At 69.9% G+C, this 56,628-nt stretch carries 48 protein-coding genes and 6 pseudogenes (2 of these 54 only partly in view); 28 read left to right on the forward strand and 26 right to left on the reverse strand.

What is annotated here, in order from left to right; all coding sequences use genetic code 11:
• Positions 1–482 carry the 5' portion of a TetR/AcrR family transcriptional regulator gene (locus tag ACZ69M_RS33425; RefSeq protein WP_470055754.1) on the reverse strand. It extends 148 nt beyond the left edge of the window, so only the first 482 of its 630 coding nucleotides appear in the window; the start codon lies at positions 480–482; the stop codon falls past the left edge of the window.
• Positions 483–571: 89 nt separating this feature from the next.
• Between ACZ69M_RS33425 and ACZ69M_RS33430 the strand changes: the two genes are divergently transcribed.
• Both ACZ69M_RS33430 and ACZ69M_RS33435 read left to right on the forward strand, forming a co-directional pair.
• Positions 572–769: a ferredoxin gene (locus tag ACZ69M_RS33430; RefSeq protein ID WP_470055756.1), complete on the forward strand. Its 198-nt coding sequence runs from the start codon at positions 572–574 to the stop codon at positions 767–769.
• 33 nt (positions 770–802) lie between these two features.
• Positions 803–1,273: pseudogene (locus tag ACZ69M_RS33435) on the forward strand (FAD-dependent oxidoreductase); the annotation flags it as partial.
• A 306-nt stretch (positions 1,274–1,579) separates the two neighbouring features.
• Here ACZ69M_RS33435 and ACZ69M_RS33440 read toward each other — a convergent pair.
• The 4 genes from ACZ69M_RS33440 to ACZ69M_RS33455 form a co-directional block, all read right to left on the reverse strand.
• The gene (locus ACZ69M_RS33440) at positions 1,580–2,743 is read right to left on the reverse strand and encodes a sensor histidine kinase (RefSeq protein WP_470055758.1); all 1,164 of its coding nucleotides are present in this window, start codon (positions 2,741–2,743) and stop codon (positions 1,580–1,582) included.
• Positions 2,744–3,009: 266 nt separating this feature from the next.
• On the reverse strand, positions 3,010–3,132 hold the full coding sequence (locus tag ACZ69M_RS33445) for a hypothetical protein (RefSeq protein ID WP_470055760.1): 123 nt from the start codon (positions 3,130–3,132) through the stop codon (positions 3,010–3,012).
• Between the two features lie 557 nt (positions 3,133–3,689).
• On the reverse strand, positions 3,690–4,409 hold the full coding sequence (locus ACZ69M_RS33450; RefSeq protein WP_470055761.1) for an alpha/beta hydrolase: 720 nt from the start codon (positions 4,407–4,409) through the stop codon (positions 3,690–3,692).
• Positions 4,410–4,503: 94 nt separating this feature from the next.
• The gene (locus ACZ69M_RS33455) at positions 4,504–5,979 is read right to left on the reverse strand and encodes an MFS transporter (RefSeq protein ID WP_470055763.1); all 1,476 of its coding nucleotides are present in this window, start codon (positions 5,977–5,979) and stop codon (positions 4,504–4,506) included.
• A 384-nt stretch (positions 5,980–6,363) separates the two neighbouring features.
• Here ACZ69M_RS33455 and ACZ69M_RS33460 point away from each other — a divergent pair, with 384 nt between their 5' ends.
• Positions 6,364–7,017, forward strand: coding sequence for a TetR/AcrR family transcriptional regulator (locus ACZ69M_RS33460; protein WP_470055765.1), 654 nt, complete (start codon positions 6,364–6,366; stop codon positions 7,015–7,017).
• 109 nt (positions 7,018–7,126) lie between these two features.
• Positions 7,127–7,849, forward strand: a complete 723-nt coding sequence (locus ACZ69M_RS33465; protein WP_470055767.1) for a TetR/AcrR family transcriptional regulator — start codon at positions 7,127–7,129, stop codon at positions 7,847–7,849.
• Positions 7,850–7,999: 150 nt separating this feature from the next.
• Here the strand turns inward: ACZ69M_RS33465 and ACZ69M_RS33470 are convergent, their stop codons facing one another.
• Together ACZ69M_RS33470 and ACZ69M_RS33475 are read right to left on the reverse strand one after the other, a co-directional pair.
• On the reverse strand, positions 8,000–8,656 hold the full coding sequence (locus ACZ69M_RS33470; RefSeq protein WP_470055768.1) for an NAD-binding protein: 657 nt from the start codon (positions 8,654–8,656) through the stop codon (positions 8,000–8,002).
• A gap of 210 nt (positions 8,657–8,866) precedes the next feature.
• Positions 8,867–10,531 (reverse strand): sulfatase family protein, encoded by a 1,665-nt coding sequence (locus ACZ69M_RS33475; protein WP_470055770.1) that lies wholly within the window; start codon positions 10,529–10,531, stop codon positions 8,867–8,869.
• A 641-nt stretch (positions 10,532–11,172) separates the two neighbouring features.
• Here ACZ69M_RS33475 and ACZ69M_RS33480 point away from each other — a divergent pair.
• Positions 11,173–11,877, forward strand: coding sequence for an alanyl-tRNA editing protein (locus ACZ69M_RS33480; RefSeq protein ID WP_470055772.1), 705 nt, complete (start codon positions 11,173–11,175; stop codon positions 11,875–11,877).
• A complete protein-coding gene (locus ACZ69M_RS33485) occupies positions 11,877–12,446 on the forward strand; it encodes a helix-turn-helix domain-containing protein (protein ID WP_470055773.1) in 570 nt (189 codons plus the stop codon). Before ACZ69M_RS33480 ends, ACZ69M_RS33485 begins: the two co-directional genes overlap by 1 nt.
• 542 nt (positions 12,447–12,988) lie before the next feature.
• Here ACZ69M_RS33485 and ACZ69M_RS33490 read toward each other — a convergent pair.
• Together ACZ69M_RS33490 and ACZ69M_RS33495 are read right to left on the reverse strand one after the other, a co-directional pair.
• Positions 12,989–13,294 carry a TetR family transcriptional regulator gene (locus ACZ69M_RS33490; RefSeq protein WP_470055775.1) on the reverse strand — a complete coding sequence of 102 codons (306 nt, stop codon included), beginning with the start codon at positions 13,292–13,294 and terminating at the stop codon, positions 12,989–12,991.
• A gap of 12 nt (positions 13,295–13,306) precedes the next feature.
• Positions 13,307–13,447, reverse strand: a complete 141-nt coding sequence (locus ACZ69M_RS33495) for a hypothetical protein (RefSeq protein WP_470055777.1) — start codon at positions 13,445–13,447, stop codon at positions 13,307–13,309.
• 217 nt (positions 13,448–13,664) lie between these two features.
• Here ACZ69M_RS33495 and ACZ69M_RS33500 point away from each other — a divergent pair, with 217 nt between their 5' ends.
• Both ACZ69M_RS33500 and mftR read left to right on the forward strand, forming a co-directional pair.
• Positions 13,665–14,327: a TetR/AcrR family transcriptional regulator gene (locus ACZ69M_RS33500; RefSeq protein ID WP_470055779.1), complete on the forward strand. Its 663-nt coding sequence runs from the start codon at positions 13,665–13,667 to the stop codon at positions 14,325–14,327.
• Positions 14,328–14,709: 382 nt separating this feature from the next.
• Positions 14,710–15,318 (forward strand): mycofactocin system transcriptional regulator, encoded by a 609-nt coding sequence (mftR, locus tag ACZ69M_RS33505; RefSeq protein WP_470055781.1) that lies wholly within the window; start codon positions 14,710–14,712, stop codon positions 15,316–15,318.
• Here mftR and mftF read toward each other — a convergent pair.
• The 6 genes from mftF to mftA all read right to left on the reverse strand — a co-directional run bounded on the left by mftF (position 15,234) and on the right by mftA (position 20,656).
• On the reverse strand, positions 15,234–16,742 hold the full coding sequence (gene mftF, locus ACZ69M_RS33510; RefSeq protein ID WP_470055782.1) for a mycofactocin biosynthesis glycosyltransferase MftF: 1,509 nt from the start codon (positions 16,740–16,742) through the stop codon (positions 15,234–15,236). The genes mftR and mftF overlap by 85 nt on opposite strands.
• A 109-nt stretch (positions 16,743–16,851) precedes the next feature.
• The gene (gene mftE / locus ACZ69M_RS33515; RefSeq protein WP_470055784.1) at positions 16,852–17,577 is read right to left on the reverse strand and encodes a mycofactocin biosynthesis peptidyl-dipeptidase MftE; all 726 of its coding nucleotides are present in this window, start codon (positions 17,575–17,577) and stop codon (positions 16,852–16,854) included.
• A 3-nt stretch (positions 17,578–17,580) separates the two neighbouring features.
• Positions 17,581–18,780: a pre-mycofactocin synthase MftD gene (gene mftD / locus ACZ69M_RS33520; RefSeq protein ID WP_470055786.1), complete on the reverse strand. Its 1,200-nt coding sequence runs from the start codon at positions 18,778–18,780 to the stop codon at positions 17,581–17,583.
• Between the two features lie 176 nt (positions 18,781–18,956).
• A complete protein-coding gene (gene mftC, locus ACZ69M_RS33525) occupies positions 18,957–20,240 on the reverse strand; it encodes a mycofactocin radical SAM maturase (protein WP_470055788.1) in 1,284 nt (427 codons plus the stop codon).
• Positions 20,237–20,518, reverse strand: coding sequence for a mycofactocin biosynthesis chaperone MftB (gene mftB, locus ACZ69M_RS33530; RefSeq protein WP_470055790.1), 282 nt, complete (start codon positions 20,516–20,518; stop codon positions 20,237–20,239). The genes mftC and mftB overlap by 4 nt, the downstream gene beginning before the upstream one ends.
• A gap of 9 nt (positions 20,519–20,527) precedes the next feature.
• On the reverse strand, positions 20,528–20,656 hold the full coding sequence (gene mftA, locus ACZ69M_RS33535) for a mycofactocin precursor MftA (RefSeq protein ID WP_470055792.1): 129 nt from the start codon (positions 20,654–20,656) through the stop codon (positions 20,528–20,530).
• Between the two features lie 168 nt (positions 20,657–20,824).
• Here mftA and mftG point away from each other — a divergent pair, with 168 nt between their 5' ends.
• The 3 genes from mftG to ACZ69M_RS33550 all read left to right on the forward strand — a co-directional run bounded on the left by mftG (position 20,825) and on the right by ACZ69M_RS33550 (position 24,914).
• On the forward strand, positions 20,825–22,426 hold the full coding sequence (gene mftG / locus ACZ69M_RS33540; protein ID WP_470055794.1) for a mycofactocin dehydrogenase MftG: 1,602 nt from the start codon (positions 20,825–20,827) through the stop codon (positions 22,424–22,426).
• A gap of 52 nt (positions 22,427–22,478) precedes the next feature.
• A complete protein-coding gene (locus tag ACZ69M_RS33545) occupies positions 22,479–23,171 on the forward strand; it encodes a TetR family transcriptional regulator (RefSeq protein ID WP_470055796.1) in 693 nt (230 codons plus the stop codon).
• 129 nt (positions 23,172–23,300) lie between these two features.
• Entirely contained in the window at positions 23,301–24,914 is a 1,614-nt protein-coding gene (locus ACZ69M_RS33550) for an MDR family MFS transporter (RefSeq protein ID WP_470056196.1), read from the forward strand.
• Here the strand turns inward: ACZ69M_RS33550 and ACZ69M_RS33555 are convergent.
• Both ACZ69M_RS33555 and ACZ69M_RS33560 read right to left on the reverse strand, forming a co-directional pair.
• Positions 24,907–26,358: an amidohydrolase family protein gene (locus ACZ69M_RS33555; RefSeq protein WP_470055798.1), complete on the reverse strand. Its 1,452-nt coding sequence runs from the start codon at positions 26,356–26,358 to the stop codon at positions 24,907–24,909. The two genes, ACZ69M_RS33550 and ACZ69M_RS33555, sit on opposite strands and share 8 nt — an antisense overlap.
• On the reverse strand, positions 26,355–27,599 hold the full coding sequence (locus ACZ69M_RS33560) for a CoA transferase (RefSeq protein ID WP_470055800.1): 1,245 nt from the start codon (positions 27,597–27,599) through the stop codon (positions 26,355–26,357). The genes ACZ69M_RS33555 and ACZ69M_RS33560 overlap by 4 nt, the downstream gene beginning before the upstream one ends.
• A 94-nt stretch (positions 27,600–27,693) precedes the next feature.
• Here ACZ69M_RS33560 and ACZ69M_RS33565 point away from each other — a divergent pair, with 94 nt between their 5' ends.
• Positions 27,694–28,794, forward strand: a complete 1,101-nt coding sequence (locus ACZ69M_RS33565; RefSeq protein ID WP_470055802.1) for an enoyl-CoA hydratase/isomerase family protein — start codon at positions 27,694–27,696, stop codon at positions 28,792–28,794.
• 165 nt (positions 28,795–28,959) lie between these two features.
• Here the strand turns inward: ACZ69M_RS33565 and ACZ69M_RS33570 are convergent, their stop codons facing one another.
• From ACZ69M_RS33570 to ACZ69M_RS33580, 3 genes and pseudogenes are all read right to left on the reverse strand, one after another.
• The gene (locus ACZ69M_RS33570; protein ID WP_470055804.1) at positions 28,960–29,112 is read right to left on the reverse strand and encodes a hypothetical protein; all 153 of its coding nucleotides are present in this window, start codon (positions 29,110–29,112) and stop codon (positions 28,960–28,962) included.
• Between the two features lie 458 nt (positions 29,113–29,570).
• The gene (locus tag ACZ69M_RS33575) at positions 29,571–30,068 is read right to left on the reverse strand and encodes a GtrA family protein (RefSeq protein WP_470055806.1); all 498 of its coding nucleotides are present in this window, start codon (positions 30,066–30,068) and stop codon (positions 29,571–29,573) included.
• A 135-nt stretch (positions 30,069–30,203) separates the two neighbouring features.
• Positions 30,204–30,332, reverse strand: a pseudogene (locus tag ACZ69M_RS33580) (LuxR C-terminal-related transcriptional regulator); the annotation flags it as partial.
• Positions 30,333–30,637: 305 nt separating this feature from the next.
• On the opposite strand from ACZ69M_RS33580, the pseudogene ACZ69M_RS33585 reads away from it, so the two are divergent.
• The 6 genes and pseudogenes from ACZ69M_RS33585 to ACZ69M_RS33610 all read left to right on the forward strand — a co-directional run.
• Positions 30,638–30,967 (forward strand): annotated as a pseudogene (locus ACZ69M_RS33585) (hypothetical protein); the annotation flags it as partial.
• A 753-nt stretch (positions 30,968–31,720) separates the two neighbouring features.
• Positions 31,721–31,990 (forward strand): family 43 glycosylhydrolase, encoded by a 270-nt coding sequence (locus tag ACZ69M_RS33590; RefSeq protein WP_470055808.1) that lies wholly within the window; start codon positions 31,721–31,723, stop codon positions 31,988–31,990.
• Positions 31,984–33,204 carry a family 43 glycosylhydrolase gene (locus ACZ69M_RS33595; protein WP_470055809.1) on the forward strand — a complete coding sequence of 407 codons (1,221 nt, stop codon included), beginning with the start codon at positions 31,984–31,986 and terminating at the stop codon, positions 33,202–33,204. The genes ACZ69M_RS33590 and ACZ69M_RS33595 overlap by 7 nt, the downstream gene beginning before the upstream one ends.
• Before the next feature lie 19 nt (positions 33,205–33,223).
• A complete protein-coding gene (locus tag ACZ69M_RS33600; protein WP_470055811.1) occupies positions 33,224–34,486 on the forward strand; it encodes a cytochrome P450 in 1,263 nt (420 codons plus the stop codon).
• A 117-nt stretch (positions 34,487–34,603) separates the two neighbouring features.
• The gene (locus tag ACZ69M_RS33605; RefSeq protein WP_470055813.1) at positions 34,604–35,230 is read left to right on the forward strand and encodes a TetR/AcrR family transcriptional regulator; all 627 of its coding nucleotides are present in this window, start codon (positions 34,604–34,606) and stop codon (positions 35,228–35,230) included.
• Positions 35,231–35,355: 125 nt separating this feature from the next.
• Positions 35,356–36,154 (forward strand): annotated as a pseudogene (locus ACZ69M_RS33610) (SDR family NAD(P)-dependent oxidoreductase).
• 215 nt (positions 36,155–36,369) lie between these two features.
• On the opposite strand, the gene ACZ69M_RS33615 reads toward ACZ69M_RS33610, so the two are convergent.
• Positions 36,370–36,573, reverse strand: coding sequence for a helix-turn-helix domain-containing protein (locus tag ACZ69M_RS33615; RefSeq protein WP_470055815.1), 204 nt, complete (start codon positions 36,571–36,573; stop codon positions 36,370–36,372).
• A 312-nt stretch (positions 36,574–36,885) separates the two neighbouring features.
• Here ACZ69M_RS33615 and ACZ69M_RS33620 point away from each other — a divergent pair, with 312 nt between their 5' ends.
• The 7 genes and pseudogenes from ACZ69M_RS33620 to ACZ69M_RS33650 all read left to right on the forward strand — a co-directional run.
• Positions 36,886–39,441, forward strand: coding sequence for an ATP-binding SpoIIE family protein phosphatase (locus ACZ69M_RS33620; protein WP_470055817.1), 2,556 nt, complete (start codon positions 36,886–36,888; stop codon positions 39,439–39,441).
• Positions 39,442–39,653: 212 nt separating this feature from the next.
• A pseudogene (locus ACZ69M_RS33625) lies at positions 39,654–40,237 on the forward strand (MMPL family transporter); the annotation flags it as partial.
• Positions 40,238–40,659: 422 nt separating this feature from the next.
• Positions 40,660–42,390: a ribulokinase gene (locus ACZ69M_RS33630; protein WP_470055819.1), complete on the forward strand. Its 1,731-nt coding sequence runs from the start codon at positions 40,660–40,662 to the stop codon at positions 42,388–42,390.
• A 65-nt stretch (positions 42,391–42,455) separates the two neighbouring features.
• Positions 42,456–43,961, forward strand: coding sequence for an L-arabinose isomerase (gene araA / locus ACZ69M_RS33635; protein ID WP_470055821.1), 1,506 nt, complete (start codon positions 42,456–42,458; stop codon positions 43,959–43,961).
• 46 nt (positions 43,962–44,007) lie between these two features.
• Positions 44,008–44,745: an L-ribulose-5-phosphate 4-epimerase AraD gene (gene araD / locus ACZ69M_RS33640; protein WP_470055823.1), complete on the forward strand. Its 738-nt coding sequence runs from the start codon at positions 44,008–44,010 to the stop codon at positions 44,743–44,745.
• A gap of 50 nt (positions 44,746–44,795) precedes the next feature.
• Positions 44,796–45,839: a dehydrogenase gene (locus tag ACZ69M_RS33645; protein WP_470055825.1), complete on the forward strand. Its 1,044-nt coding sequence runs from the start codon at positions 44,796–44,798 to the stop codon at positions 45,837–45,839.
• Positions 45,840–46,333: 494 nt separating this feature from the next.
• A pseudogene (locus ACZ69M_RS33650) lies at positions 46,334–46,551 on the forward strand (hypothetical protein); the annotation flags it as partial.
• Between the two features lie 51 nt (positions 46,552–46,602).
• Here the strand turns inward: ACZ69M_RS33650 and ACZ69M_RS33655 are convergent.
• The 3 genes from ACZ69M_RS33655 to ACZ69M_RS33665 form a co-directional block, all read right to left on the reverse strand.
• The gene (locus tag ACZ69M_RS33655; RefSeq protein ID WP_470055827.1) at positions 46,603–47,556 is read right to left on the reverse strand and encodes a formylglycine-generating enzyme family protein; all 954 of its coding nucleotides are present in this window, start codon (positions 47,554–47,556) and stop codon (positions 46,603–46,605) included.
• A gap of 102 nt (positions 47,557–47,658) precedes the next feature.
• Complete coding sequence (locus ACZ69M_RS33660) at positions 47,659–47,955, reverse strand: hypothetical protein (RefSeq protein ID WP_470055829.1); 297 nt, start codon at positions 47,953–47,955, stop codon at positions 47,659–47,661.
• 1,036 nt (positions 47,956–48,991) lie between these two features.
• Positions 48,992–50,497, reverse strand: coding sequence for a glycoside hydrolase family 43 protein (locus tag ACZ69M_RS33665; protein WP_470055831.1), 1,506 nt, complete (start codon positions 50,495–50,497; stop codon positions 48,992–48,994).
• 1,287 nt (positions 50,498–51,784) lie between these two features.
• Between ACZ69M_RS33665 and ACZ69M_RS33670 the strand changes: the two genes are divergently transcribed.
• Together ACZ69M_RS33670 and ACZ69M_RS33675 are read left to right on the forward strand one after the other, a co-directional pair.
• A complete protein-coding gene (locus ACZ69M_RS33670) occupies positions 51,785–53,236 on the forward strand; it encodes a carboxylesterase/lipase family protein (protein WP_470055833.1) in 1,452 nt (483 codons plus the stop codon).
• 450 nt (positions 53,237–53,686) lie between these two features.
• Positions 53,687–54,181, forward strand: coding sequence for a DUF4158 domain-containing protein (locus ACZ69M_RS33675; RefSeq protein ID WP_470055835.1), 495 nt, complete (start codon positions 53,687–53,689; stop codon positions 54,179–54,181).
• A 612-nt stretch (positions 54,182–54,793) separates the two neighbouring features.
• Here ACZ69M_RS33675 and ACZ69M_RS33680 read toward each other — a convergent pair.
• Positions 54,794–55,225 (reverse strand): PPOX class F420-dependent oxidoreductase, encoded by a 432-nt coding sequence (locus tag ACZ69M_RS33680; RefSeq protein ID WP_470056198.1) that lies wholly within the window; start codon positions 55,223–55,225, stop codon positions 54,794–54,796.
• Positions 55,226–55,418: 193 nt separating this feature from the next.
• On the reverse strand, positions 55,419–56,180 hold the full coding sequence (locus tag ACZ69M_RS33685; RefSeq protein WP_470055837.1) for an SDR family NAD(P)-dependent oxidoreductase: 762 nt from the start codon (positions 56,178–56,180) through the stop codon (positions 55,419–55,421).
• A 109-nt stretch (positions 56,181–56,289) separates the two neighbouring features.
• On the opposite strand from ACZ69M_RS33685, the gene ACZ69M_RS33690 reads away from it, so the two are divergent.
• Positions 56,290–56,628, forward strand: the 5' portion of a protein-coding gene (locus ACZ69M_RS33690; protein WP_470055839.1) for a TetR/AcrR family transcriptional regulator. 270 nt of this gene lie beyond the right edge of the window; only the first 339 of its 609 coding nucleotides appear in the window; the start codon lies at positions 56,290–56,292; its stop codon lies beyond the right edge, outside the window.

Genomic DNA, 56,628 nt, shown 5'->3' on the forward strand with positions numbered 1-56,628 from the left:
CTGGAAAGCATCACCATGAACCTGGGCAGGTCTTCGGGAACCAGGTCGACGCGGACGAGGCCGGCCTGTTGGCCACGACGGGTCAACTGGACGAGCGCGTCGTGGAACTCCACGGTGACATCCGCGGTGAGTGAGCCGGTCATCCTGGCGGCTGCCAGGGTGTTGTGTTCGCGCGCCGCCAGGGTCAAGGCGGCTTCGATCAACGTGGTGAGGCCGCGCAGGGGGTTGTTGTCGTCGAGCGCCTGTGCCTGGGCGGGAGTCAGGCCCTCGGCGAGGCACTGGTCGAGAGCGGCCCGCGCAAGCACCCCCTTGTCCGGAAACCGTCGGTACAGCGTCGAGATGCCGACGCCGGCGTGGCGGGCGATCTCCTCCAGCGGGGCGTCGGCCCCCTGTGCTGCCCAGACCTCCCGCGCAGCGCGCTGAATTCTCTCGGCGTTGCGCGCTGCGTCGGCGCGCAGGTGTCGCGAGGTGCTCACAGTCACCTTTCCAGTCTAGCAACCGGTAGTGCGCTTCCCCTTATGGTTCACTTAAGCAAGTAGTAGTGGACTTCCAGTTGTGGCAGGAGAACCAAGTGAAGGTGACAGTCGAGACAGAGAAGTGTGTGGCCGCCGGGCAGTGCGTGATGCTTGCGCCGGAGGTCTTCGACCAGCGCGAGGACGACGGTGTCGTGGTGCTGCTCGACGACGCACCAGTACCGGAACTGCACGACGCCGTCCGCGAGTCAGCCGCCGTCTGCCCGGCCGCGGCCATCGTCTTGGCCGGGTCATGAACCGGGTCGTGGCCGTCGGCGGGTGGGCCGGCTGCGGCGGAGGCTTTGCGCAGGGCCGAGTACCGGGGCGAGATCACTTTGGTGGGGGAGGAGCCGCGTCTTCCCTGTGATCGGCCGCCTCTGTCCAAGCAGCTGTTGTGTGGGCAGTGGGAGCCGGGCCGGCTGGCCCTGCGTTCGCGTGCCGATATCGACGCGCTGGGCCTGGAGTGGCGTCTGGGTGTCGGTGCGACGGGGCTGGACGCGGTGCGGCATGTGGTGACGCTGGCCGACGGTTCTCAGGTGTCCCATGACGGTCCGGTCGTTGCGACGGGTGTGCGTCCGCGTCGGCTGGCGGGGTGTGACGGTCTGGCCGGGGTGCATGTTCTGCGTACTCTGGCGGACGCGCCGGCATTGAGGGAGGCGCTGCGTCCGGGAGGTCGATCGTCTCAGCTCTCACACCTCGCACATGAGCCCCCACCGAGGCAAGGGGAACCGGGGGAACCGCTCAGCCACGGCGGGGTGTGACCCCCACGTGTCAGGAACGCGACGACGGTCCCACCGCATGGGAGTGGACGGTCGAGCAGCCGTGGTTCGGCGAGTCGGTGGTGCTGGTCGGCGCCGGCCACCTCGGCCATGTGCAGCGGGCCGTGGCCGACGGGGTGCTGCCTCAAGCCAAGGTGGAGATTCCGGCAGGCGACCACACGATCGCCCTGCTGAGCATTTACGCGCTGCGCGCGGAACCCGAGACCACGCCGTCCATCTTCCACGCCGGCCGGTTCCCCACCCTCGCGGCAACCTACCGATCCGCGCGTCGCGACGGAGACATGGAGGTCACAGACCTGAGGTCGCCTGGAGGATACGGGACTGCAGCGGCAGGTCGGTCACGACTTCGAAGCCACCTTGATCGCGGGGCCCCGCGTGGAACCGGCCGCCGGCGGAGCGGGCGCGCTCGCGCATCCCGACAAGGCCGTAACCACCGCCCAGATTCCGGAAGCTGGTCCGCGTGCCGTCTCCGTCGTTGGTGACGGTGATGCGCAGTTGGTCATCGGAGTAGGTGAGCCGGACCTCGGCCGAGCCGGTGGTGGCGTGCTTGGTGACATTGGTGAGCGCTTCCTGCACGATGCGGTACGCCGTGACGTCAGCACCGGCCGGGAGTGGTCGAGGGTTTCCCGCGGTGACGACCTTGACGTCGAGCCCGGCACTGCGGAACGAGGCGGCCAGATGCGAGAGCTGCGCGAGGCCGGGGGCGGGATCGAGAGGCTGCTCAGGGATGCCCGTGCTGCGCAGCAGGCCGACGATGGCCTTGAGTTCGCTCAGCGCCGAGGTGGTGGTGCCGGCGAGATCGAGAGCCATCCGCTTGGCTTCGGCGGGCCTGGTGCGGGCAATGCGCCCCATGGCTTCGGCTTGGAGCTTGGCAAGGACGAGGTGATGGGCCACGACGTCGTGCAGGTCGCGGGCGATGCGCAGCCGTTCGTCGGAGACGCGCCGCCGGGCTTCTTCTTCGAGGTAGGCCGCGTACAACCGGCTCGCGGTGCCGAGGGCGGTGGGCAGCAGCAGCCAGGCTGTGGGGCCGAGCAGCCTGAACAGCAGCGGCTCTTCGGCGGCGCCGCCCAAGAACCCGGTCACCACCAGCAGCACGAGAGCGGCGAAGGCGAAGGTGTTCGCGGTTTTTCGCGTGGTGCGGGCCGCGAGTGAGAACAGCGCGACCATGAGGGGGCCCAACAGCAGAAAGGTGATGATGTAGCCGAGGGCGACCACGGCCATGGTGCAGACCGTGGCCAGCACCACCGACGTGCGGGGGTGGCTGCGGCGCCACAGCAGGGCGGTGCAGGAGATGCCCGTCAGGAGGACCCCTGGCCACCATGTGGTGTCCAGATCACGGCCGGGGAGCGTGAGGATGCTGCCGGGGAAGGAACAGACCAGGAGCGCCGCGGCCGCGGCCGCGTCGGCAGTACGGGGGTAGCTGTGCGTATACCGCTGCAAACGGGTGATCATGGGGTGGGGTCCTGTCCGACGCATGAGCGCGATGGCGCGATGATCCGGTCTGTGAGTGGGGGAAATACGGTGCCGAGTCGGTCAGAGCTCCGGTCGTGGGCTGCGAACGGCCGGCTGCCCCGCCCCGGGAACAGCGCTGCCCGCCGGTGAGGCACCGACGGGCAGTAGTCGTTCCAACGAGCCCATCACGAACATGGCACGGACCGCGGTTCACTTGCGGCTCAGGCGAGCTTGGCGGTCCAGCCGCCGTCTACGGGCACGACCACTCAGCTGACGCAGGAGGCCCGGTCGAAGGCAAGGAACGCGTCGACGTGGGCCTGTTCCTCCAGGGTCCCGGCTCTGCCCAGTGCCGCCCTGCCGCACAGGTTCTTCAGGTGCTCGGCAGGCACGCGTCGGTTCTTCTCGCTGGGTGTGAAGCCCAGTGCGACCGCGTCGATCCGGGTGCCCTGGGGTACTGGACGGCGAAGGAATGGGTGGTGGAGTTGATGCGGGCCTGGCCGCGGAGTACGCCGTCGAGACCGGCGGGCCGCCGCTGTAGGACGCGGCCGAGGGGAAGTTCCTGACGGCGCCCCCGCCGGCGGGCGCCATCACCCGCACGGCGTGCTTGTTGGCGGGCAGGGTGCCGAGCAGGTGGACCGAAGCCGAGCCCTCGTACTCCTCGCATCGCAAAGCCGAGTGCGGCTGTCTCTTTCTGCAGGCCCCTGACGTCGGGCTGCAGGCCCCTGATGTCGGGCGCGAGCGCCTGCGCGCCCTCCTTCACGGACACCGCGACGGTGACCGCGCCGATGGTCTCGGCCGCACCCACTCCGGTGATTACGGCCACCTTGCCCTCAAGTAGACCGCCCTGCTCGTGCGGCGCGGCCGCGGCTTGGTTTTCCATGGTCGTCGTAGCTCCGGATTGCTGGGATGTGATCAAGGTGTCCGCGGGGGGCCGGGGTGCGGTGCGTCAGGGGGTCGGCACACGCAGTAGGTAGTCGGCGACGGCCTGGGGTTCGGTGATCATCAGGTCGTGACCTGTGTCGATGTCCCAGAGCCGGCCGGCCGCGCGGGCCATGGCCAGCTGTGCGGGGTCGCGGTAGGGGAGGGTATTGGTGCAGATGATGTGGGTCTGCGGTATCTCCCGGAGCTCGGCCTCGTTCTCCAGCCGGAGCTTCTGGTCGAAGCACTTGTAGGGGTGGGGGGTCAGCTTCGGCGTCATCCAGGCGATGTCGTCCGGGTCGGTCACGCCGTAGTTCGGGATCGGCTCGAGGCCCGGCTGGAGCACGACCTCCACACCGCCGATGAACTCGCCCTTCGCGCGTGCCGCCTTCATCTGCGGCGGCGAGACCTCGGCGAGGGACTGGCCGTTGACCGGGGTGGCGGCGTCGAGGTAGACGAGGTGACCGATGCGGTCGGTGGCGCGGTCGGCGACGCCGGTGATGACCATGCCGCCGTAGGAGTGCCCGGCCAGGATCACGTCGTGCAGATCCTCGTACTTCAGTACCTGGATGACGTCGGTGATGTGGAGGTCGAGGTCGATGTCGTTGCTGAGCAGGTGGCACCGTTCGCCGACACCCGTCAGGGTCGGGGTGTACACGTCATGTCCCGATTGCCGCAGGATCCGCGCGACGCGCTGGTAGCACCAGCCGCCGTGCGCACCGCCGTGGACGAGCACGTACGTGGCCATGATTGCTCTCCTCCCTGGAGGGGGGGTCGGTTCTCCGGCAGGGGCGCACTGGGGCGGGGGCCGGAGGGCCGACCTGGTCAACAGACGGTCCCGCTCAGGCCTTCTGCCCGGCGGTGGTCGCCTGGGTAGGGGTTCCGTGTGCCCTGGCGGCGTTGTCGCGGTGGCGGGGGAGGAACGAGGCGAGGAGGAGGGCGAGGAGGGCGGCGCCGCAGCCGATGCCCATGATGACCTTGAAGGAGTTTTCGGAGGGTACGGCGTGGCCGGCGAAGTCGATGGTCATCTGGGAGACGATGACGCCGCAGGCGGCGCTGGCGAGGGAGCTGCCGATCGATCGCAGCAGGGTGTTGACGGCGTTGGCGGAGCCGGTTTCGGAGACCGGGACCGCGCTCATGATGAGGGTGGGCAGGGCGCCGTAGGCGAAGCCGACGCCGGCGCCGACGATGCAGGAGATGAGGACGAGCTGCCAGACCTCGCTCATCATGAAGATGTTGAGGGCGTAGCCGGCGGCGACGATGACGGCGCCGATCATGAGGGTGTATTTCGCTCCGAAGGCCTGGGAGATCTTCGAGGAGAGGGGGGCTGCGATCATGACGACGAGGCCCTGAGGTGCGAGGACGAGGCCGACGGCGAGCAGGTCCTGGCCGAGGCCGTAGCCGGTCTGCTCGGGCAGTTGCATGATCTGGGGGACGATCAGCTGGAGGGCGAAGAGGGAGAAGCCGAAGGCCAGGCCGGCGAGGTTGGTGAACAGGACCTGGGGTTTGGCGGTGGTGCGCAGGTCGACGAGGGGCTGGGGGGTGCGCAGTTGGAAGAAGCCCCAGGCGACCAGGATGATCACGGCGGTGGCGAAGAGACCGAGGGTGGTGCCGCTGGCCCAGCCCCAGTCGCCGCCTTTGGAGATGGCCAGCAGCAGGCAGACCAGGCCACCGGCCAGGCCGAGGCTGCCGATGAGGTCGAAGCGTCCGCCGGTCACTACCTTGGATTCGGGTACCAGCAGCAGGACGAGGACGAGGGAGAGGGCGCCGAGTGCGCCGGAGGCCCAGAAGAGGGTGTGCCAGTCGAAGTTGTCGGCGACGAAGGCGGCGATGGGCAGGCCGAGGGCGGCGCCGATACCGAGGGAGGCGCTCATCAGGGCGGTGGAGGAGCCGAGGCGGTCGGCGGGCATCTCGTCGCGCATGATGCTGAGGCCGAGGGGGATGACGCCGGCGGACAGGCCCTGGAGGAGGCGTCCGATGATCATCGGGGTGAGGGAGTCGCTGAGAGCGACGACGAAGGAACCGGCGGTCACCATGGCGAGGCTGGTGAGGAGCATGCGGCGTTTGCCGTACATGTCGCCGAGGCGTCCGGCGATGGGGGTGGCGACGGCGGCGGCGAGCAGGGTGGCGGTGACGGCCCAGGCGGTGTCGGAGGCCGTGGCGTTCAGGTACTTCGGGAGTTCGGGGACGATCGGGATGACCAGGGTCTGCATCAGCGAGACCACGATCCCGGCGAACGCCAGCACCGCCACGATCACGTTCGGATTCGGGGGTGCGGACGCTTTGGTGTCCGCGGTTCGGGTGGGGGTGTCGGCCATGGCTGGACTCCGTCTGGGCAGGCAAGTGGGACTTTTTCCGTTGAGGTCTAGCGTTAAATCAACGGCTTGATTTAAAATGTACCCAGGGGTGGGCACATGTTCAAGTGGCGATCGCTGAATCGAGGAAGAACGTGGTGTGGGGAAGTGGTGCAGACCGGTGGTCCGGAGCCTGCGGCCGGTGCTCGACCGCAGCTCGGGGCCGTGTCCGGCTTGCTCCGCGGCAGCGTCGGGGATTTCCGAGGTTCACGCGGGGCGACAGACGGTCGTCCGCGTGTGGCTGCGTACCCTTCCGTCGTTCGGCTCGGCCTGCTCGGTCGGGGATGTGTGACCGACGGTGGGAACGGTCGCGGCGAAGCCGTGTGATGTTTCGATGGAGTGGAGACGATGGCGAGTAGGACGAGGCGTGACGAGAAGGTCGGCGCGACGCGGGAGTCGCTGTTGCTGGCGGCGGAGCGGCTGTTCGCCGAGCACGGGGTGCACGCGGTGGCCAATCGGCAGATCAGTGAGGCGGCCGGCCAGGGCAACAACGCCGCGGTCAGCTATCACTTCGGCACCAAGGTCGATGTCGTCCGTGCCATCACGCGCAAGCACGCCGAGGTGATCGACAGCGAGCGCCTGCGCATGCTTGACGAGATCGGCGACTCCTCCGAGCTGCGGGACTGGGTGGAGTGCGCGGTTCGCCCGGTCACCGGGCATCTGGACACACTGGGCACACCCAGTTGGTATGCCCGCTTCCTTGCCCAGGTCACGGCCGATCCCGCCCTGCACGCGATCGCGTACGAGGAGACCTATGCCGCCGCCCCGTCGCTGGGGGGCTTGCAGGAGGGCATGCAGCGTTGCCTGCCCGACCTGCCTGCCGGGGTGCAGGCCGAGCGTGCCGCCATGACGCGTCACCTGATCACGCAGATGTGTGTCGAACGGGAGCGGGCTCTGGCGGGCGGCGCCCCGACTCCGCGGGGGAGTTGGCATGAGGCCGCGACGGGCCTCATCGATGCGATGGTCGCGCTCTGGGAGGCGGATGTGACACCTGATGCGTAAATGCGGCTTCAGAGGAACGGATTTTAGATAATTTAAATCAATCGATTGACGCTTCTTGGGGGAATGAGGTTGCCTGGCTCCGGGGTGACTTTGAGTCGAGGGAGGCCGGATGACCACGGCGGCCAGGACGCCACGAGCCGAACAGGTGGGCAACACCCGCGAGTTGATCCTGACAGCGGCGGAACGGCTGTTCGCCGAGCACGGGGTGCACGCGGTGGCCAATCGGCAGATCAGTGAGGCGGCCGGCCAGGGCAACAACGCCGCGGTCAGCTATCACTTCGGCACCAAGGCGGATCTGATCCGCGCGATCGTCCGTCGGCACACCGTGCAAATCGAGGGGATCCGGGCGCGTTTGCTGGTCGAGACCCGCGACGCGACCGACCTGCGGGACTGGGTGGTCTGTCTTGTGCGCCCGATCCCCGACCACCTGGCGACCCTGGGCAATCCCAGCTGGTACGCGCGCTTCTGCGTTCAGGTGATGAGCGATCCGGCACTCCACGACACCGTGGTCGAGGAGTCCTCGACCACCGAGGCGATGGGAGAACTCCTCGAGCGTCTGCAGCGTTACCTGCCCGACCTGCCTGCCGAGGTGCGTGCCGAACGCGCCGCCATGGCACGTCATCTGGTCCTGCACGCGTGCGCAGAGCGTGAGCGCGCCCTCGCCGAGAACACTCCTACACCCCGTGCCAGCTGGCACGGCACGGCCATCGGCCTGATCGACGCGATCGTCGCCGTATGGCAGGCACCGACCCGCGCCGGACTTGACGGCCTTGCGTCGGTTCGACGTATTTCCGGACCCGGTACGGGTACCGGGGCGCCGCCGCGACAATGAGGGCCCGGGGGCGCCCCATGCATGCCCACGCGGCGGGAGCGTGCGGACGGTAGCCGCTCCCCGATCCCACGGTCCGATCCAGGCAGGGTGACGAACCGGTCATCTCCTTCCGCGGTGTGGGCCGGACTCCGCGCATCGCTGGTCTGATGATCAGGCGCGGGGGCAGGGCGTGTACGTGGAGGTCACCGAGGCGGCAGGTGCTACCTCTGGCGCGGCTGGTTGACGTGCGGGCAGCGTTCGCGGGCCGTGAGGGGCCAGAGGATGAAGGTCTCGTCCGACGTCTGCAGGTGGACGTCGTGCCGGTGAGTCACGACCGCCGGTGGCGGGCTCTCGCAGGAGCCGGGCGAATACGTATGGGACGGCGAGGCTGGTGATGTCTCTGGTGGTGTCCCTGGGCAGGCGGGAGCGGGTTTCCGCGATGGCTTCGTGCTCGCCCGCTCTGATGACGCGTGGTGTGGTGGGGGCGACGCCTTGAGCGGCGAGGGCGGCGGCGATGTTGCCGAGATCGTCCGAGGCGACTGCGGCCCGGGACCGTGCGCGGCTGAGGCACAGTCGTTCGAGGATGGCTCGGTCCTCGCCGTGGCCGGTCATGACGGGGATGCCGAGGGAGCGGGCGAGTCGTGCGGTGGTGGCGTGGGGTTCGCGTTCCACGCTGACGACGGGGATGCCCAGCCGCCGCAGCTCGCCGCACGTCTCCACACAGCCGTTGGCCCGCTCGACCGAGCCCATGGCCTCCGGTTCCCGCGGCTTGCAGAGCAGGAACTTGATGCCCAACAGCCCGGCAAAGGCGGAGAATTCATTGAGCACTTCATCCGATGGCCATCGACGGCAGGTGGGAGAGGGTTCTCGCCGCCGTAGCGGCCACAGCCGATGCCGACGGTGACATCGGCTGGACCGTCTCGGCGACTTGACCGTCGTCCGCGTCCACCAGCACTCGGCCGGCGCGTGCAAAAAGGGGCTATCCGGGAGAGCCAGCAGGGAGGCCTGTCATGACATGCTGTTTCCTCTCTGTCTTGCTCAGTTCGGATCGCCGAGCTTCGCGAACCGCGCCGCCACCGCCGAGACCTGCGCCGTCGTGACCACCTCAGGCATGAACGTGTTGAGAAGTGTCAAAGGAGCGGGTAGGCAACGCTCGAACTCGTCGAGGGAAAGCAGCTCCGGGAGTTCGTGGGCAACGATCGCCCGGGCTGCGGGGTCAGCCATGATTTCTTGGAGCGTTGTCGTGTCCACGGACCAGCCGGCCTCGTCGCCGGGCTCGTCCGCTGGCAGGGTCGATGTCCAGTCCCCCCACGGGCTGTCCACATGCCCCTTGCGCGTTGTGACCTCGAAGTAGTGCCCCAGCCCGTCACGTTCGAGGTACTCCTGCGATGGCAGGAACTCATCGCCCAACCGCCGGAGAAACGTGGTGAGTTCGCCATCGAGTCGGTCCCGCACTGGGCGTGCGTCCGGGGTGTCGCACAGATTGTGCATCTGGTGCGGGTCGCTCTCGTTGTCGTAGAGCAGCCAGGGGCCGCTGCGTGAACGCGCGTATGTGTAGCGCGTATCGCGCACTCCGCGGTATTCGGAGAATCCGTCATGTCGCAGTGTCGAGAAGGACACCGGGACACTCAGGAATGCGCTGGTCGGGAGTGGCGCGGTGGCGTCCAGGACATTGACGCCCTCAACGCCCTCCGGCACGTCGATGCCCGCCATGCCCAGCAGCGTCGGCATCAGGTCCGGTGAGTTGACGAGCGCCTGGCTGCGCGCGGGCGCGATCACCCCGGGCCAACGCACCAGCAGAGGAACCCGGATCGACTCCTCCCATGGGGTGAGTTTGTGCTCCAGACCCTGAGAGCCCAACATGGCGCCGTGGTCGGAGGTGAACACCACGATCGTCGACTCGGCGAGGCCGGCTTCGTCCAACGCGGCCAGGAGGTTGCCGACGCAGTCGTCGACGGCGGCACCGTGCGCGTAGTAGCCCCGCAGGTCCCGAAGCGCGTCCTCGCGGCTGTCCTCGGGGACGTTGGGGCGCAGTTCAAGTGGACGGTCGCGGTAGGTGTCCGCATATTCCGCAGGCGCCGAGTCCAGCGGGAAGTGCGGTGGTCCGTACGACACCGTGAGGAAGAACGGCCCGTCGGCTGCGTGTTCCCGCATGTACGAGCACGCGTCCGAGGTCTGCGCGATCGCGTCGTAGCCGTCCCAGTAACGCTTCGTCGGATCGTCACCCGCGTAGTAGGAGGAATGGTTGTAGTCGTGGGTGCATTCCGCCGCTTTCCAGTAACGGAAGCCCATGCGTGCGTTCGGTGGGATGAAGCTTTCGCGGCGCTCGTACCGTCCCTCGGGACTGCCGAACAGGTGCCATTTACCGATGTAGGCGGTGTCGTACCCGGCGTCGGCGAAGGCTTCGGCCAGCGTCGTTCCGGTCGGCTTTAGTGGTACGTCGTTGATGTAAACGCCATGTGTCAGCGGGTACTGCCCCGTCAGCAGTGACGCGCGTGAGGGGCAGCAGACAGGCGTACCTGCGATCGCCTGGTCGAAGACCAGGCTCTGAGCTGCCAAGGCGTCGATGGTGGGCGTGTGTGCATTGGGGTCGCCCGCGTGTCCCAAGGCCTGGGCGCGCCATTCATCAGACAGGATCAGCAACACATTCGGCTGCTGCTTCCGCGTTCCGAAGCGCGGTACATCGTGGTTGTCGGCCTCCACGGGGGCCTCCCTCACATGGTGTGATGGCGTCTTACGACGCGAACCTGTCACGAGGGGTCGCGCTCGGGCTCACGGATCCGGTGTCGGTCACCGTCAACCGGGCCCCACACCGCCGTCGACCGGCTCCACCGTCGGATGGCCGCCCCCTCGTCGAACCCGACCGCACGGGACTGTGCGCTGTTGCACGATCATCGAGTCGTGCGGGATGGCGACCGGCTCGAATGGGACCGTCTCACCTGCCGGTGCGGTGAAGGCGATGACCTTGGGGAGGACCTCCCAGCCCGGTTGAAGGACATGCCGATCATGCGAACTCCATGTGGTGTCGGGCTGCGTCCGAGTAGTCGGCTACGAGGTCCCCGTCGACGATCCCGACCAGCCCACCCAGCGTGACGGTGAGGTCTCTCGACTCGAAATCTAGCATTCATAAAAATCAGAAGCCAGGATGACCCCGAGCCGGAAGGCGGCGACCGGTGCGGGAAGCGCCGGTTCAGGGTGCAATCGGGGCGGCGCTCGAGCCGTCCGTCGGGAGTGGAAGGCCGATCTCTGTCGACGTCCCGCTGGTGGCGGTCATGCCCCGTGCTAGACGTGGCCCTCACGCCCGATGGCGCGCGTTCGCTATAATGAACATATCGTTCAATTGCGTGGAGGTTCTGATGCAGCAGAGAATGTATCTCGATGACACCTACGCCGAGCAGGTCGATACTCGGGTGATCGCTGTGGGGCAACAGGGAGGACGGCCTTGGGCCGCAGTGGAGAACTGCTTGTTCCACCCGCAGGGCGGCGGCCAGCCCGCCGACCGGGGCTGGCTGGAGGCCTTCGAGGTAGTACCTGTCCGGGATGAGGAGTCGGGGCTGATCGTGGCCGTGCCCGCCTCCGAGGAGACCGGGTGGCCGGTGTTCACAGAAGGCCAGCAGGTGCGGGCGCGGATCGATCTGGGGATGCGTATGACACATGCGGCTCTGCACACGGCCGGGCATCTGGTCGAGGCGGCGGGTCGTGCCCAGGCGTGGGAGCCGGCCGGGAACATCCACTTCCCCGGTCAGGCCCGCATCGAGTTCACTGCCCCGCAGCTCGATCCCCGACTGGCCGACCCTGAAGGGCGGGAGGAGGCAACCGCCGAACTGCGCAAGGTGGTCGAGGCCGCCGTCGCCGAGGACCTGCCGGTGACCGCTGAGGAGGATGAGCAGGGGCGGCGCGTGGTGTGTCTGGGTGCCCTGCACGCCGCGCCCTGCGGGGGTACCCATGTGCGCAGCCTCGGTGACCTCCACGATCTGGTGTTGCCGACGCTGAAGGTCAAGCGTGGTCGCATCCGCGTGTCGTATTCCGCCGCTCACGGGCCGCGGTGATGGCTGCGGCGTCCGGGCAGTCGACGAGCAGCACCGCTGCGGCGGTGGGAGCGCAGATCCGTCGGCGTCGTGAACAGCGCGGGATGAGCGGCTCCGAGCTGGCCCGGCGCGCGGGCCTGAGCAAGGCGACGCTGTCGAAGCTGGAGGCCGGGCAGGGCAATCCGACGATCGAGACGCTGGACGCGCTTGCGATCGCGCTGAGGATCCCGCTGACCGACCTGCTGACCCGCGACACGGACCCCGGCCCGGTGTTCGTGCCCGGCACCGAGATCGCCGAGGGCGAAGTCGGCCGGGAGCTGCTGCGTCGGATCAGCAGCGGCAACAGCCTGGAGATCTGGCGGCTGCGCATGCCTCCCCACACCGATCTCCAGGGTGTGCCGCACGCGACCGGCACGGTGGAGCATCTGTTGATGGTCTCGGGCTGTCTGACAGCAGGGCCTGCCGACGCCCCGCGCCCGCTGGCGCCCGGAGATCTGCTCGCCTTCGCGGGAGACGCCCCCCACCTCTACCGCACCGATGCCGAATCGGCAGACGTCACCGTCGTTATCGCCTCGCCCATCGTCAGCTGAAAACCATCCGACAGCCCGGGTTCTCACGATGATCACCACCACCCCCTACGCTTGCCCCTTTGCCGACGACAACGGAGCCGGGACGCCCCGCAGATCATCGACGCCATCGCCCGGGCCGCGGACAGATCGACCGCACCGTACGGCGCGGACAGCCTCAGCGCCGACATCCGGCGCCGCCTGCGCAAGATGGTCACCGGACATCGCCGAGTGCCGTCCGGCCTTACGTTTCAACGGGTGTGACGTGTCCTTTCGGGCTGGTCGGTGGTGTCCGGAACGTGAACCGGCAGGATCTGAGAAGCTGCCCGCGCGGGTCGACGCGGGATGGGCCGATGCCGACCGGTTCACGCCGCTGGGTCGTTGACCCCTCAAGCGATGCCGTGGCACCGAGCGCCGGCAGGACCACAGCGTTCAGGTAGCCGTACAGGAAGGCCTGGTCGGCGGGGCTTCCCTCGATCAAAGGGTGCGTGATCAGTGCTCCGAGGAGGAGGTGGGGGAGGTGAGGCACGGCCGGGTGGTGTGCGGGGTGTTGGCCGCGCACCGTCTCACGGGCGATGAACGCGTCCAACTCCCCGGAGCCTGCTGTGCCGCGCAGGGCGCTTGCGAGCGTCGGGTCGGTGTGCGCCGGTCGGAGCACACCGTGCAGTAGCGCTGCATCGCTGCGCAGCCGGGCGTTGTCCCTGGTGCTGACCAGCCGCGTGCAGGTCTCCAGCGAGCGACCCGGTGTCTGCGGTCACCGCTTTGAAAGGGGACTGGCGCGACAGCGCTTGTGCCACCAACTTCTGCTTGCCGTTGAAGTGGCGGTACAGCGTGGCCTTGCTCCAGTGGGAACCCGCCGCGACCGCGTCCATGGTGAAGGCGTCCTACCCGCTCGCGCGCAGCATGTCGACGACTGCCGCGAACAAGTCGGCCTCCCGTTCGGGCGTGATGTGCGTGCGGCCGGAGCGCGGCGCCGTCGTCGCCGCCGCGGCCACGGTCGTACGGGACGGCTCGGCCGCTGTCATCAACCTCGGCCACTCCAAGCTCGGCGGCCCCACGGCTCGTCTGGCGGCCGCCCAGATCGCCCACGTGAGCGGCGTGGGCCTGATGGCCGGCAGTGTTATCGCCGCCGCGCATTCGATGTGTCGTTGCGTACGCTTCCCTCGTCAGACCTCGCCGAATGGGTCGCGGAGCTGCGGTGACCTGTGGGGCGGTTGCCGCGGAGCGGTGCGAAGTCCCAAGATGGTGATGATGGTAGGCAGACTGAGACGGGATGGCCGGGCCGGTGCGACGCGGGAGGCACTCCTTGCCGCGGCGGAGCGGCTGTTTGCCGAGCGCGGGGTGCACGCGGTCGCGAACCGGCAGATCAGCGAGGAGGCCGGGCAGGGCAACAACGCCGCGGTCACCTACCACTTCGGCAGCAAGGCCGATGTGGTCCGGGCGATCGTACGCAAACACGCCGAGGGGATGGAGCTGATCCGCGCACGGAGGCTTGCCGACATGGAGGACTCCACGGTTCTGCGCGACTGGATCACGTGCGCGGTTCGCACGGTCACCGAGTACCTGGAGGGGCTCGAGAGTCCGACGTGGTGCGCGCGGTTCATCGCCCAGGCCACGGCCGACCCCGCGTTCCACGCGATCACGGCGGAGGAGTTCGCTGCCGCGGCTCCGTCCATGCGGCGGCTGCAGGAGGGCATGAACCGGTGTCTGCCCGAACTGCCCGACGAGGTGTACATCGAACGCGTCGCGATGACACGTCACCTGATCACGCAGATGGCGGCCGACCGGGAACGGGCCCTCGCCGACCGCTCTCCCACGCCTCGGGCGAGCTGGCGCGAGGCGGCCACTGGCCTCATCGACGTGATCGTCGCGCTGTGGCAGGCGCCGGTGACACGCGAGCCGTGACTGTGCGGAGGTGGCGATGGTGAACGGGGTGCGCCATGTGCGGAGTTGCCCGCCTTCGGCGATTCCTCAGGATGTGTGTCCCGTTCACCGTTGGCGTTTCGGTTCACCGTGTTGCTTCTTCCTCCACGCGCCCTGTGACAGCACGATGCCGATGCTCGGTGCGACGACTTTTCGACCCTGTATCTCACCTCTGCCCGGACGGCGGTGGCCGCGGAGCTGAATGCCTCCGCCTACGTCACGACGACCAGGACCGGCAGAGCGCGGCCGCCGCGGTGGAGTGCCCCTTCGACCCGGGTCACCAGCACGACGCGTAGGCGTATGTTGTGCAGAGCCGCGCATTCCACTGTGGGCTGTGGGCTGTGGTCCGGGGGAAGGAGACCATGTGGAGCCGTCGGCGACCAGTGTGATCGATGACGCGCGGGCCAGGAGCGGGCGCCCGCGTGCCACGTCGCGGGCTGATCTGGAGCGTCTCGGCTTCGAGCTGTTCGAGCGGAAGGGCTTCGAGGAGACCACGGTCGACGACATCGCGGCCGCGGCCGGCATCAGCCGCCGGACGTTCTTCCGGTACTTCGCCTCCAAGAACGATCTGGTGTGGGGCGACTTCGAGGGCCAACTGGCGCGGCTGCGCCAGCTGTTGGCGGCTGTCCCGGAGGACGTGCCGACCATGGAAGGGCTCCGCACCACCATCGTCGAGTTCAACAGCTTCGACCGAGAGACGGTGCCGTGGCACCGCCGCCGGATGGAGCTGATCCTTTGGGTGCCCGCCCTTCAGGCCGACTCCACCCTGCGTTACAACTCCTGGCGGACCATTGTCACCGAGTTCGCTGCCGCCCGGGCCGGTCTGTCATCGACCGCGCTGGAGCCGCGGCTGATCGGCAACGTCGCGCTGGGAGCGTCCGTCGCGGCCTACGAGCTGTGGCTGGAGGACGGCACGGCGGAGCTCTCGGCCCTGCTGGACGAGGCGTTCAGGAGGCTTGCGGCCGGTTTCTGAGCGGCTGGGGAGCCGCGCAGCAGCCGAGGACGCAGCGCGGCCAGTGAACGGCCCTTGGCGGCGGAGAACCACACCCCCGCGCCGTAGGCGAGGTCGTCGAGACGCCGGGCCATGCCGTAGCGGACAGGGTCGAGGTCCACCTTGTCACGGCGGTACTCCAGAGCGATGTCCAGGGCCGCCGCCACGGCCGTGGCGCGACGCACCCGCCGGGAGACGACGCAGCCAACCGCGGTGACCGGCCACCAATGCCGCGTCACGAGCGCGCCGGTCTGGCCCAGCGCGGCGACGGAGCCCTGGGCGGTGAGCCGCGCGCCCAGGCGGAGGGGATGCTCGACTCTCCCGAGTTTGTGGGCGATACGCAGCGCGGTCACCCCGCAGACGGCCGTCGCCACGGGCACGGACCAGCGTCGCTGCGCCAGCAGGGCCGCGACCATCGCGGTGCTCCATGGTGCCAGGACCGCCGGGGCGATGGACTGAGGATGCCGTTCGGCCAGGGGGTGCGCACCCGTCCCGTACACGGCCTTGCGAGCGAACCAGTCGCAGAAGCCGACCCGGTGTTCGTGGGCCGCGGTGACGGATGGCTCGTACCGTATCCGCCAGCCGCGCGCGACCGCCCGCCAGCCGAAGTCGACGTCCTCCCCTACTCGAAGGTGCTCGTCGAAGCCGTCGCCGAGCGCGTCGACGCGGGCGACGACGCAGGCTGTGGAGACCCAGGACACGAACGACCCGGGGCGCACCGACGCCGGGCGCGCGCCCAGGTCGAGGGAGGAGCGTGCCTGTTCGTAACGGCCGATCCAGTTCGTCGAGCCGCCGGTTCGCAGACCTGTGATGCGAGGCACGGCGATGCCGACGCGCGGGTCCGCGAAGTGCCTGAGCAGGGTCGGCACGGTGGTCTCTGCGAGCACGATGTCGGAGTCGACGAAAACCGCGAACGGCGTGCGGACCAGGCGGAGTCCGGCGTTGCGTGCCGCCGCCGGGCCGAGGTTCACGGGCAGCGCGACGAAGCGGGCGCCGTGTTCGGCGGCGACCTGCTCGACACCGGCCGGGTCGTACGAGGCGTCGTCGACCACGATCACTTCACTGCCGGGGCTGATGCTGCCCAGCAGACGGTCGAGCTGCTGCGGCCGGTCACGCACCGGGATGACATAGGTGCAGCGCGGGTCGGGATGGGGTGGCAGCTGATCCACGACCGGGTGGGCGAGCCCGAGGTCGAGCAGCCGGTCGGCGAGCACGGCGCCCGCGGCGTCCCGCACCCGAAGCGTACGGCCGTCCGTCATCAGCGCGCGGGCGCGTGGGGTCAGACGCAGCAGGCGGGTGGTGGGGGCACCGCCGAGGAGGGCCTGGCCGCCGTCGACGACGAGGGTATGAGGGTCGAGGGCGACAGCGAAGCCGCGCGGCAGGACGTGACTCGGGTCCGGGGTCATGGGCAGGTCGGCTCCTGGCTGTCGCTCGCGCTGGGTGTCGGTGGGGCGTCGCGGTGGTCGGCAGCGGCCGCGGGCCGGCGGGACAGTTGGCCGTACCGGCGCGGACGTGTCATCGGGGTACCGTCGCGATCGGGTCGGTAAGCCGTCCGCGATGGTCGGGCAACGCGGCGACGATGTTCCGAACGGCGGCGTCGACCACCGCGTCGATCAGCTCGCGACCCTCTCGCGCGCACGCGCCGGCGGGATCACCGAGCACACCGTTCGCGGCTACGGAGCGGACGCCACCGGCGATCAGTTCCGGCATCAGGTCGACGATCGGCCGGGTGTCCCCGGCGACGGCGGCGGTCAACTCCACGTCGTCGGGGGCGAGATGGAGCATGGCGGAGGTCTCAGCGCGGCCCGCGTGGGCGTCACCGCCGGGAAACGCGCAGCCCGTCCAGGCGACGTCGTGTCCCTCGTCGCGCAGTTGGACGACTGCCTCGTCGAGGGTGCGTACGTTGCCGCCATGGCCGTTGACGAAGACCGTGCGGGACGCCCAGAGGGCGAGCGACCGAACGGTCTCGATCAGGACGAGCCGCAGTGCTTCGTGTCCGATCGAGATCGTGCCGGGGAACCCGGCGTGCTCGCCGCTGTTGCCGTACGCGATGGTCGGTGCGACCAGCACGGGGCCGGGCAGCCGGCGGGCCACGCGGTCGGCGACCGCACGGGCGATGACGCTGTCGGTCGTGAGCGGGAGATGCGGGCCGTGCTGCTCGGTGGAGCCGATCGGTACGAGCACGAGTGCCCCGTCGGCGGGAACCGCGGGCCAGGTGGTGCGGGCGAGTTCGGTGCTCATGGCTCAAGCCCTGGACGGGCCGGGCTTCGAGAGGCCGAGAGTACGGGTGAAGCCGTCGGGTATCACCAGGTCGTCCGGGCTCAACTCGTCGATGGACGCGTGCCCCAGGCCTAGCACCGCGGAGTCGAGCCCGCCGCGCATGATGTCCAGGACGTTCTCGACACCGGCCTGGCCGTTTGCGGCAAGGCCCCACAGGTAGGCCCGGCCGATCAGTACGGCGCGGGCGCCGAGGGCAAGCGCCTTGGCCACGTCGCCGCCGCGCCGCACGCCTCCGTCGAGCAGTACCTCGATCTCGTGGCCGACGGCTTCGGCGACGGAGGGCAGGATGCGGATGGTCGCCGGCGTGGTGTCGAGGTTGTTGCCGCCGTGGTTGGAGACGGAGAGCGCAGTGACTCCGGCGTCCACGGCGCGCTTGGCGTCATCGACGCGGGTGACGCCCTTGAGGAGGAAGGGACCGTTCCACTCCTTGACCAGCCAGCTGACGTCCTGCCAGGTGGGCGGCGGGGTCCGCAACCACTCTCCGTACGCGCCGAAGAAGGTGGGGGCCGCACCGCCCGGTGCTTTGAGGTTGGGCGTGGTCAGGTCCGGGATGCGGCCGGTCCGGGCGAACTTCCACAGCCAGCCGGGACGCGGCAGCACGTCCGGGGCGAACCTCAGCATCGTCTTGAAGTCGACCTTCTCGGGGATGGTGGGGCTGCCCCAGTCACGGCCGTTGGAGAAGGACCAATCGAGGGTGACGACAAGCGCCCTGCAGCCGGCGGTCCTGGCACGCTCCATGCGCTGCAGCATCTCGTCGCGGGTGCCGGACCAGTACATCTGGAACGCGGTGTCGGGGTTGGCGGCGGTGACCTCCTCGACGGGCTTGCTGGCGAACGAGCTCAGCCCCATGACGACGCCCCGGTTCGCGGCGGCGCGGGCGACGGCGACCTCGCCGTCCGGATGAACGGCCTGCACACCGGTCGGTGAGATGACGACGGGGATGGCTGACTCCATGCCCAGGACGGTGGTGGTCAGATCACGCTGGGCGTGGTGGCCCACAACGCGCGGCGCGAAGCCGAGTTCGGCGAAGGCCCCGACGTTGTCGTGGAGGGTGCGGCCGCGCTCGGACCCGGCGACCAGTGCGCCGTACACCAGGTGCGGTAGGTGCTTCTTGGCACGGCGCTGTGCCTCGGCGACCGTCTCGAACCAGGGGTTTTTGCTCATGGAACCTTCTCTTGTCCGATGTGCTTCGGCCTGGGAGGGTGACAGCTCACTTCACGAGGTCCCCGGCGTCGATGGGCAGCGCGGCTCCGGTGATGGGGCGGGCTCCGCCGCGAACTTCCCTTTGACGGGCGGCTCGGCTTCGGGGGCGAACAGTCGGTACGACGACGCGTTCTGGATCATTTCGGTGTCGAACTGGGTCGACAGGATGCTGTTGACCCGGATGCGCCCCAGGGCAGGCGGAGACCGGCGAGAGGGGACTCCGCGCAGTCGTTCACCGGGGGCCGCTCGGGGTTCCCCCGCCGGGTGATGGCGACGTCGATGGGGCCGGTGCGGCCGCTGCGCGGCGCGGTGCGGTGGGAATGGTCGCCGGACGGCTTCGGTACCGTGCCGCGGGCGGCCAGCAGCGGCTCGCCGTAACCCTGGACGCACTCCGGATCGGGTCCGTCGAGTGGCAGCCCGGTAAAGAACTTGGCGGCCATGCAGCCACCCTTGCAGGTGTCGTAGAACGCGCAGGAGCGGCAGGCCCCGCCCTGTTGCGGCTCTCGCAGCCGTCGGAAGAGCTCGGAGTCGCGCCACACCCCTGTGAATCCACCGGGGCGACGGACATTCCCGGCCAGGAACTCGTCATGGATGGCGAACGGACAGGCGTAGACGTCACCGACCGGGTCGATCAGGCACACCACCCGCCCCGCGCCGCACAGGTTGAGCCCCGGCAACGGTTCCCCGAACGCCGAGAGATGGAAGAACGAGTCGCCGGTCAGCACGGATGCGCCGTGTGCGACCAGCCAGTCGTACAGCTGACGCTGCTGCTCGGAGAGCGGACGCAGATCGTCCCACACGTCCGCACCACGGCCGGACGGGCGCAGCCGGGTCAGCCGCAGCTGCGCGCCGTAGTGGTCGGCGAGTGCCTTGAAGCCGTCCATCTGCGAGATGTTGTGCCGGGTGCACACCACCGACAGCTTGAAGTTCTTCATCCCGGCGTCGGCGAGGTTGCGCATCGCGCGCAGCGCGGTGTCGTACGAACCGGCCCCGCGTACCGCGTCGTTGACCTCGGCCGTCGCGCCGTCCAGCGAGATCTGTACGTCCACGTAGTCGTTGCGGGCCAGCCGCCGTGCGGCCTCGGGGGTGATCCGCACGCCGTTCGTGGAGAACTTGACGCCGACGTGGTGGGCGGTGGCGTAGTCGAGCAGCTCCCAGAAGTCGGGGCGTACCGTGGGCTCGCCGCCGCCGATGTTGACGTAGAAGACCTGCATGGCCTCCAGCTCGTCTATCACCGCTTTGGCCTCGGCCGTGGTCAGTTCGCGCGGATCGCGGCGGCCGGAGCTGGACAGGCAGTGGGTGCATGCCAGGTTGCAGGCGTAGGTGAGTTCCCAGGTCAGGCAGATCGGAGCGTCGAGGCCGTATTCGAAGAGGTCCACCAGGCGTGCGGCGGGCCTCATCGTCTCGGGAGGTGCGGTCATGAGCTCCGGGTCCTTTCGACCAGCATCGACGACTGGGCCAGTACGGCCAGAGCCCGCCCGTAACGGGGAACGTCCCCGTCGGCGACACCGGCCGCGGCGCAGGCCGCCCGCGCGGTGGGCGCTGTCGCGAGCGCCTCGACCACAGCGAGCAGCCTGCGGTCCTTGAGGAAGGAGAGTCTGCGGGTGCCGAAGTGGTACAGCAGTGCCCCGAACGGCTCCGGCCGCACCGAGACCTGCGGGTGCAGGTGCCAGGCGGTGTCCAGGTTCAGCGTGGTCATGTGTGCGGCCTAGTAGACGCCGCACATGCCATCGATCGAGACCTCCTCGACGAGGTCGTCGGCCTCGATGAGGGAATCGGGCGACGTGGTCTCGACGAGGTCCTGCGGTTCGGTTCCGGTGGAGGTGATGTCGTTCATGCGTCTCTCCTCTGAGTACGGAAACGCCTGCGTGCGCAGGACTCTTCGGCTCATCGTGAGATTATTGGCATGTGGTGTCAAAAGACTAGGCGTCGTACGCCGGCAATTTCCGCCAAGCTGAACAAAGGGCTTGTGCCGCGCAGTTGGGGCGGCTTGGATCCCGTACTCATGGAACAGACCCCCCGCACGTTCCCCGCCCCTTCCCAGCCGCTGGGCGACCGTCGACCCGACGTCGTCGTGGTCGGTGCCGGGGCCGCCGGGGCCGTGCTCGCCGCGCGGCTCAGCGAGGACTCCGATCGCGCTGTGCTGCTGCTGGAGGCCGGGCCGATACCCCGTGGCGCCGTCGGGTTCGGCGCGGCGCTGCTTGACGCGCGCCTCGTTCCCGGAGCGCAGCCCGGCCACTTCGCCGCCAGCGCGTTTCCCGTGCACCTCACGCCTCGGCGCCCGTGGACGGTGCCGCGCGGCCGGGTCCTCGGCGGCTCGACGACGGTCAACGGCGGCTACTTCGTACGCGCCCGGCGCGAGGACTTCGACCGCTGGGCCGCAGTGGGCAACCCCGCCTGGGCGTACGACAGGGTGCTGCCGTTCCTGCGGGCCCTGGAGACCGACCTCGACCACGGCCCGAGTGAACTCCACGGCGACCAGGGCCCGATGAGAATCCGCCGCGCCTCCTTGCGGCACCCGGCCGCCACCGCCTTCCGTGACGCCACCCGGGCCCTCGGCTTTCCCGCCGACCCCGACAAGAACGACCAGGCGCCACCCGGCTTCGGCCCGGTGCCCTCCAACTCGGTGGACGGGGTGCGCCGCAACACCGGCCTGAGCTACCTGCCGCCCGAGGTGCTCGACCGTCCCAACCTCACAGTGCTGGGCGGGTGCCCGGCCCGTCGGATCGTCATCGAGCACGGCCGCGTCACGGGTGTCGTCGTCGAGCGCGACGGTGAGCGAATCACTCTCGACGCCGGGACCGTCGTACTGAGTGCCGGCGCCTTCGCCACCGCGCAGCTGCTCCAGCTCTCCGGTATCGGTCCGCGTGCCGACCTCGAGCATCTCGGTATCCCCGTCGTCCGGGACGCCCCAGCCGTCGGCACCCGCTTCAGCGACCATCCCCAGCTCACTGTGGACTGGCGGCCCCATCACGATCTGAAAGAGCCGTCCGAATCCTGGCTCGGTGGCTGCCTTCACCTCCCCGCGACCGAAACACCCCACGGACCGGGGGAGTTGGAGATCCTCCAGTCCCTGATCCCCATGGCCGGGCTCGTCGGCGGGGCCATGAGCGTTCCCGGTGCCCCACTGTCGTTCCTCGTCTCCGTCCAGACTCCCCGCCCGATCGGTCGCCTGCGCCTGCGGTCCACCGACCCCGCAACACCCCCGCGCATCGACTACGCCTACGTGGGCACCCCTGACGACCGACGCCACCTACGTGAGGCGGTGCGTGTCACCGCAGCCCTCCTTGCCACCTCGCCCCTGGCCGACCTCTCGTGCGGTCCGCTCGACCCGGGCCATGACGTCCTCGAAGACGACCGTGCTCTCGACCACTGGATCAGCGACCGCCTCGGCACCGCTCACCACACGTGCGGCACTGTCCCGATGGGTCCCGCCGACGACGCCGAGCACGCTGCCGTCGATCAGTTCGGCCGCGTCCACGGCGTACGAGGGCTGCGTGTGGCGGACACCTCGATCCTGCCGGACGCGCCCCAGCGCGGGCCCGCGGCGACCGCTGTCCTGATCGGCGAGATCGTCGCCCATGCGATGCGGCACGAACTGCCCTGAGCCGTGGTGGTCGGCACACTCGACTTTTGCAGACTCTGCATCTTTGCGTACTATGCAAAATGTGAGCAAGGAGAATTCCGGAACCGGCGGCAGACGTGAGCGGAAGAAGCAGGCCACGCGCGCTGCCCTGGTGGCGGCGGCGGTCCGCCTTGCGGCAGAGCACGGGGCGGAGAACATCACGGTCGATGCGATCAGTGAGGCGGCGGACGTATCTACGCGCACGTTCTTCAACTACTTCGATTCCCGTGACGAGGTCTTCGTCATGATCGGCGCGGAGTCGAGTGCCCGGGTCCGCCGTGCCGTGCTCGAAGCGCCGTCCGGGCTGACCCCGTTGGAGGCGCTGCGCGAGGCCATGGCGGCGGAGTTGGAAGAAATCGAGCAGCAAGAGGAGTTGTGGCGCCTGTTCGCCGAGGTGATGGGCAGGTCGCCACATCTGCTGGCGCGGAGCCTCGGTGCCCACATGGCCGATGAGATCGCTCTGGCCGAAGCACTCGCCGAGCGTATCGGTGTCGGTCCACCGTCGTCGTTCGCGGATCGGGGGACGTCCTCCCCAGCCGAGGAAGAGCAGCGGCGGCGGGCGCCGGGCCTGTATCCGCGCCTGCTGGCCGCAGTCGGCGGCGCGGCCGTCCGCGTCGCCGTCGAGCACTGGTGCGTCAGGCAGGACGAACTCGTTTTCGCGGAGGTTTTCCGCGAGGCGTTCGAGCACCTTGCCGCCGGGCTTCCGGCGCCGCTCGAAACTTCCTGATATCCCGCGTGTTCCTGGGCACCGCCGTACGCCCCGTGCGTGCGCGAGACGCCCACCGTAGAACGTCGAAGCTTTGAAAGAGATGATGTGAACTCATCAGCGGCGCCGGCAGCGGCGTCACCGACCTCCATGTCCGACCGGCAGATACTCCAGGCCATGTCCGGGCTGATGGCCGGCATGTTCGTCTCCATCCTGGCCGGCACTGTGGTCTCCAACGCGCTGCCCCGGATCATCGCCGATCTGGGGGCCAGCCAGTCCTCCTACACCTGGGTCGTCACCGCCGAACTGCTGGCCATGACGGCGACGGTGCCGTTGTGGGGCAAGCTGTCCGACCTCTACAACCAGAAACTGCTGCTCCAGCTCTCCCTGAGCCTCTTCGTGGTCGGTTCGCTGCTGGCCGGGTTCTCCCACGAGGTCGGGCTGCTGATCTTCAGCCGCGTGGTGCAGGGCATCGGCGCGGGTGGTCTCACGGCCCTGGCCCAGGTCGTGATGGCGGCGATCATCCCCCCGCGTAGGCTGGGCAGGTACGCCGGAATCTTCGGCGCCGTCTTCGCCGTCGGCACCGTCGCCGGGCCGCTCATCGGCGGTGTCCTGGTGGACACGCCCTGGCTCGGCTGGCGCTGGTGCTTCTTCGTCGGCGTCCCGTTCGCGCTGCTGGCCATCGCGCTGCTGCAGCGCACCTTGAAGCTGCCCACCGTGCGCCGAGAGGCGAAGATCGACTTCCTGGGTGCCTTCCTGATCGTCGCGGGCGTCTGCGCGCTGCTCATCTGGGTCTCGCTGGCCGGGAACGAGTTCGACTGGGCCTCCTGGCAGACCGCCGCGCTGACCGGTGGGGGCGTGGTGCTGTTGGCCGCCGCGGTCCTCGTCGAGGCACGTGTCGACGAGCCGGTCATTCCGCTGCACATCTTCCGCAACCGCACCGTGACGCTGACCACCATCGCCAGCCTGTTCGTCGGCGTGGCCATGTTCGGCGGCAGCGTCTTCCTCTCGCAGTACTTCCAGGTCTCGCTGGGCAAGTCCCCGACGATCGCGGGCCTGATGAGCCTGCCCCTGATCCTGGGCCTGCTGCTCTCCTCCACGCTCGCCGGGCAGGTCATCAGTGCGACCGGTCGGTGGAAGGTGTACCTAGTGGCGGGCGGCGTCACCATGACCACGGGCCTCGGACTGCTCTCCACGATCGGACCCGATACCCACTTCGGTCTCCTCAGCGTCTACATGGCGGTGATGGGTATCGGCGTCGGCATGTTGATGCAGAACCTGGTGCTGGCCGCGCAGAACGACGTCCCCGCCGCCGAACTGGGCGCCGCGACCTCGGTGTTGTCCTTCTTCCGCAGTTTGGGCGGCACTGTCGGCACCAGCGTGCTCGGCGCCATCCTCGCCAACCGCGTCGCGTCCGAGATGACCAAGGGCCTCAAGGAAGCGGGCGCCCCGGCCGGTGGCGACCAGGCCGCTCATGGCGGAGTCCCCGACATGACCGCCTTGCCGGCAGCGATGCGGGACATCGTGGAGCACGCCTACGGGGTCGCCACCGCCGACCTCTTCCTTGTCGCCACACCCTTCGGGCTGCTCGCCGCGATCGCCGTGCTGTTCATCAAGGAGAAGCCGCTGAAGACCAGCAGCGGCATGGAGCGGCTCTCCGAGGAGTCCGGACGCGCAGGCAGGGCGGTCGTGGACGGCTCCCCTCGGCACATGGACCCGGCGCCCGCGACCGATGCGGATTCCTCGCCTGCTGAAGTCAACTGACCCGGCCGGGCCACCGGTTGGCCGAGTGCGCGCACGCTCCCAGCAAGGTCATCCGGACGGCCTCCGCCCGGGGATCGGCGAGCACCTCGGTACGGCCGACATGCAGCAGGACCAAGTCGGCGACCGCCCCGACCGTGACCTGTCGGGGCGGTCCGCCGGGATCGTGCAGAGGGCTCAGATACGCGTCGAGGGCGGCGGCCGGGGCGAGGGCCTCCTGCGGGGCGAGGACCTGCGCGTCGGGGGTCGCGCGTCGTACGGCCGCCGCGATGACGACCCATGGGTCGAGGGGCCCGTAGGGAGCATCGGAGGACAGGGCCAGACGGACACCACCCTCAAGGAGAGACCGGCAGCGATAGAGGTCCGCGTGATCGAGTACGGGCACGTCGCGGGCGTAGTCGTCGCCGCGATCGGTGAGGAAGCCGGGCTGAGTCACCACCCGCAGTCCCAGTGCGGCGATGTCACCGATCAACTCCCCGGGAACCAGGGCGGCGTGTTCGATGCGGTCACCGGGCAGGGAACCCGTCTCCCGCAGCGCCACCAGCAGCAGCACGAGCGCCTCGCGGGTCACGGTGTGCACGGCGACGGCACGGCCGACGGCGTGCGCCGCACGGACGCGCTCGACCAGGTCGTCGAGCGCGGGCAGCCCCGAGTCAGCCAGGACGATCTTGTACGGGCCGACAGCGGGGTGGCGCGGCGAGGAGTCGTCGAGCACCGCGTCGAGCGGCGCACCCAGCAGGAGAACTCGCTGCGGGAGCAGTCCGGTCGCCATGTCGTCGGCGATCGCGGCGATCGCGGTAGGGGCGAGGTCGGGCGTGGCGTCGGTGACCGAGGTGACACCGAATCGGGCGAGTTCCTCCCCGACGGCGGCGAGCCCGGGCGGACGGGTGCGGGGAAGTCGGCTGCGCAGCCAGTCGTCGGCGCGCCACAGCCGGCCGGTCGCAGCGCCGTCGGCGCCGCGTTCGATGCCGGGATCGGCACCGGCGGTGAGGGACATCGACGTCGCGGCCAGGGAGTTGAGCATCCACAGGGCGCCGCTGCGGTGCTGGATGCGCACGGGGCGGTGCGGATGGATCCGGTCCAGCGCGGCCGCGTCGAGGTCTCCGGCGACCGTCTCGTGGTAGCCGACACCACGGATCCATCCGTGCTCGTCGGGGGCTGCCGACGCGAGTGCCGCGGAGAGGGAGGCCCGGTCTCGCACGGCGGGCGGTCCGCACCGGACCGACTGCCGGTGCGCGGCGAGAGCGTGCAGATGGAGATGGTGGTCGGCCAGGTGGGGTAGCAGCAGGCCACCGCGGCAGTCGATGGTCTCTTCCCGGGGGCGGCGCGACAGGGTCGGCGCGACCTCTGCGATACGTCCGTCGGTGACACGAACGTCGGCTCGGCGGCCGGCGACGAGTTCGGCGTCGTGCAGGAGTACGTTCGCGACGCGGCGGAGGTGGCTCACGGCGCGGGGATTCCGAGACCGCGCAGCACCTCGGCGGTGTGCTCGCCCATGGCGGGTGCGTCGCCGGCCGGTTCGCGCCGCCGGGGACCTGCGACGGGGATCCGTCCGGCGTTCGTCTCCACCACCCATCCCCTGGCTGAGCGTCGAGCGGCAGCGGCCGGTTCTGGCCGTCGCTCGAGTGTGGAGCGGACAACGTCGGTCATCGCGATGTCGTGGAGGAAACCGCTGCCGTCGGCGGGTGCGGTCAACGCGCGGGCGGCAGCGGTGAGTCCGGTCAGCGGATCGGCGATGGCATCGCCGCAGAACAGCGGGGTGCCGTCCGCCTCGCGGGCCACGAGTCCGGCGGCGGCCGCGACATCGTCGCCGAACCCGACCCGTTCGCTCGCACGCCCGGCGGCGGTGAGCGAGATCCAGGTGGTACCGGAGGACACCGCGGCATGTGCGTCGAGCCCGAAGCGGGCCAGCGCCCGGGGGCGGGACGCCTCGATGACGATGTCGGCGGCGGCGACAAGTGCCGCCAGGGCACGCCGACCTGGCGCTGTATCAGGATCGAGGACGACGGACTGGTGTCCGGCGTGCAGGAGTTGGTAGAAGTCGGGTTGCCCGCGGCGGGCCCCGTCCGGGCGGCTCGGTGTCTCCACCTTGACCACATGGGCCCCGGCCAGGCCGAGCAGGTGGCCGCACAAGGGCCCGGCCCACAAGGCGCTGAAGTCCACCACGAGGAGACCGCCGACCGGCCGGGGCACCAGCGCAGACGGCGATGCGGTGGGCCGGGCCGTGCCGGACGAAGCGACCGGCGCGGCGGCGAGCCCCAGCAGCGCGGCCCGCTCCGCCAGTACGCCCCCGCTGTGACCGCGCAGCCAGGAGGCGACAGCGGGCCAGGGGTCGTCTGTCAGTTCGGCGCCGACCATGGCGCCGAGCAGCGCCGGGTCGTCGGGGCGGGCGCAGGACACCGCCGCCCAGCCGTCGGCGGTGGGGAGCAGTCGGCAAGCGCCACCCACCGAGGTCCGGCCTTGGCATGAGCGGCCGGTGAACGCGGCCCGTTCGGCGAGCAGCCTCGCACCGTCGACCCGCACGGGCGAGGAAGTGCGGGCCGTCGACTCGTAGATCCGGTCGGACAGTTCGCGGGCACACGTCGCCGCACGTCCAGGAGGCACGAGGTGAGGTCCGCCCGCTCGTCCCGTGAGCGCCACGATGCCGCTGGACGCCCAGTCGGCCAGGGGATCGGCGGCGAGGCTCATGGCGATGACCAGCAAAAACCCGTCATGACAATGGACACACGGCCGACGATACACTCTCGGTCCTTTGCCGTGAGCCTGAAGGAGTGCGGGTTCCATGCCGTCCATGACCATGATCAGCCCGACCCAACTGGCGGCCGGTACGGCGCACACCCCGTTGCTCGATGCGAGCGCGCGGCCCATGACACCCGTGCTGGCCGTCAGCCTCGACGAACCCACCATGCCGGAAGTGCTCGCCACCGCGGCCCGCCGCGCCCGGGAATGCGACCGCATCCTCATCGGGGTCTCACAGGCCGCTCACGGTGGGATGCCTCCCGGGGCGCAGCCGTTGGCGGCGGCCCTCGACCTGACGCTCACAGGGCACGAACCGCCGTCGATCGACCGTGCCTTCGTCTCCGTGCCCACCCCCGCCATCGCACTGGCCGAGATCACGGCCGCCGTCACGGGCAACCCGCACGCCGCCCTCGTCCTGGCCGCCCTCCTGCGCATGACCGAATCCCTCCCGGTGCGCGATGCCCTGGACGCGGAGTCGCTGGCCTACTCCACCTTGCTCGGCGGCGCCGAGTTCCACCGCTGGCTCGCCGCACGAGGCCCGCGTCGGCACACCCCGCCGGTGGCGGAACCCGTACTGGTCGCCCGCGACGGGGACGTACTGGAGGTGATCCTCAACCGGCCGGCGCGGCGCAACGCCTATGACCGGCACCTGCGGGACGCCCTTGTCGAGGCCCTCACGCTTGCCACGCTCGACGACACCGTCTCCCGCGTGGTGCTCAGGGGCGCGGGCCCCGCGTTCTGCTCGGGCGGTGACCTGGACGAGTTCGGCACGGCACCGGACCATGCCACCGCCCACCTCGTACGCACCCGGGCCGGCGCCGGCCGGCTCCTGTACGAACTGAGTGACCGGGTGGAGGCGCGGGTGCACGGCACGTGTGTGGGTTCCGGCATCGAGCTGCCCGCCTTCGCCGCAACGGTCCGGGCCGCCCCCGGCACCACGTTCCGGCTCCCGGAGATCGGCATGGGGCTGATTCCCGGGGCGGGCGGTACCGTCAGCATTCCGCGCCGCATCGGGCGGTGGCGGACTCTCCACCTGGCGCTCACCGGCACGGTTCTCGACGCGCCGACCGCACTCTCATGGGGGCTGATCGACGCGCTTGACATGGCGTCCGACGACGGCGAGGACCATGCCCATGGAGCGTGACCGGCAGTGCGGTGAAATCCGCAGGATCCCGCAGATCGGGGGCCCGGGCCCGCGATCTGCGGGCCACGTTCCGGCAGACGCTCAGGCTCACGTCATCCGCGGCGTCCTCGGTGTTGGGGAATGTCGGGGGATGCGCTGCTGGGTGTCATCGGTGCGCGGTACCCGTCAGCTCAGGGCCGGGGCGGTGGAGAAGGAGTGTGCGCCGCCGGCCACGATCGCGCGGTCCGTGCCGGCCCGGGTGTCCGCGGCGGCGGACCCGATCGCCGACAGGCTGCCGGCGGGGTGCCGGTTCATGGCCGCGCCGGGGACCCCGAGCATGCCTGCGGCGACCGCGGCGTATCGATGCGGCGATGCCTTGTTGTAGGTCGGCGGAGGTCATGGTGACGGGCTGGGCGAGTGCTTCCCATTGGGGTGAGGCTTCGAGTCCGGCGGTTGATTGTTCGAGGCCTGTTTTGGTGAGGCGCAGGGCGATGGGTCCTGCTTGTGCGATCTGGCGGGTGATGTCGAGGGAGTGTGCGGGGGCGTCGTGCCAACCGTTGGATGCTCTTCCAGCGCATCGCATCGGACAGCGCATTGAAGACCTCGGTGGGATCGACGGATTCCCGTCGCCGGAGTACTCGTCCCGGTCGATGGCGGACAGCACGTGACGAGGCGGCTGCTCCCGATGGTCGTCAGGACGGGGCGATGTCGGTGACGAATGCCGAGGGTGTCCCGGCCGCGCAGGATCGAGCCCACGGCTGTAGCCGAAGGTGGATCCCACCCCTGGGCGGCGCGTCCTATGCGGGAACCAGTACGGGTGCCCTCGTGATCCCGTTCTGTTTCTGGGGGCGTGCGGTCTGGTCGCGGCGGGTGGCGAAGACGTAGAGGCGCAGGACGAGGAAGCGGCCTATGCCGGCGAGGCCGGAGGCGCTGAGGTAGACGCTCTGCTCGGTCAGCATGCTGGGGGAGGGTTGCACCACGTGGAGGGCGAATACCGCGATGCTGGTAGCGAGGTAGGCGGCCGTGGCCGAGCTCGCGGACTGCCAGTGCTCGCGCCATCCGGCAGCGCGGCCCTTGCCGAACGTGAAGCGTGCGTGAAGTTCGGTGCACAGCAGGGTGGAGACGACAGTGATGATCGCGTTCGAGACTGCCCAGGGCACCGTCGTGGCCAGCAGTGGCACCGCGAAGCTGGAGAGGACTCCGATTCCGCCGCCGAAGATCACGAACCGGATGAAGGAGCCTAGGGGGCCGGGGGTGGCCGGGGCCGTCATCTCGGGCTTCTTCGGCGAGTTCATGACGTTTCCTTCCGGAGAAGCGGTGCCTAGGGCATCTAATTACTTGACTCACTCAATCATAAGGCGATTGCTTGACTTACGCAAGTGCATCTGAAGTCTCTCGGGCGGACGGGCGGAGGGGGCCGCGGCGGGGGTTCGGACAAGCCCCGTGTCGTACGCCCTGATCGCGGCCTGCGTACGGTCCTGCGCGCCGAGTTTGGCGCGTACTCGGCCGACGTGTTTCTTCACCGTGGACTCCGTCAGGGCGAGCCGTGGGGTGATCTCGCAGTGGTGCATGAAGAGGCGCTCGGTGAGGGCGTCACCGGCCAGGGGGCGGCGATCGCCGCCCCGAGCGGCAGGACGTACCCCCTGGCGCCGCGACGATCACGGTCAACAAGGGCGCGCACCAGGGCGTGATCAATCTGTCGGTTCGCCCTCGTGGTGAGGCCTGGACCGGTAGATCTTCTTCCGTGACGCGAGCTCAACTGACGGACGCAGAGCGGGAGTTCACCGGGCCGGACCTGCCGATCGGCGAGTACGGCCCGTATCCCGAGCGGTAATGGCAGCAGGCCGAGAATGCGACCTGGCGGTTTCGGACCGGCGGACAGGGGCGGGAGATGCCGGAGGAGTCTGGTGCCTGGTCGACCGTCCACAACCGCTTCCGGCAAGGGCGCGACGCCGGCGTCTTCGAGGCTCTGCCGGAGGGTCTGACCGCGGAAGCGGCGAAGCGGGGTGAGGCGGACCTGCCCATGGTCGGCATCGACTCCGCCACCGGGCGTGCTCACCACGACGCGGCCGAGGTGCGTCAGGGCGGGGATGTCCACGGCACACTGGAGAAGGCTGCTGCCGAGGCGGAGAAGGCAAGGTCAAAGGGGCAGTCTCGACGAACAGGACGGACAGGGCGCCGAGATCGATCCTGAGTGGGAGGAGCGTCGACGCATCCGGTGCCGGTCAGAAATCCCGTTGAAGACCGCCCTCCCGGGACGCTCCCAGGGCGGGCGGACCGGCAAGGTTCGCCTGGGCGTCGACCGCAAGCGCCGCCCGCTGGCGTTCGGGCTGACCGCAGATCAGGCCGCCGACGGCCCACAGTTCATCCCGTGCTGGGGAAGATGCGGGAAGCTCTCGCCTTCGATCGAGCGGGGCCTCTCCCGTCGAATCCCTCCTCCGCCGCCCAGCTGCACGCACCACATCCCGCTCGCCGCCACTGCCGAGGAACCGTCACGTTCCTGCGACTTGATCGGCCGGACAGGTCCCAGCCGATCGACCGGGTGTGGCGCCTGACCTCCGCAACCCCGGTCGTGTCTGGGCGGTCGCGCACGTGCGTCCCGCCGCTTCGGCCGTGCTCGGACGACGGCGCGATGGTCGCGCCGTCGGTGGCGTGGCCGCGTCCATATGAACCGGCCCCGGATGTGCGCCGGATCCGGGGCCGGCCGACGACCGGCGAGCAGATCGGGTGTCCGTTCCGGTCGACCCCGGAACGGGCGGGGCGTCACGCCGTGGAAACGGCCAGTGGCCTGTCGGATGGCCGCCGCGGGCCCGCGCTCCGGCGTACTTGACGATTGGCCCTCCGGCACGAGGTTGAAAATCTGTTGTTTCAAAAAATTAGCGGCTAGGGTGACTCCGGGCTTTCGCACAGATCCACCGCCCGCAAGCCCGAGGAACAAAGGATCGACATGATCGCCAACGCCAACCCGATCATCCCCGGCTTCCACCCGGACCCGGCGGTCTGCCGGGCCGGTGAGGACTACTACCTGGTGACCGCCTCCTTCGAGTGCTTCCCGGGAGCCCCGATCTTCCACAGCCGGGACCTCGTGCGGTGGGCACGGATCGGCAACGTCCTGGACAGGCCGAGTCAGTTGCACCTGCGTCTGGGCCGGGAGGGGCCAGCGCCGGCATCTACGGGCCCACCATCCGTCAACACGGCGGGGTGTTCTGCATGGTGACCACGAACCGGGACGACGTGATGAAGGGACACCCCATCGTTCGAGCGAGCGACCCCAGTGGTGAGTGGAGCGACCCCGTGTACACGTCAGGGGCGATCGGCATCGACCCGGACCTGGCCTGGGACGAGGACGGTACGTGCTACCTGACCTGGTCGATCCCGCAGGGCGTCGCTCAGGCCACCGTGGATCCGGCGACGGGCAAGGTGCTGTCCGAACCGCGTGTCATCTGGGGCGGCACCGGCCTCGCCCACACCGAGAGCCCGCATCTGATCCGGCGCGGCGCCTATTGGTACCTCGTGGTGGCCGAGGGCGGTACGGGCCCGGGGCGCGGTGTGTGTGACGCACGGTCCACCGCGCCGTCCGGTCCGTGGGAGCCGCATCCGGCGAACCCGGTCCTCTCGCATCGCAGCACTGATCACCCGGTGCAGAACGCTGGTCACGGCGACCTGGTCGAACTGCCTGACGGCTCCTGGGCGAAGGTGCGCCTGGGAGTGCGCCCGCGCGGGTCCTACCCCGTATCCCACGTCAACGGGCGCGAGCCCTTCCTCACCAGAGTGGACAAGGTGGACGACTGGCCGGTAATCGTCGAGGACCGGTACTCCGTCCCGGAGTCGCCGACCGCCTTCACCGACCACTCCGGCTCACGGCAGCTTGATCCGCGGTGGACCGCACCCGGCGTCCGCCCCCGTTCCTTCGGCCACTCCACACCCGGGCCGAGGACTGCGCATGGCGGCCGCCCGCCCGCCCGCCGCGCGGGACGCCGAACGCCTCTGGCCGTCCGGACCCGCGACGCCTCCTGGACCGCGCCGGCGACCCTGCCGCAGGGAGACGTGGTCCTGGTCGTACGGATCGACGACGCGCACCGGGTCGCAGTGGAACGCCGCGGCGCCACCCTCAGCATCCGCGTGGTGATCGGCCCCCTCGACCAGATCCTGGCCACCGCCGACGGCATCACGGCAGACCGTCCGCTCGCCTTGCGCGCCATCGCCAACACCGAGCAGTGCAGCTTTGCCGAGGGACCGGACGAGATCCACCTGGGCCACCTGGCCGACACCGAGTTCCACACGCTCGCCAGGATCGACGGACGCTACGTCTCGACCGAGGTCGCCGGAGGCTTCACCGGCCGGGTCGTCGGCGTCGAGGCGCTCGGTACGGACGCGCTCCTCACTCGCCTCGCCTACGAGCCGCCACCTGTTTCCCCCACCGCGTCCTGACACCTACAAGGAGAGTGACGTGACGCAACTCAAGAATCTGCCCGACTCCCCACGGCTGTACCACGGTCCCGACATCTCCAGTTCGGTGTTCTGGGACCAGACCTTCGACGAGCGCGAGCGGACCTTCTCCCGGCTGCGGGCGGACGGCGGCGTCACCTGGCACGAGCCGATGGACGGAGGTCATCCTGCCGAGACAGGCTTCTGGGCCGTGACCCGCCACGAGGACATCGTGTCCGTCAGCCGGAACCACGAGGTCTTCTCCTCGGCTGAGGGGGTCAGCGTCAGCCCCCTGTCCAAGGAGCTCCAGCAGACGACCTCCTTCTTCCTCGTCATGGACCCGCCCGACCACATGGCCTACCGGCGGCTGATCAGCGCGGCCTTCACGCCGAAGCAGATCGCGCGCATTCAGTCCCAGATCGAAGCCGACGCGCGGGACGTCGTCGACCGGCTGGTCGGGGCGGGCACGATCGACTTCGTCGCGTCGTGCTCGGCCCAGCTGCCCATGCGGACCGTCTCCGACATGATCGGTATCGCCCCGCAGGACCGGGATGCGGTCCGCATGGCCGCCGAGGTGTTGTTCGCGGGTCCCACTGAGGAGGATCTGGCCGCGGGTATCGACGGCATGGCCCTGGTGGAGCGCCAGGTCGAGGTGCTGCGCGAGGCGGCGATCGAGATCGCCCAGGACCGGCGGCGTCGGCCCAAGGACGATCTGATGACGAACATCGTGCAGGCCGAGGTCGACGGCCGGCGGCTTACCGACGAGCAGATCGGGGCCTTCATGGTCATGCTGTCCACCGCGGGCAACGACACCACGAAGCAGACCACCTCGCTCACCATGCTGGCCCTGTCCAGGAACCCCGAGCAGAAGCGGTGGCTCATGGCGGACTGGCCCGGGCGCATCGGCACGGCGGTCGAGGAGTTCTTGCGCCACGCCTCGCCGGTCATGAACTTCGCCCGTGTCGCCAAGGTCGACACCGAGATCCGCGGGACCACCATCCGGGCCGGTGAGAAGGTGGGTCTCTTCTACTGCTCGGGCAACCGCGACGAGTCCGTCTTCGACCGGCCCGGAGACTTCGATCTCTCCAGGTCTGCGAACCCGCATGTCGCATTCGGTGGTGGCGGCATCCACTACTGCCTCGGCCACATGGTCGCCAAGACCCAACTGAAGGCGCTTTTCCGCGAACTGCTCACCCGCGTGCCCGACATCGAGGTGGGAGAGCCCGAGTGGCTTCCGCACCGGTTCGTCCACGGCATCAAACGACTGCCGGCCCATGTCCGCTGACTGTCCCGGTGTCGGCCCGGTCCGTGGGGCCGGGGCCGACGACCGGGGAGTGCCGATGCCTGCCGGCCCCCTGAACGCACGGTCGAGGGTGGTTCGAGGTCAAGAACGGTCGTGCAAGTGAGCGGCAAACGAAAACCACGGGGTCCTTACCGCAAGAGCGCCGAACGCCGGGAGCAGATCCTCGAGGCCGCCTACGAAGCTGTCGACGAGTACGGTGAGCGTGCCTCCCTGCAGGACATCGCCGACCGGGTCGGAGTGACGCAACCGGCGCTGACCTACTACTTCCCCACGCGCGGCGACCTGCTGCTCGCCGTCCTGGAAAGGCGTGACGTCGTGGGCAGGCAGGCCGGTCACGCTGCGCAAGCCGTCGGAAGCATGTCGGACAACATGGCGGCGAGTGCCCGCCACACCACGGACCACCCCGGCCTCGCCAAGCTGTATGTCACGCTGTCGGCCGCGGCCACCGATCCGGAAAGCCCCGCGCACACCTATTTCACCGGGCGCTATCGCAACCTTGCTGCGGAGACTGCCAAAGAACTGGCGACGCTGCAGCACAGCGGCGTGTTCAGCGCCGACGAAACGGCGGAGAACCTGGCGCGGGTGATCATCGCGGTGCTCGACGGACTGCAGATCCAGTGGATGCACGACCCGTCGGTGGACGTCGTCGCGGTCGTGGAGTCGTTCACCCGGATCTTCGTGACCGCTACAGCCGGTCCCGGCGTGGGGGCGGAAGCGACCGAGTAGCCGTTCGTGCACACGCGTCAGCGGGGCGGTTCGCGGTGCTGATCACCTGGCCGTCGGCACCGGTGCGTTCGCCCGCGCCGGGTCGACAGCGGCGTACAAGACGTCGGTGGGCCCGGCCATTCCTTATGAAAGAGAGCAACTTATGGGCAGTATCCAGGGAATTCACTGACCGTGGCGTCGTGGTCACCGGTGCCGGTGCCGGTGCCGGTGCCGGTATCGGTCGGGCGACCGCGCTTGCGTTCGCCGAGCGGGCTGCGAAGGTGGTGGTGGCCGATCTGAACGCGGAGAGCGCCGCTGCCGTGGTCGAGGAGATCGAGGCGGCGGGTGGCACGGCGCTCGCGGTGATCGGCGATCTGAGCGAGCAGAGGGTTGTCGACCAGGTCGTCGAGGCCTCGGTGAAAACGTTCGGCGGCATCGACGTCCTGGTCAACAACGCCGGGATCATGGACAGCATGTCCGCGCTCGCCGACGTGAACGACGCCGAGTGGGAGCGGCTCCTGCGGATCAACCTGACGGCGCCGTTCCAGCTGACGCGGGCCGTGTTGCCGCACATGCTGGCGGCGGGCCGCGGGTCGATCGTGTTCACGGCTTCCGGAGGCGTCGTTGCGCGGCTCGGCGGCCGGGGCGGTGTACACCGTCAGCAAGCACGGGGTTGTGGGCCTGACGAAGTCGCTGGCGGTGATGTATCGGAACAAGGGGATCCGGACGAACGCGATCACGTCGGGGGGCACGGTGACCAATATTCAGGTGACGGCGGATCCGGAGGCGTTGGGTCCGCAGGTGCTGGGCTCGTATCCGGGTCATGTCGGTCATCCTGCGGCTGCGGACACGCAGGCCGCGGCGATCGTGTTCCTGGCCTCCGACGCGGCCAGCAACATCAATGGTGCTGTCCTCCCGGTCGACAACGGCTGGGGTGCCGTCTGAGCCGAGCCGAACGGACGGCAACCATCGCCCCGCACCTCAGGAGAGGCCATGCCCCTCGACCCTTTCCTCGCTGAGAAACACACCTTCCCGCGGGTCTGACCGACGGGGAGACAACGGCGTCATCCCCGCCCTCGTCGCCAGGGAGGCGCCCGATGTCGATCGGCTGGGCCTCGTGGGAAAATATCCAGCGGCGCCGGGGGACTCGGCGACTTCCTTCAGCTGGGAGCTGACGAACACGGCGCACGCCTGAAGAGTCGCTCGGACCAGGGCTTCCTTGGCCTTGAAGCAGTGGCATCGACGAAGTAGCGGTGGATCGACGCCTTGGAGAGGTCGACCTGGTCGGCGATCTCGTCGAGATTGGTGTCGTGGTATCCGCGCTCGGTGACCCTACGTGCGGTGAGCAGCATGATCTCGTTCACCTTGCATGGCGTCGTCTCCCGCGCCGGGTGCTCGTCTCGATGTCAGGATGCTCCAGCCAAGAGCCCGGCGTGGGGACGCCCGCTGGGGGAGACCTCCTGAATCCGTTCCCGAGGTCGAGAATCGCGTAGGACGCCAGGCCTGGGCTTGCGCATCCGGACGATGCGGAAGCCCAGGAGGGCGGGTCACCTCGGGTGACAGGAACTACTGTGGACGACAGCAAGGGGCGTCCGGCCCCGACGGCGGCTCAGCCCGCGCGTTCCTGCAGTGACGGGTCGCTGGATGCGCCTGCTCAAGAGAAGGCAGGAGGCGACGTGGCAGCTGGGGACGCTGGACGAGGAACCCGTGCCGACCACCACGAGTCGGCGCGGTTGCGTCTCCTGGCCTCGGCCCACGACAGGATGTCGGGCGTTGAGACACTGACTCTCGCACTTCAGCAGGCGACGGCCGGCATCGGGGGCCTGGCGGGTCTTGTGCACCGGCGCGACCCCGGATCGGGTCTGCTGCGCCTCGTCGCCGTCGACGGGCTCGCACCGGCCGGCGCCACGCCGTGGACCGAGATCCCGCCGGACGGGGACGCGGCACCAGCACGTGCGGTGCGTGAGGGTGCCTACGTCTGGGTGGCGGGGGACGGGGCCGGGCTCGGAGCCTCCGGCATGGCCGCGGCCCCCTTGCCGGGACCCGAAGGCCCCGTCGGTGCGTTGTCGGTGCTCACCGCGGAGTCCGGGGGACCCGATGATGCCCGGCAGGACTTTCTCCGCTCGGTGGTGGCATGGGCCGTGGGACGCCTGGGGGGAATCTCCGACACCGGCACGGTCATCCCTCTCGAGGAGCCGACCGGCGGCGCCCCCCTGAAGACCCCGCCCACCACGGTCCTCGACACTCTCCACGGGATGAGCGACGGATTTCTGGTCGTCGACGACGACTGGCGGATCACCTTTGTCAACGCTGAGGCGGAGCGACTCCTCGGCGCCGGGCACCGTCTGCTCGGGAGCAACCTCTGGGACGCTCCCGGTAGCCGAGTGCAGGGGCTGGAAGTCCAGTGCCGTCGGGCAGCCGCCGAGGGAGAACCGGTTATGGCCGAGCTTCGCCTGCCGGGCGACCAGCGGCTGTACCAGGTACGGCTCGTACCCGTGAAGGGCAGCGGTCTCGCGGCCTCCTTCGTGGGCGTCAACGATCGTCGGCCGCGGACGGCTGGAGGCGCGACGGCCGAGCGGATCCCGGCCGAGCGGACCTCCCGGATGGGTGAACTGACCGCGGCCCTCGCCGAAGCCGTGACGTCGAGAGACGTGGTCCGGGCGATGGCGCTGCACGTTCTGCCGCCCTTCGGTGCCGATGGCCTGATCGTGGAGGCGGTCGAGGGCGAGCGAGTGCACGTGGTCGACGCCGTCGGGTACTCGAGGGAGTTCCTCAGTGGTATCGACGCGATTCCGCTCTCCGCCAATACGACGATCACCGATGTGTTGCGCAACCGTACTCCTCGGTTCGTGGAATCCATCGCCGACTTCACCAGGCTCTACCCGGACCTGGGCGAGCTTCTCGCCATGTCAACCAAGCAGGCCTGGGCGTTCCTCCCCCTCATCGCCTCCGGGCGTGCCGTCGGCGGCTGCGTCATTTCCTTCGCCCGGCCTCGCACCTTCAGCGAGGCGGAACGCGCCCTGCTGACGGCACTCAGCGGCCTGGTCGCGCAGGCTCTGGAGCGGGCCCGCCTGTACGACGCGGAACACACCCGCGCCCGTGGACTCCAGCGAGGCCTGCTCCCCAGGACGCTCCCTTCCCCACCGGCCGTGTCCGCGGCTGCCCGCTATCTGCCCGCGGGTCGGGGCGAGGAGGTGGGAGGGGACTGGTACGACGTGATCCCGCTCTCCGCCGACCGGGTTGCCCTGGTCATCGGAGACGTGATGGGTCACGGTGTCACGGAGGCCGTCACCATGGGGCGGCTGCGCACCGCGGTCCGCACGCTCGCCGACCTCGAACTCGAACCGGACGAACTGCTTGGTCATCTCAACGAGATCGTCGGCGACCTGGGCCACGACTACTACGCCACGTGCGCGTACGGCGTCTTCGACCCGGTCGCCCGCACCTGCACGCTCACGCTGGCTGGTCATCCGGCACCTGTCATCGTCCATCCCGACGGCACGGTCCACTGCCCGGAATTGGCAGTCGATCCACCGTTGGGCGCTGCCGTACCCCCGTTCGACGTGCACGAGCTGCCCCTGCCCGACGAGACTCTGCTCGTGTTCTGTACGGACGGGCTGCTCGAATCCGCCACGCGGGACATCGACGAAGGACTCGTCCAACTCCGGCAGACCCTCGCACGGCACGTGGCGGGCGCCTCGTACTTCCCGGCCGGAGACCGGGACCTGGGAGCGGGCCGGCTCGACGACCTGTGCGACACGGTCGTCTCGGCCCTGCTGCCCGATCGCGAGCAGACCAAGGACGACGCGGCCCTGCTCATCGTGCACGCCCGGTGCACCCCCGCCACCGACATCGCCTCGTGCGGTCTCCCGGAGGACCCCCGGGCCGCCGGACAAGCGCGGGAGTACGTCCGCAGGCAGCTCGCCGCCTGGGGACTGGACGATCTCGCCGTGACCACCGAGCTGCTGGTGAGCGAGCTGGTCGGCAATGTCGTACGGCACGCCAAGGGCCCCATCCGGCTCCGCCTGTTGCGCAGCCGGTCACTGGTCTGCGAGGTCTACGACGGCAGCCTCACCACCCCGCGCATCCGGCGCGCAGGCTTCACCGACGAAGGTGGCCGGGGCCTGCAACTGGTGGCTGCCCTTTCGCAGCGCTGGGGCACCCGTTTCCTCGCCGACGGCAAGTGCATCTGGACCGAGCAGGACCTGCCGCCGGCCCATCACGTGCCCTGATGAACCACATCGGAGATTCCTGCCGGTCCCGTATATGAGCGGCATGTCACTGATACGACGTCAGCGCGCCGACGACCGGGGCGGAAGGCGAGTTCCGCGGCAGGCGTCGCTGCCGGGGCGACCGGATCGATCGGCGGCCTGGCCTGTTCTCACCGTGCGGCTATCCCTCGTCGCCGTCCCCGGCATCGTCACGCTGGTGCCGGACGGGGACTGACGAGCCGCAGGCGGCCAGCGCCGTGAACCCGTTCACAGCAGGCGCCGTGAGCAAGGACGGCTCCACCGCCTACGCCACCGTGAACTACAAGGTGAAGGCCGCCGACCTCGCCAAGGCCGACATGGCCGCCCTCGAAAAGGCCATCGACGAGGCCCGTGCCTCCGGCTTCACGGTCTTGCCTCCCGGCCCGCGGCGGGCGGTTCGTCCGAGGCTATCGGCGTCGCCCTGGCCGCTGTCGTCCTGCTGATCACCTTCGGATCCCTCGCGGCCGTCGGCCTGCCGCTGCTCACCGCCGTCATCGGTGCCGGGGTCGGCATGGCCACCGTCATGGCCCTCGGCAGCGTCTTCGGCCTGTCCCTGACCACCGGGACGCTCGCCCCGATGGCTGGACCGGCGGTCGGCATCGACTACGCCCTCTTCGTGGTCTCCCGCTACCGCGAGGAATGGGCCAAGGGCCACGCTCCGCACGAGGCAGCCGGTCTCGCCGTCGGCACGGTTGGCTCCGCCGTGGTCTTCGCAGGCCGCACGGTCGTTGTCGCGCTCGCCGGCCTGGCGGTGGTCGACGTGCCGATGCTGACGAAGAGGTGATCGGACCCGCGAGGACACGGGCGTCCGACCGGCACCAGGCGCGGCCGCGGTGAACTGGCGGGGCCGGGGCCGCCGCACGCTCTAGGCGAGGGACCGCCGTACAAGATCTTCTCCACCGGGACCGGCAAGAGAATCCGGCGGTCGGCTCCACGCACGCGATGTGGCCGCCGGCGTCGGCGGCCCATGCCTCGGCTCGTTCCGTCTCGCGAGCGGCGCCTGCCACGGTGGGACGCCCGACGCCGTCCGGAACCAGACGCCACGGCATGTGACGAGGAGGCTGGTCGTAGAAATTTTTGAATGATAGATTTTCGCGGACGCGCCGGCGATCTTCGAGTGGTGTCGATCGTCCGAGATGTCGTTGCCAGCGCCCGATCCCGCGTCGTTCAGCCACCTCCTACATCGACTGAGAGAACCTCATGGCCGCTTCCAACGAGCTGACAGTCCCTTCCGGCGGGGCGTCCGAGCAGTACACCGTGGGCATCGACTTCGGGACGCTGTCCGGCCGGGCCGTCGTGGTCAGGGTTCGGGACGGACAGGAGATGGGCTCGGCCGTACACGACTACGCGCACGGCGTGATCGACGAGCGTCTCCCCGGCGGTGACGCCCCGCTGCCGCCCGACTGGGCCCTCCAGCATCCGGAGGACTGGCGCGAGGTCCTGCGCACCGCCGTACCCGCGGCGCTTGCGCAGGCGGGCGTCCCCGTGTCCCAGGTGGTCGGCCTCGCCACGGACTTCACGGCGTGCACAGTGCTGCCCACGCATGCGGACGGGACCCCGCTCGCCCTGACACCGGAGTTCGCGGGCCGCCCGCACGCCTGGCCGAAACTGTGGAAGCACCACTCTGCCCAGGGCCAGGCCGACCGCATCAACGACCTCGCCCACGAGCGGAAGGAGGCGTGGATCCACCGCTACGGCGGAAGGATCTCCGCCGAGTGGCAGTATGCGAAGGCACTCCAGGTCCTTGAGGAAGACCCCGAGGTGTACGGCGCCTGCCTCCGCTGGATCGAGGCCGCCGACTGGATCGTGTGGCAGCTCACCGGCGAGGAGTCCCGCAACACCTGCACCGCCGGCTACAAGGGCATTCACCAGGAAGGCTCCTACCCCTCCGAGGAGTACCTCGGCGCGCTCCACCCCGACTTCGCCGATTTCGCCCGCACTCGTCTCGAACACCCCCTGGCCCCCCTCGGTAGCCGAGTGGGCTCACTCACCGCCGAGGCGGCGGCCTGGACCGGACTGCCGAAGGGCATCGCCGTGGCCGCGGGCAACGTCGACGCACACGTCGCCGCGCCGGCCGCGCAGGCAGTGGAGAGCGGCCAGCTGCTCGCCATCATGGGAACCTCGACCTGTCACGTCCTCAACGGCGACCGGCTCGCCGACGTGCCCGGCATCTGCGGCGTCGTCGACGGCGGCATCATCGACGGCGCGTACGGCTACGAGGCCGGCCAGAGCGCGGTCGGCGACATCTTCGCCTGGTGGCTGCGCCAGGGAGTGCCCGCCGACTACCTGGCCGAGGCGGAGGCGAACGGTGAGGACCTGCACAGCCTTCTCACCAGGAAGTCCGCGGGGCAGCCGGTGGGTGCGCACGGACTGGTCGCCCTCGACTGGATGAACGGCAACAGGTCCGTCCTGGTGGACCATCACCTCTCGGGTGTGCTCGTCGGCCTCACTCTGGACACCCGGCCGGAGGACGTCTACCGCGCCCTGCTCGAAGCCACCGCCTTCGGTACCCGCGTCATCGTAGAAGCGTTCGAGAGCAGTGGGGTGCCCGTCACGGAATTCGTCGTCGCGGGTGGTCTGAAGAAGAACGCGCTGCTCATGCAGATCTACGCCGATGTCCTCCACCGCCCCGTGTCCTTGGCCGAGTCGGAACAGGGTCCCGCGCTGGGCGCCGCCATCCACGCGGCCGTCGCCGCCGGCAGCCATCCGGACGTACGCGCCGCGGCGGCCGCCATGGGGAAGGTCCGTCGGCACGCCTACCTGCCCGACCCGGATCGCGCGCGGGCGTACGACAGTCTCTTCGCCGTCTACCGGGACCTGCACGACCACTTCGGGACGGGCAGCGAACGCCTCCTGCACCGCCTGCGGCACCAGCGCAACGCGGCCCGGACCTCGGCCGCCTCCGCGGGCAGCCCTCCTCGCCGGGCCTGACGCACCAGTCCCGCGTCCTCGACGCCCGTCGCGGCCACCGAACTATCAGCAAGGAGTACCACCACATGTCTGCCCAGCCCGAGCGCGAGATCTGGTTCCTCACCGGCAGCCAGAGCTTGTACGGCGACGACACCTTGGCGCAGGTGGCCGAGCAGTCGCAGGAGATCTGCGCCGCCCTGGCCGAGCGGCTGGGCGTGGGCGCCCGCGTCGTGTGGAAGCCCGTGCTCACCGACGCCGCCGCCATCCGCCGCATCTGCCTCGACGCCAACGCGTCGGACGCCTGTGTCGGCCTGATCGCGTGGATGCACACGTTCTCACCGGCCAAGATGTGGATCTCCGGCCTCGACGTGCTCGGCAAGCCGCTCCTGCACCTGCACACCCAGGCCAACCGCCGACTGCCCTGGTCCAGCATCGACATGGACTTCATGAACCTGAACCAGGCCGCCCACGGTGACCGCGAGTTCGGTTTCGTCCAGACCCGTCTCGGGGTCGCGCGCAAGACGGTGGCGGGACACGTCTCCGATCCCGAGGTCGGCCGTCGCGTCGACGCCTGGGCACGGGCGGCGTGCGGCCGGGCGGAGTTGGCCTCGCTCCGGCTCGCACGGTTCGGGGACAACATGAGGGACGTTGCCGTCACCGAGGGCGACAAGGTGGAGGCCCAACTGCGCCTCGGCGTGTCGGTCAACACGTACGGCGTCAACGACCTCGTGGCGGTCGTCGACGAGGTGGACGACGCCTCGGTCACCGCATTGACGAAGGAGTACGAGGAGCTGTACCGCCTTACGCCCGAGCTGCGTTTCGGCGGAGAGCGCCACGACTCCCTGCGCTACGCAGCGCGGATCGAGGCCGGTCTGCGTCTCTTCCTCGCGGACGGCGGGTTCCGTGCCTTCACCACCAACTTCGAGGACCTCGGGGGCCTGCGGCAGCTGCCCGGTCTGGCGGTGCAGCGGCTGATGGCCGACGGGTACGGATTCGGCGGTGAGGGCGACTGGAAGACCTCGCTACTGCTGCGCACGCTCAAGGCGGCGGCTGAGGGGCTGCCCGGTGGCACCTCCTTCATGGAGGACTACACCTACCACCTGGTGCCCGGCGAGGAACTGATCCTGGGCGCGCACATGCTCGAGGTCTGTCCGTCCATCGCCGCGGAGACGCCGTCCTGCGAGATCCACCCGCTCGGCATCGGCGGCCGTGAGGATCCTGTCCGTCTTGTCTTCGACGCCGAACCGGGCCCGGCCGTCGTCGTCGGTCTCGCGGACATGGGCGACCGGTTCCGCCTGGTGGCCAACACGATCGATGTCGTCGCACCCCCGGAGCCGCTTCCGCGGCTGCCCGTCGCCAGGGCCGTCTGGCAGCCGCATCCGGACCTGAGGACCTCCACGGAGGCGTGGCTGACGGCCGGCGCACCCCACCACACCGTCCTCAGCTCCGCCCTGGGCATGGAGGAACTCGAGGACCTGGCGGAGATGCTGCACATCGAGCTGGCAGTCATCGACGCCGGCACCACGACGCGCCGGTTCACCCGTGAACTGCGCTGGGGCCAGGCCTACCACCGTCTCGCCCAGGGCCTGTGAACCCCCGGCCGACCGCCGTTCCCCGACTCGGACAGGAAGACACCGCATGAGCACCGTCGGCGCAAGCGCACCAGGCAGCACGGTTCCCGGCCAGTTGCGCCGCGAGGTGCTGGAGGCGAATCTCCGCATTCCACAGGCTGGTCTGGCCACGCTGACCTGGGGCAACGTCAGCGGTGTCGACCGTGACGCGGGTGTGTTCGTCATCAAGCCGTCAGGGGTTCCCTACGACGAACTCGCCGAGAAGCACCTGGTGGTGGTCGCTCTCGCGGACGGCCGGGTCGTCGAGGGCGACCTGCGTCCGTCGACCGACACGGAGACGCACCGCAGCCTGTACCTGGCCTTCCCGTCCATCGGGGGCATCACCCATACCCACTCCACCCACGCGGTCGCCTTTGCGCAGGGTCGCCGGTCCATTCCCGTCCTGGGGACCACTCACGCCGACACCTTCAACGGTCCCATCCCGGTCACTGCGGACCTCACGCCCGAACAGTGCGCGCGCGACTACGAGTTCAACACCGGTCAAGTGATCGTCGACCTCCTGGAGGCCAGTGACCGGCGCGCCGCCGAAGTGCCCGGAGCGCTGGTGTCGTGCCACGGTCCCTTCACCTGGGGGGCGACGGCCATGAAGTCTCTGGAACACGCGATCGTGTGCGAGGCGGTGGCAGAGATGGCGATGCACACGCTCGCGCTAGGGGGCGAAGCACCGCCGCAGCACCTGCTCGACCGCCACTACACCCGCAAGCACGGGCCCGACGCCTACTACGGCAACCCGGCCATGGGATGAGACCGGGAGCGACCGAGACGGTTCAGATCGAAGGAAACGCAGGTGAACGCATGGTGACGGGGAACGAGTCACCGACACGGAGCTGGTGCGCCCGGCTGGTCGCACCGGGAGCGTGGCGGGTCGAGAGCCGGGCCGTCCCGCGGCCCGGCCCGGGCGAGGTCCTGGTGGCGGTGCACACCGTCGCACTCTCCGGATCCGGCCACGGACTCTCCGGAGCCGACCATGGTCGGCTGGGTGGCACGAAGACCCCCGGATGCCTCCTTCACCCGCTGTGGGAAGACGGTTGGGCCGGCCAGGTGGTGGCGGCAGGCCCCGGGGCGAGCGCACGGCTGGTCGGGCGCAAGACGGTGGCGCGAACCAGCCCCCTGATCCCGGCGGAGGGTGACTGCGGTCTCGAACGGGCGGGCACCGACCCGACCGTGTGCTGCGCTGCGCGCCACGAGAACTCGGCGGTGTTGAGGGGGCACCTGGCCGTCCCCCAGGAGGATCTCCATCTCCTGCCGGACGACACCGATCTGCGGGCCGCCGCCCTGGTGGGCCCCGCTGCCTCGGCCGCCGCGGCGTTCGCGGCGGCTGCGCCGAAGCCGTGGGAACGAGTCGCGGTCCTGGGGGCGGGCGTACGTGGGCTGCTGCTGGTCCAGATGCTCGCCGCGGTCTCCCCGGCCGAACTCGTCGTGGTCGACCCCGGCTCCGAACGAGGCGCGCGCGCTGTCACTTTGGGAGCGACGAAGCACTGCGCGACCCTGGACGCCGCGCGGGTCGAGGGCGCCTTCGACATCGTGGTGGACACGACGGGGAGCGCCGACGCCCCGCAGGCGTCCTGCCTTCTCGCCGCGGCCGAGGCCCGGGTCGTGTTCACCCGCGCCTTCCCGCCCGGGACAGTGCTGGACCGGGTGCAGTTGTCCCTGCGCCGGCTGACCCTTCACACCGCCTCCGTGGCCTCCCCGGCCGCGTGGAACACGGCTGTACGGACCCTCGACGAGGGCATTGTCGATCCGCGTCCGCTCATCACGCTCGAGACGTCACTGACCGACGGCGCCCTGTTCGCGAGGGACGACGTCGATTCGTTGGTGACCGTGCTGCTGAGCCCGTGAGCGTGCATTCGCTTCGCGACCGCCCCGCGACGCGGGCGGGAGGCCGGGGCGGCGTCGGCGCGGTGGTCCCCTTCGACTCGGCCACGGGTGGAAGCGGCGGTCGGTCACGACCGTGGATGGTGCGGGTTTTGGACCAGAGTTGGCCCGCCCACTCCCACCGTATGTCCCGATCCACGTGAGGTCGTCCGGTGGCCCGTCCGTGGAGTGCATGGTCACTGACATGCGGGCGCGGCCGGACGGGGCGGACCGTGCAGAGTGTGTTGCGTCGCCTGACCGACGGGCACATGTCCACATGCCTGTCACCACCGCTGCTCTCCCGAGGTGACCCGTCGGGTTGGCACATCGACAACGATGGGTCGCCCTCTCCGGGAGTCCTGAAGGGCTGGGCGGCGCTCGATCCTGCAGCTTTCGATACGCTGCACCGTACAGGCCAGCTGTACCGCGCCGGCAGCGCTCGACCCGGAGGAATTCCCCGCGCTGCCCGGCAGCCTTACAGCCACGTCAACAACGACGAGTGCGGCGCGCCCGAGTTCCACACCGCTGGGGCGAAGCTCGTTGGGCTCGGCGGCGACGACGCCAAGATCGACCCCGACCAACTTGCCTTCCGTGCCAAGCGCTCAGGCCAGCTAGCCTCCTGGATGCGCTTTACACGGCCCGGCTGGACGCCTGCCTGACCGACGGCTTGTGGCTGCGCAATGCGGCCCACGCCAATGCCCGATGGCTTTCATACCGCGGTGCTCCTTGGGCGGCAGGTCGCAGATGTTCAGGCGTCTCGGGCGCACCGGAACCCGGTGTGGCCGCTGGCTCCGTCGGGCGAGTTGGCGGTGCGTGCCGCGACGCGGTAGCGGTTGCAGTAGGACCTGTGGCAGAGGTGGGAGCCGCCGCGGATGACCTTGTCCCGACCCTGCTCGGGGCCCCTCGGGTCGACCGCGGTACTTGCCGGGTGGTCTGTGGTCCACCAGTCGGCGCACCACTCCCAGACGTTGCCGGAGGTGTTGTACAGGCCGTATCCGTTGGGCTCGAAGGCGTCGACGGGGCCCGTGCCGCGGTAGCCGTCGGCGGCGGTGTTCTTGGTGGGGAAGGTGCCCCGCCAGATGTTGCAGCGGTGCTCGCCGTCGGGGTCGAGCTCGTCGCCCCATGGGTAGCGCTTCTGTTCCAGACCGCCGCGCGCCGCGTACTCCCACTCCGCCTCGGTGGGCAGCCGCTTGCCCGCCCAAGCGGCATAGGCGGCGGCGTCGCTCCACGACGTGTGCACCACAGGGTGGTCCCTGCGGCCGTTCAAGGTACTGCCCGGGCCTTCGGGACGGTCCCACCGTGCGCCGGCGACCCCACACCACCACGGCGTGCGCTCCGGTCGCGGCGCACCGCGCCGCAGCGCGGCGGGCAGGAAACCGGCGAACACGTAGGACCAGCCGATGCGGTCGGCCTCGGTGACATAGCCGGTGGCGTCCACGAACTCCGCGAACCTGTCGTTGCTGACGGCGTGCGCGTCGATGTGGAACGCGCTGAGGCGCACCGGACGGACCGGACCTTCGCCGTCTTCCGGAAAGCCTTCCGTGTCGTCCGTGCCCATGAGGAACTCGCCGCCAGGGACGCGGACCATGCCGTCCAGGGAGCCCGCGTGGGGGCCGGCCGACGGCACGGCAACCGGAGGGGCGGACGTTCCGCCGCTCCGGGGTGCGCAGCAGGTGGGCGCTGAGGAGTCGGGGGTATTCATGTTGCTCGGCTCCTGGTACGGGGGCGGATCACGATACGGTGGAAACCCTAGTCGCTAAATTTTTTGAAGTATAGATTCACGGCGTCGTAACTTCACTGTCACTCAAGGTGAGGCCGTCGGAGGGCCCGTACGGGGACGGGGGGGACCCGATCGGCCGCGGGCGCGCACGGAGGATTCCGGCCGTCCAGCCCCCGGGAACGTCGCGGTGGCCGAGACGAGTGAGACCCGCCCGATTCCGAGGAGCTGGGGCCGGGCGAGTTGCTGCCCGAAGATCAGGACGCCGGACAGGACACCGACGGCCGGATCCAGATGTGTCGGCGGCCCGTACGTGCGACGCGGAATCCTGAGCAGTGCCTCCAGGTCGGGCGAGTACGGCAGCGTGGCGGCGGCCGCCGCCATCAGGGGCCTCCCACAGCGAACTGGGGGCGCCACCGTCGAGCGTTGGCCGCCGCGTGAGACGCCGCGTGAGACGCCGCGTGAGACGCCGCGTGAGAGGCCGCGTGCGGCCCGGGTCGGCGGAGCGCGCCGACGATGCCTGCGTGGGGACCGGGCGGTGCCGCTGCAAGGTGACGGCGATGCCGCGGGCGGCCGGACCGGCGCCATCGCCGTCGTACCGACCGAGTTACTCGCCCGCGCGACCTGCGCGGTCAGAGACGGGACCTGCTCACCGAACAGGGACGGACGGACAACGGACACCTCGACAACTGCATCGGCCTTCGAAACAGCCCCGAGCATGATCACTCCTCAAGCTGCCGCACCGGGAAACTCCAAGATTCCCGACTGTGAGGATGCGGGAGGCACCGCTCGAGGGTCTGACCCGATCCTCGATCGACGCTCCGGCTGTCCTCACTCTGAATCGTCGGCCTTCCGAGCGGTGCCGTTGCGCGTACCGGTGCGGCGACCGTGACCTGTGGACCGTGCCGAGCGAGGACTGCCAGGCACACGGGGTGAGGTGGCGGGCGGCGGCACGGTGGTGTCTCGCGGTGCCGCACCGTACTGAAATGTGCCGATCCTTCAGCGGCCGTGCCGGCCGAGCGCCGTGCACCGGAAAACGCCTCGTCAGGGCGGCGGTGGCGGGGCCGACGAGAGGGCGACCTGCCGGATCGGCCATGGCAAGGCAGGTCGAGGCGGTCGGGACATACGGCAAGGCTGTCCATCTCTTCGAACAGGTGAGGGAACGGCACAAGGCGGGGGGCTGCGCCCGAGCACCTGGCCTCGGCTCATGACTCACCGGGCGGTCAGGCTTCCGCCCGCAGGGCATGGCTCGACGCCATGCAGGCGTAAGCCCGAGCCGGGGCGGGAGCCGGGCTGGGCGGTTCCTGAGAGGTGGGCTCAGCCCGAGCGCGCGGACTCGAGACCGCCCTCGGACGGACGTCGGGGGCGAGCCGGAGCTGAGGCATCCTCGGCCTGCCCCCGCGCGTCGTCCCGGGAGCCGTCAGGAATCGGCGGGCGGCTGGACGACCGTCGGTGTCGGGTCCGCGTCGGGAGCGTAGGTGAAGCGGGTGAGGAGGGCGTCAGTGGCCAGGGCCTCGACACCGATCACCCGGCCGGTGAAGCCCCCGGCGACCTCGGTCGAGAGGTAGCGCCCGTCGATCGTGGCGAGCGTACGGAATTCTCCGTCGGCGAGGTAGCCGAGGTGGAGGTCGTCCGGTCCCTTGGCGAAGCTGTACATGTCGGTGTTGGCGACGGCACGCAGGACCAGGGGATGTTCCGCCGTGATGCCGTCGACGGTGGCCAGCACCTGGTCGAACGGGCCGACGACCGCTCGCGCCGACGCGGTTGTGCCCTTGCGCTCCACAGCGGCCCAGTGAGCGTCGTCGATCCGCACGACCAGGGCCGCGTCGCCCTTGGGCAGGGTGGCGCTCGCGGTCCAGGAGGAGTCGCGGGCCCGCACGGCCAGGAGTCGCTCGGCGACGCGGGCCTCGGGTGCTCGTCCGGCCGCCATGTGCAGACCTTCACCCGGCCGGGGTACGGCGAAGGAGCGGGGGTCCACGCCCGGCGCGATCCACCGCGGGTGCAGTTCCGGGGCGGCGAAGTCGTCCGTGAACGCGGTGGGCGTCCGAGGGACTTCGTGCCGGTCCTCGACGATCAGGGGCCAGTCGTCCACCCAGTCCACGCCGGTGAGGAAGGTCTCGCGCCCGTTGACGTGGGCCTCGGGGAACGACCCGCGCGGACGTGTGCCCAGGTGCACCATGGCCCAGGAGCCGTCGGGCAGCTCGACCATGTCGCCGTGGCCGGTGCTCTGCACCGGGTGGGGGGTGCTGCGGTGGGAGAGGATCGGGTTGTCCGGGTGCGGTTCCCACGGCCCGGAGGGGGATGCCGACCGTGCGACGGTGACCGCGTGACCGAGGCCGGTGCCGCCTTCGGCGACCAGGAGGTACCAGGAGTCGCCGCGCCGGATCAGGTGCGGAGCCTCCGTGTGCGCCAGGCCGGTGCCGGGCCAGATGACGCTCGGTTCGGAGAGCAGTTTGCCGGTCGCCGGGTCGATGGTGGTCTGCTGGATGCCTCCGGGGAACGAATAGGTCAGGTAGCAGGTGCCGTCCTCGTCCCAGGCGAGATCGGGGTCGATGCCGATCGCCCCCGTGGTGTACACCGGCTCGCTCCAATCGCCCGCGGGATCGCTCGCGCGGACGATCAGGTGGCCTTTCATGATGTCTTCCCGGTTCGTGGTCACGACCCAGAACTCGCCGTCGTGGTGGCGGATGGTGGGCGCGTAGATGCCGGCGCTGGCGCCCTCCCTGCCCGGGCTCACGGAGAACTGGCTCGGCCGGTCCAGCACGTTGCCGATCTGCTCCCACCGCACGAGATCGCGGCTGTGGAAGATCGGGACCCCGGGGAAGTACTCGAAGCTCGACGTCACGAGGTAGTAGTCCTCGCCGACGCGACAGATGGACGGATCCGGATAGAAGCCCGGGATGACCGGATTGATGTTGGCGGTCATGTGCGGCGGCCCTTCGATGTGCGGTCGTAGGGGGCGGAATCGCGAACACACCAGCCCCTAATTTTTTTAGATGATAGATTTTTAATGGCTGGTGTCAACAGACACCCGACCGCTCGCGCGGACGACATGCCAACCAGAGACACGGCCGAAGCGGCGCGCACGCACCGCGCCGGTCGTGCCGTGCGTCCCCCGTCGGTCGGCCGGTCCATCGCTCACCCGCGTCGGTCGGCGGGAAGGCGACACACGGCAGCCTCCCGATCGAGGCCCCGGCGCCCCTCCACCGCGGCCCGGCAGAGAGGAGCAGGACACTGATGTCCACCCAGACACCTCCTCCGGCTGCTCCACCCCTTGCCACTCTTCCGGCCCTGCCCGGTCTGGCGACCTGGGCTTCGCCCCCGAGGTACTCGGGGTCCGCTACCGGGCCGAGCGCGACCGCCGCCCGCGTCCCGACACGCCCGCCCGGCTGTCCCGGGCGTCGAAGGCATCGCATGGCCCGTGTCGACCCACATGGCAATGGCTCGCGCACGCTCGTCACCAGCGGCTCGGTGGGCCTGGACAACGTCGCGTTCGACGCGGGGAACCGCATGTTCGTCTCCAGCTACGCCAACGGAGGCGTCATCGAACCGCACCCCGACGGGCGCACCCGCGAGATCCTCCCACGCGGCTTCGACGGCCCCAACGGCGCAACGGCCGACCTCGGCGGCACGGTGTATGCGAGTGACCACTACCGCCTCGGCGGCCCGGAGCCCGGAGGGGAGGTAGCCACGCCGGCCTTCCTGCCGCCCTTCGCCCACGGCGTGATCGACGCGGGCGGGGCTCGCGCACCCCACCTCCCCGTACGACGGGGTCCACACCGACGACCGAGACCGCGGGACCATCCAGCAGCGAGCAGCCGGGCTGAACGGACCGGCCGCTCGGGGCGGTTCCGCAGATCACGGGGGACGGGACGGCGGAAGTCGTCGCGGCGGACTGGGCGCGTCGCAGGGTCTCGTGATCCATGGCGACCTGCTGTGCGCCGTCGAGAGCAGAACCCGCAGGCTCACCTCGGTCTCGCTGAGCACGGGCGAACGGCGCACGGAGGCGGCGGAGCCGCCGGCGGGAAAGCTCCCGGGGACCGCGCCGCGCACCGAAACCACGCTGTTCACCCACGGCACGACCGGTTCACCACGCCCTTCGCCGACCCGGCGGTCGCCCCGGACGGCTCGCTCGTCCTGTCGGCGAACGGAGAGGGCAGCGTGTGGCGGCTGAAGCACGCTGGCGAAAGCTGAAGAACAAGGAGCAACTTCTATGAGCACCGATGCCCCGCTGGTCACCACGGCCCGCGGACCGGTCCGCGGCGAGCGCCGAGCGGACGGCGGCCTGCGTTTCCTCGGCATTCCGTACGCCCAGCCGCCCGTCGGAGAACTCCAGTTCGCCGCGCCCGTGCGGCCCGAGCCGTGGACCGAGCCGTTCGACGCGACCGCGTACGGGCCGACGGCACAACGACGCCCCATCACCGAGAGCACCACCACCGTCCCGGAGCCCTGCATCCCCGGCGACGGGGTCCCCAACCTCAACGTGTTCACGCCGGACACCGCCCCCGAGGAACCGCTGCCGGTCCTGGTCTGGATCCACGGCGGCGGCTACGTCGCGGGGTCGGCGGCCAGCCCCTGGTACGACGGCTCCGCCTTCAACCGGGACGGGGTGGTCCTCGTCTCCCTCGGCTACCGGCTCGGCATCGAGGGCTTCCTCCACATCGAGGGCGCCCCGGACAACCGCGGTGTGCTGGACTGGATCGCCGCCCTGGAGTGGGTCCGCGACAACATCGCCCGGTTCGGTGGCGACCCGGCCAAGGTGACGATCGCCGGCCAGTCCGCGGGCGGCGGGGCCGTACAGACGCTGCTCGCCGTGCCCGCCGCCCGCGGACTCTTCCGCGGGGCGATTTCCGCGTCCGGCATCCTCGCACGCCCGGACGGCCCCGACGTCGCGCGTGCCGCGGCACGCCTTCTGACCGCCCGCACCGGTGTGCCGGCCACCGCCGCCGCGCTGCGCGGGCTCGGCCGCGTCGAGCTGCTCGACCTCCAGGCCCGGCTCCTGGAACCGGGAGCGGACCGTGCGGGACTGCCCCCGATGCAGACCCTGGCACCCTTCGCCGACGGGAAGCTGATCCCGCAACCCGTCCGCACCGCCCTGACCGAGGGCGACGCCGGGGCCGACGTACCGCTTCTGCTGGGGTGTACCGCGCACGAGTTCAACGTGCTTGCGCAGCTCCCGGTGACGCCGCCGCTGCCCGAACTCCTCGGCTTCCTCGGCATGGACCCCGAGCGCATGGACGCAGGGCTCGCCGCGTACGAAGGGCTCGCACCGGATGCGTACTTCGGCCAGGCACTGACCGACAGCACCTTCCGTGCCCCAGCCGTGACGGTCGCCGACGCCCGCGCCGCCCGTGAACGTCCCACCTGGCTCTACGAGTTCACCTGGACCTCTCCCGTCAACGGCGTGGCCTTCCACTGCGTCGACCTGCCGTTCGCCTTCGACCTGCTCGATGCCGAGGGCGTTACGGCGGCGACGGGGGTCGCGCCGCCGCAGGAGCTCGCCGACGCAGTGCACCGGACCTGGGTTTCCTTCGTCCGGGACCAGGACCCGGGCAAGGAGTGGCCGCGCTATACGGCGGACGCACGCGCGGCGATGGTGTGGTCCGCCGAGCCCCGCGTCGAGGACGACCCGCTGCACCAGGTCCGCGCCGCCTGGTCCGCCTGACCGCCCTTCATCACCTGTCGAGGAAGGAACATCACCTGCCAAGGAAAGAGATGACCGGACAGGTCGTGCGCCCGTGCCGGAGTGGCGTGATCCGGCACGTCGGGCCCTGCGACGGCGTCGCCAAGCAGGGCGTGTCGGCCGGTGGCGTGGTTGTCATAGGACCAGGTGGCCGTGGGCATCAGCGCAAGGTCGGGTTCGGTGGTGCGGTCGTCCAGCGTCGGGCGGACGAGGATCTGCCTGGCCATCGGCAGACCTCGATCCCTCGCGAGAGGGCCGCTCCTGCGGCCAGGCCGCCGCCCGCGCTTCTCGCCCATCAGGCCCCGGAGCCCTAGCCCAGACACCAGGGAGCAAGTAACCCGTCGGTAGGTTCTGGGGCCTGTTTCCCGGTGGTGGGACGCCTCGTTGGGCTATCCGGGTGAATGCCCGGGAGGCCGACGACAAGGGGCGGGCGTGCGGCAGGAGTGGTCGCCGGAAGAGCTGCTGGCGAGCTGGACCCTGGTGGACGGCGACTGGAAGCTCGGGGCCAACAAGTCCGGGCCGACCAGGCTCGGCTTCTGCCTGATGTTGAAGTTCTTCGAGATCGAGGCGCGGTTCCCGGAGTTCATCGAGGGGTTCCCCCAGCCCGCGGTGGAGTACGTCTCGGGTCTGGTGAAGGTGCCGACGGCGGAGCTGGCGAAGTACGACCTGGCGGGCGCGAAGCGGCACCGCAAGCAGATCCGCGAGGCCCTGGGGTTTCGGCCGCCGACGCTCGCCGACGAGGAGTCGCTGACTGCGTGGCTGGCCGCGGAGGTATGCCCGGTCGAACTGGTGGAGGACCGGCAGCGCGAAGCCCTGCCGGCGGAGTGCCGTACGCGGAAGATCGAGCCGCCGGGCCCGACCCGTATTGAGAAGGTCCTGGTCGCGGCGCGGGGCATGGGAGCGGGCGTTCTGTGCCCGGACCATTGAGCGTCTGGGCGCGGTGGGCAGGGCCCGGCTGTTGGCGCTGGTGGCCGAGGGGAACGATGAGGGCACCGCGCTGCTGGCCGCGCTCAAGCGCGACCCGGGAGCTGTCGGTCTGGATGCCCTGTTGATGGAGATCATCAAGCTCACGTCGGTGCGGGAACTCGCGCTTCCGAAGGGGTTGTTCGCGGACTGCTCGGAGAAGCTGGTGGCCGCGTGGAGGGCGCGGGCGATCAAGACGTATCCCTCGGACTTCCGCGACACGGCGGAGGACGTGCGGGTCACGTTGCTCGCGGCGCTGTGTTCGTCGAGGCAGGCGGAGATCACCGATGCCCTGGTCGAACTGCTGATCGCTCTGGTCCACAAGATCAACGCTCGTGCTGAGCGGCGGGTGGAGAAGCAGCTCATGGCGGAGCTGAGGAAGGTCCGGGGCAAGGAGGGGATCCTCTTCAAGCTGGCGGAGGCCGCGGTCGGAAAGCCGGACGAGGTCGTACGGCGGGCGCTGTATCCGGTGGTCGGGGAGAAGACGCTCAAGGACCTGCTAGCCGAGGCGAAGGCGAACGAGAAGGTCTTCAAGGCGAAGGTCCGCACCACGCTGCGCTCCTCCTACAGCTCGTACTACCGGCAGATGCTGCCGTCGCTGCTGAACTCGCTGGGCTTCAAGTGCATGGCAAGGCGCACACGGATTCCCAGCGTCCTGTCCCCTCCCCGGCTCAGCCGACTGTTGAGGATCATGAGGCGGCCGAGGATGCCGTACTTGCGGGCGATGAGCTTGCGGTAGCGGACGCCGGTCGCCTCGTCGGCAATCTCGGCAGTTGCCGGGACCTGGTCGCCCGTCGGGTTGCCGCGCAGGTCGCAGGGGCCGACGAGGATGTCGCCGCGTGCCCGGATCCGCTTGACCTTCCAGGAGTCGGCAGGGGTCCGCACGCCCAACGTGTCACCGTCGCGCACCACCCACACCGGGGTGGCGACCGGGGTGCCGTTCTTGCGATAGCTGGTGACCAGCACGTACTTGCCGGCGCCGAGCTGCTCCAGCAGCGTGTCGTCCATGATGCGCTTCTGCTCCTTGCTGTCGATTCGCCGCACCGACCGGTGGCCCGGTGGCATCGGCAGATGCGTCGGTTTCCGCGTCGACGCCGCTGGGGGCCGGCCGGAGGCCGGCTCCCAGCGGCGCGAGGTCCTCCGCCCGCCGGAGCTGACTGCGTCCATGGGCCGTTTTCGAGCGCGGTGGTAGTGACGGTGCTCAGACCTGTTCGGTGGGGCGTACGAGCACTTCGGCGACGGCCACGTGCCGGGCGCGGGTGACGATGAATCCGATGCTCTCGGCGACGTCCTGGCTCTGCAGGCGCTCGATGCCCCCCATGACGGCGGCGAGTTGCTGCTGGACGGCGTCCGAGTTGTGGCTGCGCAGTTCGGTGTCGACGCTGCCCGGCTCGACCACGGACACGCGCACGTGCTGGCGCGCCAGTTCCTGGCGCAGCGCTTCGCTGAACGCGCCGACACCGAACTTGGTGGCGCAGTACGCCGCCTGCATGGCGTAGGCGTTGCGCCCGGAGAGTGAACCGACGTTGACGATGTCGGCGACCTGGCGCGGCCCGTCGGCGGCGGCCTTCACCAGGTGGGGCACGGCCGCGTGGGTTGTGTACATCAGGCCCATGACGTTGATGTCGATCATGCGGCGCCATTCGTCCAGGTCCGCACCGGCGGCGGGCCCGAGCAGCATGAGGCCGGCGTTGTTGACCACGGTGTCCAGACGGCCCAGGCCCTCGACGGTCCGCTCGACCGCTGCCGCGGCGGCCTGAGCGTCGGTGACGTCGGCAGGCACGACCAGGGCCTTGCCGCCGACGCCGGAGATTTCCGCGGCGAGAGCCGTGAGCCGGTCCTCGCGGCGGCCGACGAGAGCCACGGAGGCACCTTCGCGGGCCAGCTCCAGGGCGGTGGCGTGGCCGATACCGCTGGACGCCCCGGTGACCAGGGCGACGGTTCCTTCAAGACGGCGAGTCATGGTGTTCAAGCCTTTCGGTTGTGAGGGAGTACAGCCACGTCGTGCGGGGCGTACGGGAGGGGGATACGGCCCTGTCGGTCGAGCACCGAGTCGAAGGCACAATGGGGAAGTGAGCATCAACAGGCAGCAGCCCACCGACACGACGCGCCAGGGGACCCGGGCGGACGCAGGACCTTCGCCCCGCGAACGCCTGGTAAGGGCCGCGTCGCGGCTCTTCTACTACGAAGGCGTCCGCGCGGTCGGCGTGGAGCGGCTGATCGCCGAGGCCGGGGTGACGAAGGTGACCTTCTACCGCCACTTCGCTGCCAAGGACGACTTGGTCGTGGCCTACCTGCTGACCAAGGACGCCTACTACAAAGAGGTGGCTGAACCGCTGGCCGCCGCGCACCCGCCCGCCGAAGCGATTGACCTGATCTTCGAGGCCATCGCCGAGCACGCTCGCGAGCGC

It is taken from the genome of Streptomyces sp. NPDC107454 (genome assembly GCF_055582885.1).

Excerpts from the sequence above, each read along its gene's own strand:
- ACZ69M_RS33460 (WP_470055765.1), top strand. The coding sequence starts at position 6,364 with ATGGCGAGTAGGACGAGGCGTGACGAGAAGGTCGGCGCGACGCGGGAG.
- ACZ69M_RS33680 (WP_470056198.1), bottom strand. The coding sequence starts at position 55,225 with ATGGACGACACGCTGCTGGAGCAGCTCGGCGCCGGCAAGTACGTGCTG.
- ACZ69M_RS33490 (WP_470055775.1), bottom strand. The coding sequence starts at position 13,294 with ATGGACGCGGTCGCGGCGGGTTCCCACTGGAGCAAGGCCACGCTGTAC.
- ACZ69M_RS33500 (WP_470055779.1), top strand. The coding sequence starts at position 13,665 with ATGGTGATGATGGTAGGCAGACTGAGACGGGATGGCCGGGCCGGTGCG.
- ACZ69M_RS33685 (WP_470055837.1), bottom strand. The coding sequence starts at position 56,180 with ATGACTCGCCGTCTTGAAGGAACCGTCGCCCTGGTCACCGGGGCGTCC.
- ACZ69M_RS33570 (WP_470055804.1), bottom strand. The coding sequence starts at position 29,112 with ATGCTCGGGGTCCCCGGCGCGGCCATGAACCGGCACCCCGCCGGCAGC.
- ACZ69M_RS33550 (WP_470056196.1), top strand. The coding sequence starts at position 23,301 with ATGTCCGACCGGCAGATACTCCAGGCCATGTCCGGGCTGATGGCCGGC.
- ACZ69M_RS33590 (WP_470055808.1), top strand. The coding sequence starts at position 31,721 with ATGATCGCCAACGCCAACCCGATCATCCCCGGCTTCCACCCGGACCCG.
- ACZ69M_RS33565 (WP_470055802.1), top strand. The coding sequence starts at position 27,694 with ATGCCGTCCATGACCATGATCAGCCCGACCCAACTGGCGGCCGGTACG.
- ACZ69M_RS33665 (WP_470055831.1), bottom strand. The coding sequence starts at position 50,497 with ATGACCGCCAACATCAATCCGGTCATCCCGGGCTTCTATCCGGATCCG.
- ACZ69M_RS33595 (WP_470055809.1), top strand. The coding sequence starts at position 31,984 with ATGGTGACCACGAACCGGGACGACGTGATGAAGGGACACCCCATCGTT.
- ACZ69M_RS33545 (WP_470055796.1), top strand. The coding sequence starts at position 22,479 with ATGCAAAATGTGAGCAAGGAGAATTCCGGAACCGGCGGCAGACGTGAG.
- ACZ69M_RS33575 (WP_470055806.1), bottom strand. The coding sequence starts at position 30,068 with ATGAACTCGCCGAAGAAGCCCGAGATGACGGCCCCGGCCACCCCCGGC.
- mftD (WP_470055786.1), bottom strand. The coding sequence starts at position 18,780 with ATGAGCAAAAACCCCTGGTTCGAGACGGTCGCCGAGGCACAGCGCCGT.
- araA (WP_470055821.1), top strand. The coding sequence starts at position 42,456 with ATGTCTGCCCAGCCCGAGCGCGAGATCTGGTTCCTCACCGGCAGCCAG.
- ACZ69M_RS33645 (WP_470055825.1), top strand. The coding sequence starts at position 44,796 with ATGGTGACGGGGAACGAGTCACCGACACGGAGCTGGTGCGCCCGGCTG.
- mftG (WP_470055794.1), top strand. The coding sequence starts at position 20,825 with ATGGAACAGACCCCCCGCACGTTCCCCGCCCCTTCCCAGCCGCTGGGC.
- mftC (WP_470055788.1), bottom strand. The coding sequence starts at position 20,240 with ATGACCGCACCTCCCGAGACGATGAGGCCCGCCGCACGCCTGGTGGAC.
- ACZ69M_RS33630 (WP_470055819.1), top strand. The coding sequence starts at position 40,660 with ATGGCCGCTTCCAACGAGCTGACAGTCCCTTCCGGCGGGGCGTCCGAG.
- mftF (WP_470055782.1), bottom strand. The coding sequence starts at position 16,742 with ATGACCCCGGACCCGAGTCACGTCCTGCCGCGCGGCTTCGCTGTCGCC.
- ACZ69M_RS33485 (WP_470055773.1), top strand. The coding sequence starts at position 11,877 with ATGGCTGCGGCGTCCGGGCAGTCGACGAGCAGCACCGCTGCGGCGGTG.
- mftB (WP_470055790.1), bottom strand. The coding sequence starts at position 20,518 with ATGACCACGCTGAACCTGGACACCGCCTGGCACCTGCACCCGCAGGTC.
- ACZ69M_RS33440 (WP_470055758.1), bottom strand. The coding sequence starts at position 2,743 with ATGATCACCCGTTTGCAGCGGTATACGCACAGCTACCCCCGTACTGCC.
- ACZ69M_RS33455 (WP_470055763.1), bottom strand. The coding sequence starts at position 5,979 with ATGGCCGACACCCCCACCCGAACCGCGGACACCAAAGCGTCCGCACCC.
- ACZ69M_RS33670 (WP_470055833.1), top strand. The coding sequence starts at position 51,785 with ATGAGCACCGATGCCCCGCTGGTCACCACGGCCCGCGGACCGGTCCGC.
- ACZ69M_RS33660 (WP_470055829.1), bottom strand. The coding sequence starts at position 47,955 with ATGGCGGCGGCCGCCGCCACGCTGCCGTACTCGCCCGACCTGGAGGCA.
- ACZ69M_RS33450 (WP_470055761.1), bottom strand. The coding sequence starts at position 4,409 with ATGGCCACGTACGTGCTCGTCCACGGCGGTGCGCACGGCGGCTGGTGC.
- mftE (WP_470055784.1), bottom strand. The coding sequence starts at position 17,577 with ATGAGCACCGAACTCGCCCGCACCACCTGGCCCGCGGTTCCCGCCGAC.
- ACZ69M_RS33465 (WP_470055767.1), top strand. The coding sequence starts at position 7,127 with ATGACCACGGCGGCCAGGACGCCACGAGCCGAACAGGTGGGCAACACC.
- araD (WP_470055823.1), top strand. The coding sequence starts at position 44,008 with ATGAGCACCGTCGGCGCAAGCGCACCAGGCAGCACGGTTCCCGGCCAG.
- ACZ69M_RS33495 (WP_470055777.1), bottom strand. The coding sequence starts at position 13,447 with ATGACAGCGGCCGAGCCGTCCCGTACGACCGTGGCCGCGGCGGCGACG.
- ACZ69M_RS33655 (WP_470055827.1), bottom strand. The coding sequence starts at position 47,556 with ATGAATACCCCCGACTCCTCAGCGCCCACCTGCTGCGCACCCCGGAGC.
- mftA (WP_470055792.1), bottom strand. The coding sequence starts at position 20,656 with ATGAACGACATCACCTCCACCGGAACCGAACCGCAGGACCTCGTCGAG.
- ACZ69M_RS33560 (WP_470055800.1), bottom strand. The coding sequence starts at position 27,599 with ATGAGCCTCGCCGCCGATCCCCTGGCCGACTGGGCGTCCAGCGGCATC.